Origin of the sequence: Psychrobacter phenylpyruvicus DSM 7000 = NBRC 102152, assembly GCF_000685805.1 — a bacterium.
Lineage (GTDB): Bacteria > Pseudomonadota > Gammaproteobacteria > Pseudomonadales > Moraxellaceae > Psychrobacter > Psychrobacter phenylpyruvicus.
Window position 1 is genome coordinate 1 of the sequence record NZ_JMKP01000018.1, and the last position, 57,671, is coordinate 57,671.

The window sequence follows — 57,671 nt, forward strand, 5'->3', positions numbered from 1 at the left end:
CGAGTGCTCAGGGTAGCTGTAAGGACTTTTTTTTAAGCCAGTCTCTTTCGCTTATAACTTGCCCTAGCTGCCTATGTAGTTCATCGATAATAGCTTGCTGGGCTTGTTCGTTGGCTTGCTGTTTGGTATTGAATGCCGTAGGGATAACTGCCAAAGCCTGCTTTTTCCAGTTGCTGATTTGGGTTGCATGAACCCCATATTCTGCGGTTAACTCGTTGAGGGTCTTGTGTTCTTTGATGGCTTCAACGGCGACTTTGCTTTTAAATTCAGCATTGTGACGCTTACGTACTTTCGTCATTAGATAGACCTCTTTTTCTAAAGGATATTCTATCTTATTTGCTACAATTTTTTGGTCTAGTTTTCCGGGAGTATTATACCTGCCTTATCTTTACTTCCTTCTTTTTTTGTCATCCAATTCGCATCTCGAATAGAAGTGTTTAATGACTGCGTAATAATTGCCAAGTTACCTAAGGTTTTTAATTTAAAATTTCTTTTATCTTGCTCTTCTTTCGTAGGCAAGCTATCCCATTTATTCATCCATTTTTTAGGCATTAAATGCTCAAGACTATACTTATTAATACCTAAAAGCTGAGTTGCCTGCTTAGACTTATCTCTTATCTTAGACTCAAGTAGATAAATAACACCTTTACTTTGTTTATTAACTAAAACAGAATTATGGAAGCCTTGTTTTAACTCCGTGTCGCTTGGTAAATAGTTGACTTTGTTTATTTTAGTCTCTAGATACTGAATAAATTGCTCTTTTGATAATATTTTGTTTGATATAAGACTTTCGGTAAAAAGCTGATTATAGTTTTTTGTTGTCGCTTTAACGACCATTCTTCGCATGACATAACTTTCTATAAATTCAAATATCTCATTGCGTTTTTTTTCATCCTCAACATTTTTTAGTACATATAGTGTATAAGGAATCAATGTAGATGTATCAAGACCAAAAATAATGGCATTTATTCGCTCAATACCACTCTCGTCTGTTAGTTCATTATTTACAATGTCATAGTTAAAGTTTTGCCTAAATAACTGAGCGTATACTTTAATTTCTTCTAGTATATCATCTCTACTTAATCCATAATCCCTGATAAAACGTTTATAAGACTCAAAAAGATTTTCGACCTTAGAAAATTCGACTTTGTCTTCCGTTTTTACTTTAAGCTCTGATTCTTGTATTTTTATCTGTAGATATGAATAAAAGAATATATCAATAAAAGTTCTTTTTAATCGCCCAGTTGTTATCTCTCTATCCCAATAAGATTTTGTTTCTTCATCAATTTCAAATAAACTTTTCCAATATTTTTCGTATTTTTCAATTTCATCACGATTAAAAAAGAAATTTTTCAGTAATTCCGCTGTAGTTAAGCGAACACCTAGCGAGTTTATTGTGTCAAATATTTGCTGTTCATCTTCATCATAACCAAGATCAATACCAACAAATAAAACATTGTCTAATATATCAAAAAAATCTAAATCCCCTGCTAAATCTTCTGAAGTAATATTATCTTTAAAGAAGTTATAAGCACCAATAATATTATCATTATTTTTGACGTCTTTAATATCTTGTAACTCTTCAAGATTAACGATCTTATTAAATGAAGCTTCATCATTATGGTTGTGAAGCAAAATGATACTTTTATCACGTTGCTTTTTAAAAGTTTCAGTAAAATTAGAGTCATTATTGCTTTTTAAACATAAAACTTTTAAAAAAATATTTAATGTCGTCAGTCTTTGTTGCCCATCAATCACCGTTAATACTGAATCCTTATTAGAGGTTGTTTCCTTTTGTTTAAGAATAACTGAACCTAGAAAATATGGTTTTTTAGTAAGTGAAACCATACGCATATCTTCTAGGAATCGTTGCCATTGCTCTTCACTCCAAACATATGCTCTTTGAAAAAATGGAATCTCTAAATTCCTACCTCTATTGAAAATATCTCTAATAGTTCTTTTTCCAGCCTCCATGTAGCCTCCTTAATTTTTCACACATGAATGGTAATATTTATCAACTCTTAGTATTTGGGTAGGATTTAACGTTTCACCTCGAAACAAAATGATCTACACCACTCTTTCGAAACCCTATTTAAAAGCAATCATAGAAGCAAAGTTTAAAAACTGAAACCAAGTCAAACTACGACGAAAACCAACTTCGGCCAAGCGCTGATGATGCAACTCTAAAGTATCAGTAATCAGTACGTTTTCTAGAGCGTTACGCTTGCCACTAATCTCAAGTTCGCTATACCCATTGGCACGTTTAAAGTCATAATAGCGCTCGACCAACCAGGCGTCGTCTTGCTCATCACCAGTATGATTTTTTTCGGTAAGTATCAGAATACCCCCCTCATTTAAGGCGTTATATACCGCTTGTAACACTTGAGTTCTGTCTTCAGGCGGTAAAAACTGTAAGGTGAGGTTTAATATCACCATATCGCATGCTTCAAACTGAAGCTCGCGAATATCGGCAGTAATGACTTCAATGTCATGCTCTGGGTAGTTTTCTTTCAGTAGCACCTCTGCTTTTTGGGTCATGGCAGGAGAAATGTCTACCGCTTTTATTTGTAGCTCGTCTGGAGCAAAGCCTCCTGTTTCATTAAGAAGTGCCATAGTCGCACCGCCCAATGAGGTGCCCAAGTCATAGACTCGGCTGATACGTTGACCGTCATCATTTACCTGTCCAAACTGACAATGACGCTTGGCAAATATTGGCAACATCGCCAGCATCTGCCCATAACCGGGCACACTACGGCGAATCATATCTGGGAAGCAAGCCACCACTTGCTCATCAAAGCTAAAGCGGGCCGCTTTATCTAAGGGTGTGGTAAATACGTTATCATAGACCACAGTTTCAGCTTGAGGGTGCTTCGAGTCGGTATCAGCAGTATTTGACATTTGAAATCTCTTAATTAAGTGACGACACGCTGTATTATATCATTACTGTTTTTAACTTATCGGCTGATTGTATTTTGCTAAAATTAAGACCAAGCTAATTAAAATAAAGGAAAAAATATGCAAACAATTATCTTAGGTGGCGGTTGCTTTTGGTGCACCGAGTCCGTATTCCAATCCGTAAAAGGGGTCCAAAAAGTGACTTCCGGCTATATGGGTGGTGACGCTGCCTCAGCCAATTATGACGCCGTGTGCAGTGGCACAACCGGACACATTGAAGTCATTAAAGTTGAATTTGATGACACTGTGATACCGTTAGAGGTAATTTTAGACATTTTCTTTACCACCCATGATCCCACAACTAAAGACCGCCAAGGTAATGATGTGGGCAGCCAATATCGTTCTGTCATTTTCTATACTGACGAAGAAGCCCAAAAGCCCACTATTGATCGTGCCATCAATAAGCTACGCAACATGGGAATTGGTGTGGTCACTGAAGTGCATCCTGCCAGCGAGTTTTTTGTGGCAGAAGAGTACCATCAAGACTTTTATAATAAAAACCCAAATCAAGGCTATTGCCAGTTTGCTATTCCGCCAAAGTTGTCTAAACTGCGTAAAGAATTTAAAGAATATGTGGGTTAAGCCAAGTTTCTTTAATAAAGAAACGCCCCACGTCTGATAAGTTTTCGCGCAAGGAAGTAGAGAGTATTCATGGAACCTAACTTTTGGCAAAATAAATGGCAAAGTAATAAAGTGGGATTTAACCAGTCAAAGCCCAATACTTTGTTAATGAAGCATTTTTCTGTATTGCAGTTGCCCCCAAGCAGCTGCATTTTCGTGCCACTATGTGGCAAAAGTATTGATATGATTTGGCTGGCCGATCAAGGCTACGATGTAGTCGGGGTCGAATTGGTAGAGTTGGCGGTTGAGCAGTTTTTTGCTGAGAATCAAATACAGCCCATTGTGGTTGAGCATCCAGCTACTGCTGGGCTTAAGTACTATCAGGGTCGCCTCAACTCACAAACTATCACTCTTTGGGTGGGTGATATTTTTAAATTAACTGCGCAAGACTTAGGCTCAGTTGATGCTATATATGACCGAGCTGCTTTGGTTGCTTTGCCAGATGATACTACCGATGACTCGCTACGGGTTCGCTATGCTCAGCAGCTTATTAAACTGGCACCCAAAGCTCAGCAGCTTTTATTAAGCTTTGGGTTAAGTGGTGTCGATGAAGCTGATTATGCCCAATATTCAGGGCCTCCTTTTCTTATTCCTACCCAAAAAATCTATGACTACTATCAGCACGCTTACCAACTTGATTTACTTGAGTCCTATGAAACCCAAAAAGTGAACCGTGAAGGCAAGCCTTTTTTAAACCTAGCTTGGCACTTAATACCTAAATAGCTTTTAATATCTACTTGGCCTTTAACACTTATCCTTATAACAGCTACAGGATAACTGATTCAAACGGGGCGCTAACTAACTAGTTTTGATAGTTACTGATTTAATCCAGCTGTGCCTATTTTAAATGATTACCTTAAGGATCTGACTTGTTACCGACTCTACAACGCAGCAAAATTGATGAGCTAGATGCAATCACTATTAACGGCGCCGATTATCGTGCCACTGTATTGTTGCAAGGGGCGCAGTTGATACATTTCTCAACTAAGTATGACTCTGATAATTGGCTTTGGGTTAGTGAAAAAGCTGAATACAACAAGGGAGACTCGGTTCGTGGTGGAGTACCGATATGTTGGCCTGTGTTCGGTCAGTTTGATGCCAATCCCCAAGCGGTAAAAGACAGTTTCACTGACTGTCGTTTTGATTTAACACAGCATGGTTTTGCCCGTAATCAAATCTTCAATATTGATCTATTTAACCCGCTGCATGTAGACCAACGCTTGCAGCATTTCTCAAGCTTAACCCTAAGCTTGCCTAATTTAGAGGACTTTCACCCTAAACTTGGTTTGCAAGTTAAATTCTTGTTTAGTGCTCACGGCTTTAATATTAGTTTAATCACCTGCAATCTTAGTGAAGAGACGGTAAATTTTTCTCAGGCGCTGCATACCTATTTGCCTACCGATGACATTGAACAAACTACGATTAGAGGCTTTGATCAAGTGACCTACTCCGATACCTTAGATAACTGGGCTACCAAAACCCAGCAAGGCGAAGTAACTTTTAGCGAAGGCGTCGATCGTATCTATCATGCTGCCCCTACTTTAGTTATCGGGAGCCCAGGCCTAAGTCCCCTTCATCTAGCGAGTAAGGGCAGCAATAGTACCGTGGTATGGAACCCTTGGTACACTAAAGCCCATGAGATTTCTCAATTTGCAGCTGACGATTATAAAAAAATGCTGTGTGTCGAAACTGCCAATGCTCACTTAGACTATATAACGCTGTCAGCGGGGGAGAGTCACGAGCTGGTATTGGAGGTTACTAAGATTCCTTTCTAGCTGGCTTTTTAACCCCTATTTTAGCGGCTCGCAGCCTTAAGCTATCCTTATCAAAATAGGCCCTATCAAATTGGGCCTATTTTAGATTGAGACTTAGATTTATAATCTCAATCTTCCTATCTTTATCTCTCTTACCTTACCCCAAACCTTGCTACACGTTTTCTTATGGTAACCAAACCTGCTCACAGCTTTAATTTAATCTTCATTTTGGTTACCCTAAGGTAGCGCCAACTATAAGCGTCTTGTTTGACAACTTTATAAAGCCGTTATGTTGTTTTATCCTTTACTGTTTAAAAGGTTGTCACCCTCTTTCTTATTTCTAATATTATAAATAACCAACCTCAACCTTACTAAGGATTACCCCTATGCTGCCTACCCGTATTGCTGCCGCTTTAACCACAGCCATTGGCCTATCTTTGGCTGCGACCAGCGCTCAAGCCGCTGCAGAAGCGCCTTATTTGTCCAACTCTCAATTCCAGCAGTGTTTGAATGGGCTAAAAAACTCAAGCACTTTCCGCGGTGTCAGTAGCTCTACTTTTGAAAACTATCGCCCAAGTGAGCCTGATCCAAGTGTTATTGCTTCGCTAAATTATCAGCCCGAATTTCAAAAAGATGTTTGGGATTATCTGTCTTCGCTAGTAGACAAAGAGCGCGTTGAAGATGGTATTCGTGCTAAGCGTGAAATGGCCGATACCCTGCGCCGTATTGAAGCCCGTTATGGGGTGAAGCCCGAACACGTCTTGGGGGTGTGGGGTGTTGAGTCCAACTTTGGTCAGACCTTAGGTAAAAAAGACTTGTTCCAGTCACTGGCCACTTTGTCTTGCTTTGACCGCCGCCAGTCTTATTTCCGCGGTGAATACGCCAATGCCCTAAAAATCGTGCAAAATGGTGATATTGCTGCCAGCGATATGAAAGGCTCATGGGCCGGAGCCTTTGGTCAAACTCAGTTTATGCCAGGCACCTTCTTAGACTTAGCCGTCGATTTCGATGGCGATGGCCGTCGTGACTTGGTAAATAGTAAGCCTGACGCTCTGGCTTCAACAGCGAACTTTTTGGCAAAGCGTGGCTATCGTAGTGGTGAGCCTTGGGGATATGAAGTCAAAATTCCTGACGGCTTCTGGGGCAGCAACAGCCGCAAAGACAAGAAGCCTATGAGCTACTGGCGTGACAAAGGCTTCACCCTAGCCGATGGTCGCCCCCTACCTTATGACTTAAGTAGTGCAGGTTTATTATTGCCTGCAGGCTTAAATGGCCCTGCCTTCTTAGTAGGCAAGAACTTTGATACCTTCTACTCTTATAACGCTTCAGAAAACTATGCGTTAGCGATTGCTCACTTATCAGATTTAATCGAAAAAGAGGACAGCAGCAAGACTGACTTTATTACTGCTTGGCCAACCGATGACCCAGGTATTAGCCGCCAGCAAGCCAAAGACATTCAGCAAGGATTAATCAATGCCGGTTATGACATTGGTGAAGTCGACGGTATTATTGGTGATAATACGCGCAAAGCCATTCAGCAGTATCAAACTAGCAAGGGCGTATTTCCAGCAGATGGTCGTGCGGGACAGAAGTTTTATCGCTTAATTAGCGGCGATCAAGGCATCTCTTCACAGCCCACCTATCAGCAAAATCAACCAAGCTCTCAGCGTAGTGGTGACAGTATTAGCCGTCTTATTCAGCAACAAGACAGTACTCGTACAGTGACTTCAGGCGATGGCACTATTCGTATTATCCGTACCGATACCGGTAAATAGTCTGACTTTAGGTTGAATATAAAAAAAGCCACGCAACTTCAAATTGCGTGGCTTTTTTAGATTATAGTGTCGACTTAAATTAAAGCGTTGGCTTAAATAACTGGTGGTGGATTTGGCTTACCGTTATCGCCATCCCATTTTTCTTGAGCTTTTTTATCTAGGTCAGCTGGAGTCTTGTGCTCCCACTTACCGTTTTCTTTCCAAGTCTCATCGCCCCAATCATCATCCTCATCTTTTTCATCATCCCATTTTTTATAGGCGCTACTTGGATCAATGCCACGGCGCTTCATATCCGCCACTTGCTCTTCTAGGGTATGAAACTGCTCAGCATCATGCATGGTTTCTTCCAAATGATTGATCTCATCTTTTAGGTTACGCTCATTACTGTTTGACATATTACTTTCCTTAGCCCACTGGGGTCACTAAATTCTTATTTAATCATTAATTATAATTAGTATAGTTAAATTCTACTGCAAGCTTGAGCCTGGTACAAATCAAACTCGTATGCTTTATATTAACAAAACAGGCTTTGGGTAACTTGCTGCCGCCTACTGTGAGCTATTAACCAAATTTAATTAACCAGACTCAATTAATCGGTTTCAATTAATGAGAGCCAACTGGCTATTTCAAACAGACTATCAGCGATAAATCAATCGATTTACTAACCTTGAAACTTCTGCTAAATCAGCTTTGGGATCAGAAACAAAGAAGGCTAATTTAGGTTGAGCTAGACTACATTCCTCTCGTGATTGGTTGCTATGACCAACATATAAACCGCCCTCTAGCATCTCTGTTGACTTTGAGGTGACCAAAGACTGTGACTGTTGTAGTAAAGTTTTGACCCGGGCTGCAATGGCTGCTCCAGAGTCTACCACCTTGATACCCAAGTTCTCAGCGGCAATCTGGGTCATAACAAAGTCTCGAAAAAAAGGATAGTGCGTACAGCCCAATACTAAGTGATCTACTTTTTGTTGCGCAAAGCTCTTTAGCTGTGCTTTTAATCGCTCTGGCGTTTCACTTTGAGTTGGCATGCCTGCCTCTACCCAAGGCACTAAACTGGGGTCAAACCACTTCACCACATTGACCTGAGCCGGTAGCGCATAATCACTGATAACGGTGTTTAACAGCTCACCATCTAAAGTTGCCTTGGTGGCGAGCACTGCCACACTTTTACTGCTACTATTTAATACTGCAGGCTTTAACGCTGGGACCAAGCCCACAATAGGAATAGTGGGGTATTTCTGTCTTGCTACTTGCAAAGCATGAGCCGATGCACTGTTGCAAGCGATAACGATCAGCTTACAGCCTGCTGCTACCAGCCAATCCACCGCAATTAAGGTCAGCTCTTTAATTTCTGCACTAGATCTTGGCCCATACGGCACATTTAGCGTATCGGCATAATAAAGATATTGCTCATCGGGCAGCTGCTGCTTTAAGTGAAGATAAACCGATAAGCCGCCCACCCCAGAGTCAAAAATGCCAATGGGAGCGCGGTCAGTATTCATTGAGGATGAAGCAGAAATGATTGGAGCTTGGGTTGCCATGGCTTTAGGTACCAATTTACAGCATCGAAGCCTGCGCAGTAGCTATCTACGCGGGCCTGATTAACGATAAGAAACTAGCAATTAATTTTCAACAGTCACTGAGTAGGCTTTTCCACCGCTGTGTAGAGTCAAGCTGGTTTTGCCGTCCTGTTCGGTCAGCTCTCCTAGTTTGATCAAGTGCATCAGTACATTGCGGGAGATTAGCCCTTTCATACCAAAGCGCACTTCAATATAAGGTCTTTGCTCGCCTTGATACTCTCCCATCACTAGAGGGTGCTCGTCATCTAAAGGTACCACATCGCCGGTACTAGTGATAAATTCAATCAGCGGAGCGTCTGCTTGTTGCTTTTGTTCAATGAGATTGACTTCAGTAATCAAAAAAGGCGCATCTTCAACCTGAATACGGATTTTCTCCACAGGGGTTTTTAAGTAATATATCGGGTCTTGATCCGTGCCTTCTCGCCACAACACCGTCGCAAACAAATCCACTAGGGATTGACGGCTAATTTTGCTTCCTTCATGCCACCACTCGCCATTGGCTTTAATCACCATGTCCATCTCACCCTGACGCTCAGGATGCCACTTCTCAAGCGGTGGAATCGAGCGCCCGCGACGGTCACTACTCTCTTGCTTTATAAACTCTGAAAGTGAGTCTAAACTGCTCGATACTGTGCCTGACTGTTGCTCTAAATACGACATTGTTATTATATCCTTGTATTATTGCCAATGACATCACCTTTAATTTTAATAGTTAACTTCACTATTAAATATTAGGCAAGGTTACTTTACCACGGCTGAGTCACAAATCGTGTCGTCTTTGTCTAACTTTTATTTTATAATAGGTAACTAACTGCAACCCTTTTTTTATGTTTCCGCCAGCCTAAATCATGAGAACCTGTTTTTAGGCCTGACTGTGGTCGCTTATTGGTACACAATTGGGTATATTTGACAGGTATTCTAATTAATGTTTGCTAGCGATTAAATTAATAGTGTCCACACCTACTATTATTATGTGGTGTGGGTATGATTTAGCCAGCTATAAGGAGTTTAAAATGCAAGATGAACAAATAGAACGTGAGTCGATGGATTTTGATGTTGTTATTGTTGGGGGTGGTCCCTCTGGCCTTTCAGCAGCCATCCGTCTCCGTCAACTCGCCCTACAAGCTGGCCTAGATGAGTTTATGGTCTGTGTTGTAGAAAAAGGCTCTGAGTTTGGTGCTCACACCTTATCTGGTGCGGTTATCGAACCTCGTGCTTTAGACGAGCTGATTCCTGACTGGAAAGAAAAAGGCGCCCCTTTAAATGTGCCAGTAACTGAAGACCGCGTATTTTATTTAAACTCAGCGACCCGCTCTATTCGTACCCCTGATTCGCTTATCCCTGCGCCTATGCACAACCATGGCAACTATATCGTATCCCTAGGTAACGTTGTACGTTGGTTGGCTGAGCAAGCTGAAGAGCTTGAAGTGATGATGTTCCCAGGCTTCCCTGCCTCGGAAATTCTGTACAACGATGACGGTTCAGTCCGCGGTGTATTGACTGGCGATATGGGTGTGGCTGCCGATGGATCACAAAAACCAAGCTACGAGCCAGGCTACGAGCTAAATGCTAAATACACCATCTTTGCTGAAGGTTGCCGTGGTCACTTAGGTAAACGTCTAATTAGCCGCTTTGCATTAGATAAAGACAGCGATCCACAACACTACGGTATCGGTATCAAAGAGCTTTGGGAAATTGACCCAAGCAAGCATGAGCCAGGTGTGGTTATGCACGGTCTAGGCTGGCCATTAACCGAAACTGGATCTAGCGGTGGTTGGTGGTTATACCACGACGAAAACAACCAAGTGAGCTTCGGTTTAGTGATTGACTTGTCTTATCACAACCCATATATGTCTCCTTTTGATGAGATGCAGCGTCTAAAAACACACCCAGTTATCAAGCAAGTACTAGAAGGCGGTAAACGTCTGTCTTATGGTGCTCGTGCGTTAACTAAAGGTGGCTTGAACTCACTACCTAAGTTAACCTTCCCAGGTGGGGTATTGGTAGGTGATGATGCCGGCTTCCTAAACCCAGCTAAGATTAAAGGTACCCATACTTCAATGAAGTCAGGTATGTTGGCTGCTGAAGCTATCTTTGCGGCGCTACAGTCAGGTCGTCAGCATGATGAAGTGGAAAGCTACACTCAGATGTTCAAAGACTCTTGGTTGTATGAAGACAACCACTCAGCGCGTAACTTTGCGCCAGCTATGCACCGTATGGGTCTATTCATGGGCGGCGCCTTTACCTTTATCGAGCACAACTTACTTAAAGGTAAGATGCCACTGACTATCCGTGACACCACCCCTGACTACGATAATCTAGATAAGGCCAGCACCTCTTATAAGCCAGATTATCCAAAGCCAGATGGTAAGCTGACATTTGATAAGCTGTCTTCAGTGTTTATCTCCAACACCAACCATGCTGAAGATCAGCCAAGCCACTTGAAGCTTACAGACCCAACCGTTCCTGTGACTGTGAACCTTCCTATTTATGCAGAGCCTGCACAGCGTTATTGCCCAGCTGGCGTGTATGAAATTGTGAAAGACGCAGAAGGCGCTAAGTTCGTTATCAACGCGCAAAACTGTGTGCACTGTAAGACCTGTGATATCAAAGACCCTTCACAGAACATCACTTGGGTAACACCAGAAGGTGGCGGTGGTCCAAACTACCCTAACATGTAATCTCATAAGTTATTGATATTAAAATAAAAACCCAGTCATTTGACTGGGTTTTTTATTATCTAAAAGATTAATATTTAACCATAACTAATCTTTCCAAGCATCTCGGTTGGCTTCATTTTTTAATTTTATAAATTTATCGGGATCAAAGGTGATTTGCTCTGGCGATTTCCCCTCTTTCACCTGACGCTCATAGTCACGCAATAAACGCAGCGCCACAGGCGTTAACAGCACGATGGCTGCTAAGTTGGTCAGGGCCATTAAGCCCATAGATAAGTCAGCGAAGTTCCAAATGGAGGGCAAGCTAGCAACTGAACCAATAAATACCATGCCTAATACCAAAAAACGGAAAATCATAATGGCAGACTTGGCACTTTTTTCACCCGAGATAAACTCTAAGTTTGACTCTCCATAGCTGTAGTTGGCAATGATTGAAGTGAATGCGAAAAAGAAGATGGCCACTGCAATAAAGTAAATACCTAAATTACCCACATACTGAGATAAGGCCAACTGGGTCAACTGAATCCCTTCTTGCTCCACGTTAGGATCGCTAACTACCCCTGATAAAATAATAATAGACGCGGTCGCAGTACAAATTACTAGCGTATCAATAAATACCCCCAGCATTTGCATAAAGCCTTGTACCGCAGGGTGGTCAGGGTGACTTTTGGCAGTCGCCGCTGCGTTAGGAGCAGAACCCATACCCGCCTCGTTCGAGAACAGACCGCGTTTGATACCATTAATCATCGCCTGAGCAATACCATAACCAAGGACCCCGCCCGCGGCTTGTTCTAAACCAAAGGCAGATTTTACAATCAACGCAATGGCTGCCGGGAACTCAGAGAGATTAGTAACAATAATAAATAACGCTAGTAATACGTATAAAATGGCCATTACTGGAACCACTTTACCCGCCACTCGAGCCACAGAGCGTAGACCCCCGAACACCACAGGCGCTACTAACAGCACTAAGACTAAACCGGTTAACCAAGTTGGGGCCCCAAAAGCTTGATTTGTCGCTTGAGCGATGGTGTTGGCTTGTACCCCATTGAAGGCTAGACCAAAGGCAACCAAGAGACACAGCGAGAAAAATATCGCCATCCAGCGCAGGCCTAAGCCTTTTTCGATATAGTAAGCGGGGCCACCACGATAGACGTTATCAGTATGAGGCACTTTATAGGCCTGAGCCAAAGTTGACTCAATAAAGCTGGTCGACATCCCTAAGAGTGCGGTAATCCACATCCAAAATACCGCACCGGGACCGCCGATATATACTGCGATAGCTACCCCAGCTAAGTTACCGGTACCGACACGGGCGGCAAGCGAAGTCATTAAGGCTTCAAAAGAGCTAATACCCCCCTCTTTGCGACCCTGCCCTGAGCTACGTAAAAGATTCCACATGTGACCAAATTGACGGAACTGCACAAAACGGGTGGCAATCGTAAAGAAGATACCGGCCCCGATTAGGACAAAAACCAATAGACCATACCAGGGATTATCCATGATTAACCAGGAGTCATTGCCCCAGACAATACCATTTCCCCAGTCTACAAACGCATTAAAACCTTCAATGAAGGCATTCGACGATTCCGCCATAGCAATTCTCCTTGACCCTAAACCAGCTTTAGATCTCCAGGCCTCTGACTTTTGCTTAACTTCTAATCTATGCTAAAAGCTAAGCAAAATCCCAGTACCAAGCCTCAGTAGATAAGTATCGGATTTAGAGCCATTAAGTGAACTTAAATTGAATAGATAAATAAGGGAAGACGTCATTTGCCTCTTTTGAAGCATACAAAAGAGTTGGTCATAACGCCGCCCTTCCTAGATAATCCGCTAATAACTGCACAGCCATTGGGCCATTTATGCAGACAAGCCGGTCATTCTAAAAAAATGTCGAGTCGAGCACAACAACTAGGATAAAAATTAAGTCAAAAATTAAGTAACTAAGCCTAACCTTTGATATTTATTTGCATGATATTTAAATAAAGCCCATTTAATCAATAAATGATTTTTATGAAAATAGTTAATTGCTATCCGTTAATTACAGCTGTAAACTAAAAACCTATGCAGTAACCATATCGATACAATCAGGGTTACTTTAAAAGGGTTGTTGACACAATCTTTACATTCCACTTAGTGACTGCAGGAAGCAGTCTTCCCTTAAGGGGATACCCTTCCCCTTTCATTGACAAAAGGAGTTTGTCTTATGAATCCCTCGCAAGATTCGTCAGGCTATTGGAAAGCCAATGTCCGTTTGATTCTTATCTGTCTTTTCATCTGGGCTTTTTGCTCGTATGGCTGTGGTATTTTATTCCGCCCTTTATTGGCTGGCATAAAGTTTGGTGGCGCTGACCTTGGCTTTTGGTTTGCCCAACAAGGCTCGATTATCACCTTTATTATTCTCATCTTCTTCTACGCTTGGCGTATGAATAAGCTGGATAAACAATACGGCTTAGATGAGGAGTAAGTTATGAGTCAATTTACCATTAATATTTTATTTGTCGGTGCATCCTTCCTACTCTACTTCGGTATTGCTATTTGGGCACGAGCGGGTTCCACCAAAGAGTTCTACGTAGCTGGGGGCGGAGTTCACCCTGTATTAAATGGCATGGCAACCGGTGCTGACTGGATGAGTGCCGCCTCTTTTATCTCTATGGCAGGCTTGTTGGCTGCTGGCGGTTACGGAGCTTCCACCTATCTGATGGGCTGGACTGGCGGTTATGTCCTCTTGGCCATGCTTTTAGCGCCGTATTTACGTAAATTCGGTAAATACACAGTGCCTGACTTTATTGGTGATCGCTTCTATTCTAAGACCGCAGCTTTGGTCGCTGTGGCCTGTTTAATTATTGCCTCTACCACTTATGTTATCGGGCAGATGACAGGGGCTGGCGTAGCTTTCTCGCGCTTTTTAGAGGTCGAAAACACCACGGGACTAATAATTGCAGCCTTTGTGGTCTTCTTCTATGCGGTATTAGGGGGTATGAAAGGTATTACCTATACTCAGGTTGCCCAATATGTGGTATTAATCATTGCTTATACCATTCCTGCGGTCTTCATCTCTCTTGAATTAACCGGCAACCCTATTCCCGCATTAGGTATGTTCTCAACCCACACAGAATCGGGTATCCCCTTACTTACTAAGCTTGATCAAGTGGTTACCGACCTTGGTTTTACCGCTTATACCGCAGATGTGCCTAACAAGTTAAATATGGTTCTATTTACTTTATCTTTAATGATTGGTACCGCCGGTCTTCCCCACGTCATCATTCGCTTCTTTACCGTTCCCAAAGTAGCCGATGCGCGTTGGTCTGCAGGCTGGGCATTGGTATTTATCGCCCTGCTATATTTTACCGCACCTGCAGTGGGCGCTATGGCACGCTTAAACCTTATGGATACTGTTTATCCTCAAGGTGTTGAAGCGCCTGCGCTACGTTATGAAGAGCGTCCAAGCTGGATGCAAACTTGGGAAGACACCGGCCTGATTCAATACAATGATCTAAACGGTGATGGTCGTATTCAAATGTATAGTGATAGTGGCTTAGGAGCAGCGCAAGCCGCTTTAGTCGCCGCACAAAATGAGGGTGGCGATGTTACGGCTGCCACAGCTGCCGTTGAAGAAGCAAAAGTTGCGCATGCAGCAGAGCTTGAAGGCAAGTTTACTAATGCGGGCTGGGCAGGTAATGAGCTGGATGTGAATAATGACATCATGGTACTCGCCAATCCTGAGATTGCCAATTTGCCACCTTGGGTCATCGGCTTAATTGCAGCAGGCGGCTTGGCCGCGGCTTTATCTACTGCCGCAGGTCTACTATTGGCGATATCCTCCGCCATTAGCCATGACTTAGTCAAACGTAACTTCAATCCTGATATTAGCGATAAAGGTGAGCTGATGGTGGCGCGTATCTCAATGGCGGTTGCTATTGTCGTCGCGACCTATCTTGGCATTAATCCGCCAGGTTTTGCGGCGCAAGTGGTAGCACTAGCCTTTGGTATCGCCGGTGCTTCGTTATTCCCTGCATTAATGATGGGTATCTTCTCAAAACGCATCAACAACTATGGCGCCATCGCCGGTATGTTAGCCGGTCTAATCACTACTTTGGTCTATATCTTCGTCTACAAAGGTTGGTTCTTTATTCCAGATACTGCCAACTTCCCTGATACAGCTGAATACTGGTTATTTGGCATCTCGCCCATGTCATTTGGTGCTATTGGTGCTCTAATTAACTTTATCGTGGCCTTCTTAGTATCTTCAATGACTCAAGCGCCTCCGGTACATATTCAGCAGTTGGTTGAAAGTGTTCGCTCACCTCGGGGTGCTGGGTCGGCTATTGATCATTGATATGCAAACAACACAGTCTATTTGTTTTAACCACAAAGTAACTCAGTGGCCCGCTCACTGAGTTAACCAAAAAAAAGATGAATAGGCCACATAAGCGGCTTATTCATCTTTTATTTATTAACACTAGCCATTTTTTAACTCACTAACCTCGGACTCCTGCCCATGATTTATGAATTTATTGCCACAATAACTGCAGGCTTTGGTATGGCTGGTATCGCCATGATTATCCGCCATCTCACTAAGTTTGCTGGTATCCCCACTCCAAAATGGCTGATTCCCATTTTTGCAGCAATAGGCATGTTAGGCTTTCAAATTCATCAAGAATACAATTGGCAACAGCAGCAGATAGATAGGCTACCCGAACAAGTAAAAGTGATAAAAACGGTTGAAGGCCAAGTGTGGTATCGCCCTTGGAGCTACCTAAAACCACAAGTGATTCGCTTTATGGCAGTTGAGGTAGGCCAGCCGCTTGGTTCTGATATTAACCCGACCACACAGGACATCAGACACAGTAATATCTACTTGTTTGAAAGACGTATGAGTACCAAAATCATTCCGCAGCTAGTGAACTGTCAACAACCTGCCATCACCAGCTTAACCACCAAAGCCCCTTTATCTGCCGCTACTTTTAAGCAGCTGCAATGGCAGCCACTAACCGCTGATGATGAGATTTTGCAAGTGGTTTGTCAGTAATCTGCTATTGGTCTTTGGCTTAACTTATGGGCTACTCCACACTCATTCGAGCTCTATTTTTGGCAACGGTTTTGGCACCGATGCCCTTCACTTTTGCCAACTCATCAACAGAAGCAAATGGCCCAAAAGCCTCTCTATATAACATGATCTGCTGCGCCTTACTGCTGCCGATACCGGTTAACTGTGTTAATTCCCCCTCATCTGCAGTATTTAAATTAATGACCACACTTTGCTTAGCCAGTTGTTTATTCTGCTGCTGAGTGATCAGATACGCATAAGCTTGATTGGCATCGGCAAAGCATTGCTGCGCCCAAGCATTTGCGCTTAGGCCCAACTGCAGCATCAATAATATCCCGAGAACTACTGTTCTGCTGGGCTTATTCATGCTGTTTGGCCAGCTCCCACAACGCATCCATTTCCTCTAGGCTACTTTGTTGAGCCGTTTTACCTTGTTTGGCTAACTCCGCTTCTATGAAACCAAAACGTGAGCGGAACTTATGCACACAGGTTAAGGTAGCCGCCTCGGCATCTAAGTTCAGCTTGCGTGCCACATTCACTAAGCCAAAGATGCAATCGCCAAGCTCTTTTTCCAGCTCCTGTTTCTGAGTGGCATCTACCTGCTCGCCAGCTTGCGGTAAGATCTGCTTTAATTCGGCGATTTCCTCCTCTAGCTTCTCTATTGCTCCGGCCACTCCTTCCCAATCAAAGCCCAGCTTACTGGCGGCTTGTTGTAAGCTTTGCGCTTGCATCAATGCGCTACCGGCTTTCACAGCATCTAAGCTGCGTTTGGGCTTACCCCGGCGTTCACGCTCTGCTTTCTCTAAAGCTTTAATCTCATCCCAGCGCTTTTTTACTGCAGCTTCATCAGGCAGCTTATCGGCTTCAAACACATGTGGATGACGACGAATCAGCTTACTTTGTAAAGTATAAATCACCTCACCGAGGTCGAACTGCTGCTGCTCGGCATAGATTTGGCAATGGAAAACTACTTGTAGTAGTACGTCACCAAGCTCGCCTTTAATGTCCTCAATATCACCTTCCTGAATCGCTTCAGCGAGTTCGTACGCCTCCTCTATCGCATAAGGAATCAAGCTGTGATTGGTCTGCTTAATATCCCAAGGACAGTCAGCGCGCAATCTAGCCATCAAGGCCAATAAGTCACTCATTTCCGAGGTTGGCTCTGGAGTTCCGGTTACTGGGGTTGGTGCAATAATTGAGGTAGCATTTGATGCAGTGATTGGTGTGGCATTTGGTGCATTGTTTGATGCAGCGCTTGATGAATGTGACATGGCCCTATTACCTTTATCAAAAAAATTACTGTGCATGGCTAAGTAGCCGCTGCTTTGAGAGTGATACCTGAAGTGTATCATTTTACAATTGTAATTATGGCTTCATCAGAATATAGTAAACTTCATATTAATAAACTCAAAAACACACTTTTAAACAAGAAGAAAAAAGACATGACCGATGCAGCAAACCTCCCTTCTGCTTTAGATAACACAGCAAACACTGCCGCAAATGATACCTCAACTACCCACTCTAGCTGGCCCTCTTTAACCAACATTGTAGTCATTGGCGCAGGCTATGTGGGTCTGTCCAATGCCATTTTATTGGCACAAGCACAGCTAAATACCCAAGTCACGCTGTTTGACATCGACAACAATAAGATAGAACTGTTACAACAAAATAAGTCTCCGCTACAAGACACCGAGATTTGTGATTATTTGGCCAATAAAGCGCTTAATTTGACCGCCACCCAGCAGTCGGTGATAGACAATCAGGGCATTTATCAAAATAGTGATCTGGTAATTATTGCCACCCCGACTAACTATGATGTGGCTTCAGGCAAATTTGATACCTCCTCGGTTGAAGCCAGTATTGCTGCAGTCCGAGAGCAAAACGCCAGTGTACCTATCATCATTAAGTCGACCATTCCCATTGGCTTTACCGACAGTATGCGTCAGCAATTTGACAGTCAAATTTTGTTCATGCCTGAATTCTTACGCGAAGGCCAGGCGCTGTATGACAACTTATATCCCTCACGCATCATTGTTGGCGCAACTTGCGAGCAGCAAGCCTTGGCGACGGCCTTAATGAACCTATATCGACAAGCCAGCCTAACGCCTGAGGTGGCGACACTTATGATGCCACCGACGGAAGCTGAAGCGGTGAAGCTCTTTGCCAACAGCTATCTAGCCACCCGCATTGCTTTTTTTAATGAATTGGACAGCTTTGCTGAAAAGCATCAATTAAACAGCCAGTCAATCATCACCGGCGTTGGCTTAGACCCTCGTATCGGGCAGCATTATAACAACCCCTCATTTGGCTATGGTGGCTACTGCCTACCCAAAGATACCCAGCAGCTTAAAGCCAATTACGCTGGTATCCCCGCCAATTTAATCCATGCTGTGGTCGATGCCAATAACACTCGCAAGCGCTTTATTGCCCGTCAAATTATTGACAAAAACCCCAATCAAATAGGAATCTATCGTCTAAGCATGAAAAAAGACGCTGACAACTTTAGAGACTCGGCAGTGCTAGATGTGATTAATACCCTTAAACAGCATGGTATGAGTGTCAGTATTTATGAGCCAGCTTTAGACACCGATAGCTTTGAAGGTTGCCAGGTGATTAATGAGTTAGACCGCTTTAAACAGCATAACGACTTAATTGTCGCCAACCGCTGGCACGATGAGTTGTCTGATGTCAAAGACAAGGTTTACTCAAGAGATGTGTTTGGCTATAGTTAGCCCCGACATCTAAGCTTGTTTATGGCCCAAAAGCTTTAGCTATTTTATAACTGATTATTTAACATTTTGTATTGCTAATCCATTTTACAAAAAAGGCTGCACATGACCACACCCACTAGTTCTGATATTGATAATAAAAATAATGATGCTTTAACCCATCGCCCCATTACCTCTTTCAAAGCTTACGACATTCGCGGTGAGCTCGGCGTTAATCTCGATGAAGACATTGCTTATCGTATCGGCCGTGCGTTTGCTCAGATTTTGGCCAGTCAAAAGAATGCCAGTGAGGGCAATGAGACGCTACAGAACAGCATCGTTATTGGCTGCGACATTCGTGACTCAAGCGAGACACTGAAGCAAGCGACTATTCGCGGTATTGTTGATGCCGGCGTTGATGTGATTGACCTAGGCATGACCGGTACTGAAGAGGTGTATTTTGCCACTAGCCATTATAATGCGTTAGGTGGTATTGAGGTCACCGCCAGTCACAACCCCATCAATTACAATGGGCTAAAACTGGTGCGTGAAGGTTCAAGACCGATTAGTGCTGACTCTGGCCTGGCAGAGATTCAAGCTTTGGCAGAGCAAGGTAGTTTTGCCGCCTCTGCCCAAGCAGGGAAGGTAGTAGAGAAGTTTGATAAGACCGCTTATGTCGATCACTTAATGAGCTTTATCGATACCGATAAGCTAGTACCTTTAAAGATTGTGATTAACTCTGGTAATGGCAGCGCGGGTCCGACTGTTGATTTAATTGAGCAGCGTTTACAACAAAAAAACGCCCCTGTTGAAATCATCAAAGTACACCACACCCCAGATGGTAGCTTCCCCAACGGCATCCCCAATCCTATGATCTTGGCCAATCGTGAATCTACCAAACAAGCAGTGATTGAGCATAAAGCTGACTTAGGCATCGCCTTTGATGGTGACTTCGACCGCTGCTTCTTGTTTGATGCCCAAGGTGAATTTGTGGAGGGCAGCTATGTGGTTGGTATGCTAGCCCAAGCCTTTTTGCAAAAGCATCCCAGTGCGGCCATCGTCTACGACCCTCGCGTGCTCTACAACACCGAAGCTATTATCGCAGAGGGTAACGGTAAAGCAGTGATTAGTAAATCAGGCCACTCTTTTATCAAGCAAGTCATGCGTGAATCAGGAGCCGTCTATGGCGGTGAAATGAGTGCCCATCACTACTTTCGTGACTTCTTTTATTGCGACAGTGGCATGATTCCTTGGCTACTGACCATTGAGCTGTTATCGACCACTGGCAAATCATTAGGTCAGTTGGTAAATGAGCGTATCAGCGCTTACCCTAGCTCAGGCGAGATTAACTTTAAGCTGACCCAAGCCAGCAGCGATGAAATCATTAGCGCTATTGAAGACTACTTTAGCGCACAAAACCCTGACAAAAACACCCTAGATGGCTTAAGCCTAGACTTTGGCCAGTGGCGCTTTAATATTCGTGCCTCAAACACTGAGCCCCTAATTCGACTTAACATCGAAACCAAGGGTGATGAGACATTATTGGCTGAAAAAACTGCCGAAATTAAACAGTGGTTGGCCACACAAGGGGCTGAGATTGCTTAGGTCTGCTTTTTAAGTTATTAGTAAGTGGTTAGACAAAGCTTTAATTCAAAAAAACTGTATAAAAAATCCCGTTAACCAATTTTGGATTAACGGGATTTTCGCTTTTTGCTTGTACCCTAAAAAAAGCTTGAAACCAAAACCGTCTACTTGCTGCGGCCAATACCTTGATAGTCGCCAGTCAGTGACTGGATTTGATCTTTAGTAAACGCATTTTGGGCATCAAACACCGGTATCACCACCTCATTAAGAGCACTGATAGGCAAACGCTTGGTCTCTGGCCATGATAATACAAATAAGGCATCGCAATGCGCTAACTGCTCAGTGGGGGTCTCAATAAACTGCAATAACGGCTGATCAGGATACAATCCTGCCAGCTCGCTCTCGGCCTCTAATGCATAGACCTGAGTGGTAATATTATAAGACCATAACAAGTTTAATAACGGGTGAATGGCAGCCTCAGAGGTGCGCCCTGAGCCTGGCTTATAGCTTGCACCCCAGATAGACACCTGCTTATTCTCAATAGCTCCATCAAAATACTGCCAGAACTTGCGGAAAATAAGCTCTTTTTGGTCATTATTAATAACATCAACAGTTTGCATTAAACGGTGATCCACCTGAGTATGGGCCAAGGTTTGTTGTAATGCCTTAAGCTCGGCTGGGAGAGTCGTCCCCCCAAAGCCCCATCCCGCCTTTAGATAACTGCTACCAATACGAGTGTCTAACCCCATGATATCAGCTACTTCTTGGATATCTACCCCTTGGCAATCAGCCAATCTTGACCATTCATTCATAAAGCTAACCCGAGTAGCAAGCATACTCATAATGGCACTGCGTGAGAATTCAATGGTCGCAATATCACTGATATAACTGCGTCGAGCCTGGGCAATTAAGGGCTGCAATACCGCCACTTTATCTATTGAGTCGGCTGTCTTCTCCCCCATCAACCACAGCTTAGGCGATAGCATTGAAGGATAGGCACTGCCGTCTTGCAAAAAAACAAAGGGTACGTAATAAACCCAAGGACGCTGGCAATAATGGGCAATGTCTGCAAAAACTCCCAAAGTGCTAATGCCACTTAAGATAACTGGGGTCTGACTGGGGACTTGGCTTTCATTTAACGCAGTTACCCAAGCTGGCTTATTGTCATTACTGTGACACCACGTCTCAGGCAAATCGCTATGAAACAGCCAGTATAGACTGGCAGTTTGCTGGGCGAATACCGCCGCCGCTTGCTCTGGAATAGGCTGCACCACGATGCTTTGTTGGTTTAGATACAGTTGCCATAAAGCCTGCTGCTGATGCTCAAACTTATAGTTGGCTAGGGTATGCTCTAGTTCATTTTGATCGGTATATAAGCTGACCCTATTCCCTAAGCTCACCATTACCGTAGCGGTGGTAATGGCATCGATTGAGTGACCAACAATTACGCATAGGTTATCTGCTACGCTATTACTGGGTTTTATATGGGCTGGCATGGTCATCAAACTTCATCCTTTTTATTGTTTTTAATGATTTTATTGTTATTAATGCTAACGCTTATTTTTCCTCAATTTGCTTATTAATATGCTGTAATAAAGCCTGAGTAGAGCTGTCAAAAGTAGCTTGTTCTTCTGCAGCTGTATTTGACTCACGCTTTGTTAAATGAATATGAGCAAAGACTGCATCGGCCACCTTTTTACCCATCTCCACTCCCCATTGGTCAAACGGGTTGATGTCCCAAATACTGGCCATGACAAACACTTTATGTTCGTACAAAGCAATTAGAGCACCAAAGCTAGTTGGAGTCAGCTCATCCAATAAGATCGTCGTCGATGGCTGATTGCCCCGATAGCGCTTGAATTTATCCAGTTCTGAGACTTCTTGCTCCGCTTTGGCGGGTAGCGCCTCGTTACCAAAAGCCAATACTCGACTTTGTGCCAAGCAGTTGGCCAATGACAAAGCATGTTGGCGCTTTAATTCACTAGACTCAGACTCTTGATAATAATTGACGCAGGCAATGAAGTCACAGGAGACTTTTTGGGTACCTTGATGCAGCAATTGATAAAAAGCATGCTGTGCGTTAGAGCCAATCTCCCCCCATAAAATTGGGCAGGTGGCATAGGTAACGGGCTGACCGTCATGGGTCACTGATTTACCATTACTCTCCATTTCAAGCTGCGTCAAGTAGCTTGGAAAGTACTTAAGACGACCATCGTAAGGCAGCACAGTATGGGCATTAATGCCTAAAAAGGTACTGTTCCAGACCCCGATCAGTCCCAATAACAGCGGTAAGTTTTGATCAAAGTCGGCATGCAAGAAGTGCTGGTCCATCGCATAGGCGCCTTGCAGCATTTCATTGAAGCGTTCAGTACCAATGCGAATGGCTACCGCTAAGCCGATGGCCGACCACATTGAAAAACGACCGCCAACCCAGTCCCAGAGCTTCAACTGGTGCTCTGGGGCGATGCCCCAAGCACTAACTCTGTCAGGATTGGCAGAAATACCAATAAAATGTCGGCGCAGTAAGGTGGTTTGACTAGCGCCAGTACTCAGCAGCCACGCTCGAGCCGTCTCTGCGTTAGACAAGGTATCCACAGTACCAAAAGACTTAGAAGAGATGATAAACAAAGTCGTTTCTGGATTTAGATACTCCAATAAGCTGCCTAGCTGAGTGCCATCCATATTAGATACAAAGTGGACTTCAATATCACTGTCTGCCCATTCATCGAGCGCAGTATTGGCCATAACTGGGCCCAAATCTGAACCACCTACCCCAATATTAACCACATCGGTAATGGCTTTGCCCGAATAACCGCGCCAGATGCCATTGCGAATTCGGCTCACCAAATCCGCCGCTTTATCTAGACTATCATGAACCTCTGCCACCACATCCATACCTTGGTGTGATAGCTTGGCAGTCCTCGGCAAACGCAGGGCAGTGTGTAGCGCCGCTCTATCCTCACTACTATTTACCTTGTCGCCTTGATACAGGCTACGAATTTTTTGTGGTAAATCACAAGCTTCGGCTAACTGGATCAATTGCTGTTTCACTGACTCATCAAGGCACTGCTTGGAGTAATCAAAATAAATCCCTGCGGCCTGAACACTGAACTTTTGCGCTCTATCTTGCTGCTTGGCAAATAACTGTGTTAACGACCAAGGCTTTTGTGCCAATTGTTGTAACTGTTGCCACTGTGATAACTGAGTAGGTAGAGCATGGTCTTTGTGCGCTGGTATCATAATACTGTGACTCAATAAGGCTAAAGTTAGGCTTGAAGCTGCTGCTCGGCAAAGTAAATAAAGGCCTTCATATAGCTGGTCATATCACCGGCATCAAAACTTTCGCCCAGCATGGTGGTGATGTCCACCCCTTGGGTGCTAATTAAGGCATCGATGGCATCGGTCAATTGGATTTCACCGCCCACTGAAGGCTTAGTCTCAGCCAAATAATCAAAAATAGTAGCGGTAAATACATAACGCCCCACCACTGCCAGATTAGAAGGCGCATCGGCTAATGCCGGCTTTTCTACAAAGCCGGCCACTGCGAAGTTGGCGTTGTTATCAGCAGACAGCTGTGATAATTGTGCCTCATCTTGTAGTTTAGCAATACCATATTTATGTACATCTTCATCGGCTACGGCGCTTACTAAGATTTGTGAATGGTTGCTTTGCTTAAAGCTCTGAATCATATAGGCCAGGTTGTCTTTGTCCATATTGGTGGTAAACGGATTAAGCACCACATCCGGCAGCAATACCGCAAAAGGATTGTCGCCGACAATAGGACGAGCCTTTAACACTGCATGACCAAGACCTAATGGTTTGCCCTGACGAATCATAGATACTGACACATCCTCTGGTAGCCAGTTTAAGCTATCTGCCAATTCATCTTTGCCTTTGGCACGCAGCTGGTTATCCAGCTCAGCATTAATATCAAAGTAGTTCTCAATGGCACTTTTTTGGGCATGCCCTACCAATACTATGTGCTTAATACCGGCAGCAATGGCTTCTTCAATTACGTAATGAATGGCAGGACGGTTTCCTAACGGCAACAGCTCTTTTGGGACTGATTTTGATAAAGGCAACATACGAGTACCGAAGCCGGCAACAGGGATAACAGCATGAGTTACTTGAGTGGTCATAAGCATCCAATTTTAATTGTTGTAAGGTATTTAATGATTATAGGGAATCTAATAGTTTTTGGCTAAGTGTGGGTTAAGAAGAGTACTATTTATCTTAAGCACAAATTATATTTAACCCAAAATTATGTCTCTATTGTAGCAAACTTCAGTATCCATTCCACAGCTGTTAGTCTGCCTTATGAACAGAATCTAACACAGAATATTTAACCAAAAAAAAGAGCACCCCAGAGGGATGCCCTTTTCATCTATAAACAGACCTTGTACAGACAGAGATTAAGCTGTCTGCGCAACAAAGCAAATTACCAACCAGTAACTTCTTTAACGGTCTCACCAATCTTAGATGGGTCACGAGTATACGCGATGCCCGCTTCTTCGAAGGCTTTGAATTTCTCTTCAGCAGTACCTTTACCACCAGAGATAATCGCACCAGCATGGCCCATACGTTTACCTTTAGGGGCTGTTACACCAGCGATGTAACCGATAACTGGCTTAGTTACGTGCTCTTTGATGTAAGCGGCTGCTTCTTCTTCAGCTGTACCACCGATTTCACCGATTAGTACGATGGCTTCAGTTTGAGGATCTTCTTCAAACATTTTCAAGCAATCGATTTGGTTCATACCTGGGATTGGGTCACCACCAATACCGATACAAGTTGACTGACCGAAGCCTAGTTTAGTGGTTTGAGCCACAGCTTCATAAGTCAAAGTACCAGAGCGTGAGATGATACCCACTTTACCTGGTAAGTGGATGTGGCCTGGCATAATACCAATTTTACACTGACCTGGAGTGATTACGCCTGGGCAGTTTGGACCAACCATTTTCACATCGCCAGCTTCTTCGATGTAGCGTTTTGCTTTTAGCATGTCTAAAGTTGGAACACCTTCAGTGATCACAACGATTAGTTTAACGCCTGCGTCTACCGCTTCGATGATTGAATCTAGAACGAAAGGAGCTGGAACGTAGATAACTGACGCATCAGCGTTAGTCGCTTCCATAGCTTCCGCCATAGTGTTAAATACAGGTAGACCTAGGTGAGTTTGACCCCCTTTACCTGGAGTTACACCACCAACTACTTTAGTACCGTACTCAATCGCTTGTTCTGAATGGAAAGTACCGTTTTTACCAGTAAAACCTTGCACCAATACTTTGGTGTCTTTATCAATTAATACACTCATTATTTACTCCTAATTATGGTCACTTATTTGGGATTATGCAGTTTTTACAGCATCAACAATTTTCTGCGCAGCGTCAGATAGGCCTTGAGCTGAAATTACTTCCACATCAGACTCGTCTAACAACTTAGCACCTAATTCAGCATTGTTACCTTCTAAGCGAACCACGACAGGTACAGTTACATTCACTTCTTTAACCGCTGCAATGATGGCTTCAGCAATCATGTCACAACGTACGATACCACCGAAGATATTGATTAGAACGCCTTGTACGCTGTCATCTTCTAAGATGATTTTGAACGCTTCTACAACGCGATCTTTAGTAGCGCCACCACCAACGTCTAGGAAGTTAGCTGGCTTACCACCGTATAGTTTGATGATGTCCATAGTTGCCATAGCAAGACCGGCACCGTTAACCATACAACCGATGTTACCTTCAAGAGCAACATAGTTTAGGTCAAATTCAGCTGCTTTTAGTTCACGCTCATTTTCTTGTGATGGGTCATGTAATTCAGCGATTTTTGGCTGACGGAATAGAGCGTTTGAATCCACACCGATTTTGCCATCAACACAAGCCAATTCGCCGTTTTCACGAACCGCTAGTGGGTTGATTTCAATCATATCGAAATCGTTTTCGATAAAGGCTTGATAAGCACCAGTCATTAGCTTAACGAACTGGTTGATTTGCTTGCCTTCTAAGCCTAGTTTGAAACCTACTTCACGAGCTTGGAAAGGCATTAAACCTACTAAAGGATCTACAGTGATGCTGAAGATTTTTTCTGGTGTTTCTTCTGCTACTTTTTCAATCTCAACACCACCTTCAGTTGAGGCCATGAAAGTTACACGGCGAGTAGCACGGTCAACTACCGCACCTAGGTATAGCTCAGTTTGTACTGGGTACATGTCTTCTGCAACCAATACGAAGTTTACTGGCTGACCTTCAGCATCTGTTTGATAAGTAACTAAGTTAGTACCGATTAGGCTTTCAGCAATTTCTTTGGCTTCTTCACGAGTTTTAGCAAGCTTAACACCACCTGCTTTACCACGGCCACCAGCGTGAACCTGTGCTTTGATTACCGCAACATCTGTTGGGGTTTTGTCAAAAGCTTCAGCAGCTTCTTCACCATTATAAGCAATGATCCCTTTTTGGATCGGTAGTCCATAGCTTTCTAGCAATAGTTTTGCTTGATACTCATGTAAATTCATAAAGTTATCCTTTAGTTTTTTATTTAACAGATTAAAGCTGACACCAGATACCTAAATCCCTCTAATGTCAGCAACTTAATTAGCAACAGACTTTTATATAAATACTAATTAGCACTTCACTAAGTCTATAACTGTTTCTTATTTACGCTTTTTACGCTGGATTGCGTGGATAGCACGACCATCTGCTGAAAGAGCGGCTTCATGGACAGCTTCACTGATCGTTGGGTGAGCAAATGTCATTAGCTGTAGGTCTTCAATGCTTGAAACGAATTCCATAGCAATCATACCTTGGTGAACAATATCACCTGCGCCGGCACAAATAGCGTGCATACCTAATAAGCGGTCAGTTTTGGCATCAGCCACAACTTTGATAGAGCCTTGACCTTCACTTTGTGCTAAGGCACGGCCGTTAGCTGCTAAGTTAAATGAACCGGTCTTAACGTCATAACCTTGTTCTTTGGCCGCTTGCTCAGTTAAGCCAACCCAAGCAATTTCTGGGTGAGTATAGATGACATTGATGATGGTGTCATAGTTAACTTGCGCTTTTTCACCATGGATACGCTCAACGGCCATCATGCCCTCTTCCATTGCTTTGTGAGCAAGCATAGGACCACGCACTAAGTCACCAATAGCGTACACGCCATCTAGATTAGTTTTACACTGATCATCTACTTCAACCAAACCGCGGTCTGTTAAAGTGATGCCTGAATCTTCACCCAATAGTTTTTCAGAATAAGCACGGCGACCCACACAAACGATTAGTTTGTCGAAGGTTTCTTCACTAGACTCACCGCCTTTCTCACTGGTCACAACCACTTGGCCGTCTTTGATTTCAGTACCGGTTACTTTGGTATCCACACGGATGTCTAGACCTTGTTTTTTTAGCAATTTGCCCGCTTCTTTAGCGATGTCTTTGTCAGCAGCAGCTAAGAATTCAGGTAATGCTTCATACACTACCACTTCAGCACCTAGACGACGCCATACTGAGCCAAGCTCAAGACCGATTACACCAGCACCAATCACACCCAAACGCTTAGGCGTTTCAGTGAAGTCTAACGCACCAGTTGAATCAACAATAATGCCTTCTTCGTTGTCTACTGGAGCAACTGGGATATCGATAGGCACAGAACCCGCCGCTAAAATAACGTTTTTAGCAGTGATTACTGTTTCTGACTCATCTTCTAAAGCGGTAAATTTAACTTTTTTCTCGCTGCCTTTACCGTCAACTAAAGTACCCCAACCTTGTAACCAATCTACGCCGTTGCCTTTAAGTAGCATAGCAACACCGCCGGTTAACTGCTTAACGATACCTTCTTTACGTTCGATCATTTTTGCAACGTCGATTTCAACATCGCCAGTAGTGATGCCATGCTCAGCAAGGTCATGCTTAGTAGCCTCATAACGGTGTGAAGAATCAAGTAACGCTTTTGAGGGGATACATCCTACGTTTAAGCAAGTACCGCCCAATGCAGGCTCACCTTTATAAACGCGTTTTTCGATACAAGCCACGCTCATACCCAATTGACCGGCACGAATAGCGGCTTCATAACCACCTGGGCCACCGCCAATAACAACTAAATCATAATTGTCTTTCATAGTATATTCCGTCTTTTAATTAAAGAATTTTAAAAGCTCTTTTATTTATAATTTGAATTATGAAATGACTTATTTATTCATTCTTGTAGGGTTAATTAGCACTTGGATTGCCTTTAGGCTTGCCTATATTTTTAAAAAACTATGTGCTAAATAACTTAATAATCAATCAATCCATAATGAAAAAGCTTGTACCAGAATCTCTCTGATACAAGCCCGTTGACCTTATAGGTCAAGTAATAGTCTTGCTGGATCTTCGATCAGCTCTTTGATTGTTACTAAGAACTGTACCGCATCTTTACCATCAATCATACGGTGATCGTAAGATAGAGCTAGATACATCATAGGTAGAATTTCAACTTGACCATTGACCGCCATAGGACGATCGTTGATAGCATGCATACCTAAGATAGCTGTTTGTGGTGGGTTCAAGATTGGTGTTGACATTAATGAACCAAATACACCACCGTTAGTGATAGTGAAAGTACCACCAGTCATTTCTTGTAGTGACAATTTGCCATCGCGTGCTTTACCAGCGAACTCACGGATACCCGCTTCGATATCTGCCATGCTCATGCGATCTGTGTCACGTAGTACAGGAACTACTAGACCACGGTCTGAAGATACCGCAACACCTACGTCATAGTAACCATGATAAACAATGTCATCACCGTCGATTGAGGCGTTAACTGCTGGGAAACGCTTCAATGCTTCAGTAGCTGCTTTAACGAACAATGACATAAAGCCTAGACGTGTGCCATGGCGTTTTTCAAACTGATCTTTGTATTTAGCACGTAGATCCATCAATGGCTTCATGTTAACTTCGTTGAACGTGGTTAACATGGCAGTTTCTTGAGTGGCTGATAATAGACGGTTCGCAACTGTCTTACGTAGACGCGTCATTGGAACACGCTTCTCAGTACGCTCACCTACTGACTCAGCTACTGGGCGACCACTGTCAGATTTGATAGAGCTATCCGCTTTAAGGGTTGGATTAGCCATATCTTGTTTCGTAACACGACCACCACGGCCTGTGCCTTCAACATTTTTTGGATCCACACCAGACTCTTTAGCCGCTTTACGAACTGCTGGGCTTTGGTCTTTATGATCGTCAGCACTATCTGCAGCTGCAGCAGGCTTAGCTTCTGCTTTCTCTTCAGTTTTTTCTTCAGCTTGGCTTTCTTCAGCGGCGCTATCAGCACCTTTTGTGCCGGTAGCACCCGCTTCAAATTCAGCGATTAATTCGTCAGAAAGTACGGTGTCATCAACTTGCTTAACAATTTTAGTAACCACACCGTCATCTGGAGCCACTACTTCTAAAACCACTTTATCAGTTTCGATTTCGGCTAAGATGTCATCACGGTTTACTTGTTCGCCTTCGCTTACGTGCCATTCAACGATAGTACCGTCAGCTACTGACTCTGGGAATACGGGCGCTTTAATTTCTGCCATGGGAACTGCTCCTGTTATAAATATAAAATGATTAATTACTTATTTTATTTCACCCAATAAACAACCTGAGGGTTAACTTTACAGTCTTTAACTTCGAATTATGGTTGTCTATTGTTAAAAGTTAGTTAAGTATTAAAAGCCAATTAGGATAATAAAACTCAATAAAATCAGTTGGAACAAATACTGAAGGCCTAAGCGACTGTTTGCCGCCTAGACCTCGTTAAGACTTATTTAAGTTGATCTACTTCGACACCAAGACCACCAGCAACCAGCTCTCTTTGCTGACGAACGTGAATCGCAGGCAAGCCTGTTGCAGGTGCTGCAGAAGCAGGACGAGCAACTGGGTCAACAACATGTGCTTTAGTAACACGCGGTTGATCACCTTGTGGGCCAAAGATACGGAACATGTGCGGTGCTAAATAGTACCAAGCGCCTTGGTTTAGTGGCTCTTCTTGGCACCATACAATCTCTTTAAGGTTGGCATATTTCTGCACTTCTTCCACCATTCTTTCTTCAGGCAGTGGGTATAACTGCTCAATACGAACAATGGCCACATGATCTAAGCCCAGTTCACGACGCTGCTCAAGCAGATCATAATAAACCTTACCACCACACATAACTACACGAGTTACTTTGTCATTGTCTAACTGATCAATCTCTGGCAATACGGTTTCAAATTTACCGTTAGCCAACTCTTCTAGCTCTGAGGTAGCAAGCTTGTGACGCAGTAAGCTCTTCGGAGACATTACCACTAATGGCACACGGCTAGGACGTACCGCTTGACGGCGTAATACGTGGAATATTTGGGCCGGAGTGGTTGGAGTAATAACCTGCATGTTATCTTCAGCACAAAGCTGTAAGAAGCGCTCTAAACGGGCTGATGAATGCTCAGGACCTTGACCTTCAAAGCCGTGTGGCAATAACATGGTCAAACCACAGACACGTTGCCATTTAGTTTCACCACTTGAGATGAACTGGTCAATAACCACTTGCGCACCGTTGGCGAAGTCACCAAACTGTGCTTCCCAAATAATTAATGCATTTGGCACAGTGGTTGAGTAGCCGTATTCGAATGCCAATACCGCTTCTTCTGACAACAATGAGTTGTAAGTAGCAAAACGGGCTTGAGTATCGTTTATATGTGCTAGTGGCACATACATATCGCCGTTTTCTATGTTATAAATTTCAGAGTGACGATGTGAGAAAGTACCACGGCCCACGTCTTCACCAGTAATACGAACTAAGAAACCTTCGTCTACTAAAGAGGCATAAGCTAAAGTCTCAGCTGCACCCCAGTTCAAAGGCTCTTCACCAGTTTGCATTGCTAAGCGCTGCTCAACCAGTCTTTGAACTTGACGCTGTAGCTTAAAGCCTTCTGGCATTTCTGCCATACGACGACCATATTCTTTTAGCTTCTCGATATCAACGCTGGTATCCCAGTCATCTTCTAGCTCATGGCCTAAGTACGGACTCCAGTCAACATAAAGCTCTTCGTTTGGCTCTCGCACTAACGAGTTGGCTACGTATTCGCCTTTGTCTAAAGCTTCACGGTATTCATCTTCAAGCTTTTTGTCATCTCCTTCAGAGATCACACCTTCATTTAATAGCTTTTCAGCATACTGAGTGCGGGTGGTCGGTAGCTTCTTGATGATGGCATACATTAGTGGCTGAGTGGCTGAAGGCTCATCAGCTTCGTTATGACCGTTACGACGATAGCAGAATAAGTCAATTACGATGTCTTTGTGAAACTCATGACGATAATCTAGCGCCATTTGTGCGGCAAAAACTACGGCTTCAGGATCGTCACCATTGACATGAATGATTGGAGCGTGAACCATCTTAGCGATGTCAGTACAGTACTCAGTAGAGCGTGCATCTTCTTGACGGCTAGTAGTAAAGCCCACTTGGTTGTTGATAACAATGTGAACCGTACCGCCTGTGGTATAAGCACGAGTCTGCGACATCTGGAACGTTTCTTGAACCACACCCTGGGCAGCAATAGCGGCGTCACCATGCACTACCAGTGGCAATACTAAGTTACCATCAGTGTCGTTACGACGAACTTGACGCGCACGTACCGAACCTTCAAGTACTGGCGATACAATTTCAAGATGCGAGGGGTTAAATGCTAGAGCTAAGTGAGCTTCACCGCCTGGTGTCATCACGTTTGATGAATAACCATTGTGGTACTTAACGTCACCTGAACCTTTTTCAGGCATCACCTTACCATCGAACTCATCAAATAAGTCCGCTGGGTTTTTACCTAAAATGTTCACTAATAAGTTTAGACGTCCACGGTGAGCCATACCGATAACCATTTCTTTGGTACCGTAGCCACCTGCACGCTGAATGATTTCGTGCACTGCTGGAATGAAGCTTTCACCGCCTTCAAGACCGAAACGCTTAACACCAGTATATTTACGAGCTAAGTATTTCTCTAAGCCTTCTGCAGCGGTTAGACGCTCAAGAATCTCTTTTTTCTTTTCTTTATCAAATTTGATGTGACCTAAGTTGGTTTCCATGTAGTTTTCAAACCAACGCTTCTCGGTGCTGGTCGTCACATGCATATACTCAAGGCCGATATGACTACAGTAAATACGCTCAGCCACTTCGATAATTTCACGAAGTGTCGCTTCTGGCTTACCGATATTAAAATCACTGGTTGGAAAAACTGTGTCTAAGTCTGCTTCAGACAGGCCATGATATTCTAGAGTTAAATCTTCTACTGGAGCACGGGCTTGTAGTTGTAATGGGTCAAGCTTCGCACGGCGGTGACCACGACGACGATATGCAGAAATTAATTTCTGTACGCCCATCTGACGGGGGTCCATACAGTTGGCATCAGATCCAGCACCGGCTGGAGCAACCACACCTTTATTGGCCGTCTGGTTACGAGCCAGTAATAAGAACTGATCCTGGATAGCATGGTGCAAAGCATCATTGCCGGTTTCATATTCTTTAAAGTAAGCTTGCCAATCAGCATCTACACTGTCTGGATCTTGTAGATATTGCTCATATAGCGACTCGATATAAGTTGCGTTGTCGCCTGCAAGTTCTGTCGCACCTGCTGCTTTTAAAGCATCTTCATTAGTCATAGTATTCATAGTCTTTTCTTGTTTACATTAAGGTTTAATTAAAATAAAAACGCATTTAGATCAAGCTATTGTTGTAGGTAACTTATTTTATCAATTAACATCATTAATCTTGTTAAAGTCTGTAGTCAGTTTGACTCAATCATAAGTTGGTGATACTTCAGAGTAGGGTTAATGTAAAGTCAATCAGTATTGATTAAAGCTAACTGGCGCAAAAGTTAAGCGCTAGCAAGTTTTATAACAATGAGGGTTAACCGTTAATTAGGCTCAGTTAACAAGTTTTAACACTTCGCTTTTAGTCATAAGCAAATAGTTTGTTATCAGCAAATGGTTACAAGCAAAATTTAGGCCAACTATAATAGTTGAGACGCCTGCCTCCTATCTTATTTAGCTACTGCCCAACTTCATCTAGCAATCTGAGCAACGCTTTCACTGTATTTAACTTACTTGATTTACTTATTTGCTCTACCAACCTTCTAAACCAGTGTTTCCACACTAACTAGCTTTTTATCTGTACTAATTATCTATACTAACCTACTACACCAACCTACTGCCTATTGTGACTAATTAAGCTTATTAGCTAGCTTTTTTTAGCCTATTTTTGGGTAAGTCTGTAATCTATCTACTTATTTGCCTATTCCTTCAGTTGACGACTTACTCAGATCAGTTGCCCTGCTTATTAACAACTATGGGGACGTTTTGGCTGATTACTAGCTTTAAGCCTTTGCCCCTTTCAGCCCTATCTTAAGCAGGTAAACTCTACCCTAACTAGGATAGATTAAAATCTGTCAGCTTCGACATAAAACAGAGCCGCAATCAACAGAGCTACCCTTAATTAAAATAGAATCTTAGCTGCATCAAAACCTGTTTACTATCATGGTTTTTGTTACCTACAGCGTGAGCCATATTCTACCTCGAAATGAGCTAAGAATACAGTTGAACACTAAGAGTAAGGGTAACATGTAACCAAAAAACTCTAGTTTTGTTTCTTATATAGTAGGTATTTAGAAACTAAATGTTCATCATTTGCACACTGCTAATTTTAACAAAAAAAGACCCCTATCAACAAATAGAGGTCTGTGGTATTCACGTAAAGTATTGCTAATCGATACTAATACCTTTTTTTACATTAATATCACTAGTGTCTAAATTAACCAAACCCACTTAAGGTTACGTTTAGCCGGCCTGCTCTAGTAACAAGTTACGTAGGTGACCAATCGCGCGCGTTGGGTTCAAGCCTTTAGGACAAACCGCCACACAGTTCATAATACCGCGGCAACGGAATAGGCTGAATGGGTCATCCATACGTGCCAAACGTGCTTGAGTATCAGTATCACGGCTATCTGCTACGAAACGATAAGCGTTAAGTAACGCAGATGGACCTAAGAACTTATCTGGGTTCCACCAGAATGATGGGCAGCTGGTTGAACAGCAAGCACATAAAATACACTCATACAGACCGTTTAGCTTCTCACGTTGTTCAGGGGACTGAAGACGCTCTGTTGGCGGTGCTGGCTGATCGTTAATTAAGAAAGGATGAACTTTTTCGTACTGCTCATAGAATTGGTTCATGTCCACAACCAAATCACGAACCACAGGCAGACCTGGTAGAGGACGTACTGTGATTTTCTCTGGTAGGGTGTTCATGTTTACCAAACATGCTAAGCCGTTTTTACCATTGATGTTCACCCCGTCAGAGCCACAAATACCTTCACGGCAAGAGCGTCTAAACGTGATGCTTTCATCTTGTTTTTTCAAACGTAGTAAAACGTCAAGCAACATACGATCAGAGTCTAAAAGCTCAATCGTATAAGTTTGCATGTAAGGGGCTGCGTCCTTATCAGGGTCGTAGCGGTATATCTCAATAGTGCGAGTACCTCGACTCATAGTGCTAACTCCACACGGCGTAAAGCTGTTTTACAATTTTCCAACTTGGGTCAAGTGCCACAGCTTTACTAATTCATAAAATTAAATTCAAATAGGTTACGTTAATCAAGCTTTAGCTTAGTATACGCGTACTTTTGGCTCAACGTAATCAACAGTTAGTGGTACTTTACGAACCGGCTTATAGACAATCTTGTTGCCTTCAGAATACCAAATAGTATGCTTCATCCATTCGTTGTCGTTACGACCGTTTGGTGCAACCGCGTCATCTTCTGGACGTTCATAGTCCAATACAGTATGCGCTCCACGGCACTCATGACGCTTAGAAGCTGAAATCATAGTTGCTTTGGCTACTTCGTAAAGGTTAGCGACTTCTAAAGCTTCAATACGGGCAGTGTTAAATACCTGCGACTTATCCGCTAAGTGAATGTTATCCACTTTTTCTTGAAGTGCTAATAACTTCTCAACGCCTTCATCCATCAATGCTTGCGTACGGAATACACTGGCATGCTTCTGCATGGTTGCACGAATTTCATCAGCCACCTCTTGAGCATTATAACCTTGAGTAGACTGCTGTAGCTTATTCAAGCGCGCCATAGTGAAGTCTAGTACACGAGGGTTCATTGGGTGATAGTTGTGGTCAGAGCTGCTGAAGTTATCAATGATATGTTTACCTGCAGCGCGGCCGAATACTACCAAGTCAAGTAGCGAGTTGGTACCTAGACGGTTAGCACCGTGAACACTCACACACGCACACTCACCAATGGCATATAGACCTTTAACGATTTTAGAGTCGGTGTATTGACCGTGCTCATCAACGTTACCTTCAAGATCTGGCACAATAACCTGGCCATGCATAGTAGTTGGAATACCGCCCATCATATAGTGAATGGTTGGGATAACTGGGATTGGCTCTTTGGTAATATCAACGTTAGCAAAGTTTTTACCAATCTCAAATACTGAAGGCAGACGCTTCATGATGGTGTCCACACCTAAGTGAGTCATGTCCATCACGATATGGTCAGCATTAGGACCACAACCACGACCTTCTTTGATCTCTTGGTCCATTGAGCGTGATACTAGGTCACGTGGCGCCAAATCTTTAACGGTTGGGGCATAACGCTCCATGAAGGCTTCACCATCTTTGTTACGTAAGATAGCACCCTCACCACGGCACCCTTCAGTTAGTAGTACACCAGCACCGAATACACCAGTTGGGTGGAACTGCCAGAATTCCATATCTTGTAATGGAATACCTGCACGTACTGCCATACCTAGGCCGTCACCAGTATTAATATAAGCGTTGGTTGAAGCGGCGAAGATACGACCCGCACCCCCTGTTGCTAATACAGTATTGGTGGCTTGGAATACCGCTACAGTACCGGTTTCTTGCTCAATAGCAACTACGCCATTGATGTCGCCTTTTTCATCTTTAATAAGATCAAGCGCGATCCACTCGATGAAGAATTCAGTACCCGCTTCCAAGTTCTTTTGGTATAGCGTGTGTAGTAGGGCGTGGCCAGTACGGTCAGCAGCGGCACAAGCACGTTGTACTGCTTTTTCACCATAGTTTGAAGTGTGACCACCGAATGGGCGCTGATAGATAGTTCCGTCTGGGTTACGGTCAAACGGCATACCCATGTGCTCAAGCTCGTATACTACTTTTGGCGCTTCACGGCACATAAATTCGATAGCGTCTTGGTCACCCAACCAGTCTGACCCTTTTACGGTGTCATAGAAGTGGAAGTGCCAGTTATCCTCACTCATGTTACCTAGGCTAGCCCCAATACCACCTTGCGCCGCAACTGTGTGCGAACGGGTTGGGAATACTTTGGTAATGACAGCTACGTTCATGCCGCCTTCTGCTAATTGCAGAGCTGCACGCATACCTGAGCCGCCACCGCCAACGATAACAGAGTCGTAATTTAGGGTTTTAATATTGCTAATTGTATTGTCTTGTCTAGTTGCCATTACGTTTTCCTAATGAATACGTTAGTCGTCATATTAGCTGGCGATGGGCGCTATAAAGCATCAATACCTTATAGCTTCACATTACCAGACAGGCTCGCTTTACTCTAAAGTGGTTTTGGTTCATTAACTAACTAAAGCAGGCTTTAGCAAATTAGATGATACCGCGGCCCCAAAAAATCATGACGCCCCAGAATAGGTACACCAAAATTGCGATAATCATAGCAGCCTGTAGCACGATGCGTAAGCCGGTAGATTTGATATAGTCGGTGAATACCGTCCACATCCCTACCCAGGCGTGTACCGCTAAGGCAACGATTGCCAACAAGCTTAACAAACGCATTGGCATGCTCATGATGAACATTACCCATTGTTCATAGCCAACACTGCCATTGAACAAGAAGAAAGCCACCATAACTACGGCATATACTGCTAATACCACAGCGCTGATACGCTGCATAATCCAATCGCGCGAACCTGAGCCGGTTAGGCCTGTCGCACTTTTAATTCCAGAATCATTTCTCATTAGAACATCACCCATATAAATGACAGCACTATCAATATAGCGGCAATAACAAAGCTCACAATTGACGCTGTTCTACCAGACTGATGGTCTTCATTGAAGCCCATGTCGGCAAATAAATGTTTGATACCCATAACAAAATGGTAAGCAGTCGCGGCAACAAAGATCCACACAATAAAGCGCAGCACCATGTTGTTAAAAACAGCGGCGAAATGGTGAGGTGAGTATAAAGAAGTTTGCAAAAGCCATAGCATCACTGGAATTAAGAGAAAAAGAATAATTCCTGAGATACGATGTAAAATCGAAGCTCTGGCCGTCGGTGAACTGTTAACGCTTATCACTTGGCTAAGTGGCAGATTAATCGGTCGGTTGCTTTTCACAGCGGGCGTCCTTTTGCGGTTGACACTCGTGGTTACGTTCTCAAGGCTCAACGACTTATTAGATAATGAGATACAAAGTCAAACTAACTTTACAAGCAGTCAGTGGCTTAATTTATTCATTACCACAGCTTGAGGCCTAAAACGGACACGAGACGGATAAGTTAAGGAGTTGCTAACTGGCTAAATTCATACCTAGCCGTACTGTAAAGCTACAGCACTCTAAATATATTGCTTAAATATAAATAAAATAAATAATTAAGTATAAAAATAACTTAGAGCATATAGATTCGATGCTAAAGCTTACGCCTTTGAGGCGTTGGCGACCAACATTTAGTTAACTTAATTGTTTTTATGCAAGAAAATTCACTCGAAAATTTATAATTAATACTATTGTAAACCGTACTAAATAAGGGTTACCCCTGATACTAATTATAAATCCACGTCTATTTCTGCACTTACAATCAATTAAATAAATGGTAAGCCAGCATCTATAACGCAGTAATTATAGAGTTTGTTTCTATCAATTACAAATAAAATACCAAATTAGCTTTTATATTCACTTTATTTATTGATTTTACTCTAAGTTAAGCTTGTTACTGAACTTTGTCAATCTTCAGTAACCCTTTAAGCTTTCTCACTGTCCGTTGGGGTTATGGTCAAAATCTGTTTATTACTATAAACCTAGCCTCAATTTTGCTCATAACTGACCGCTCCCGACTAGTTTTAAGGTTAAAAGCCACATTTGAACGCTTAAACTAAGTTTTTTATTAAAATAATGGTTATTTATTACAGTAATATAAGGATAGTTACTATCAGGAGTAGTTCGTAGGAGTAGTTCACATCATATCTTTCACATCATATAGAGACTAAAGCGAGCAGACTGCTATAACCAACTTACTTTAATGACAATAACTCAAATGAAAATAACTCTGACTAGAGCAACTCAGACTAAAGCGTAACTAAATATTACCAAACCCTCCTTGTGTCAAGCTCACATAAGCAAGCCTAACGCCATGCCTCTACCCCATTCTACTTTAAGGCTTAGCTTTATAATGAGGAAGCTAATGCTTCTTTTTTGGCAGTCAAAAAAATGTATCGTTAGTAAAAAAAGAGTAGATTAATCGGTGTGTAAAGGTTATTAATTTGAAGGGCATACATTGACTAACGTGGGGATTTTGCGTTATAAATGTTTTTTCAATTCAACATACTTACTGATAGTATATAATCGGTATGTGCCAATACCTTTCCCATAATTGGTCGAAAACTGCTAATATGACTTTTTAGTTGTGACTCTAGAGAAGTTAACTCTGCTCATAGGACAATGATAAAAGCTAGCAATCATGACCATTTTCAGTCATCCTTGCCAGGGAAATAGGCATAAATAATAGCCCCAAAGTTAATACAGCTGACTTTCAGCTCTTAGTTGCTAATGGGTTGTTATACCGAATAAAAACAAATTGAAAAATATTTTTTAATGGTTTTTTAGGCTAATTAAAATATTTGAAGCAGGCGTCTTTTTAAGTCGAAAGCTTTGGATCATTAACTAGCAAATGTTTTTTAAGTGTCATACCCCGATAGCCTGCTTAATTTAGCAAGCAATTAGGTCGGCTTTAAGACAACCTAACTGTTTTCTATTTTATCGTGGACGTTATCGACCCAAACTTACTGTTTATTCCAATAATTAAGAGGATTTTATGGCTAACGAAACTGCATATCTAAAGGTAGATGGACAGGAATACGAATTACCAATAATCAAGGGCACTCTTGGTCCGTCAGTAGTTGACGTTTCAGCTTTCCAAACTGCAGGCTATTGGACTTACGATCCAGGCTTTAAAGTAACTGCTCCTGTTGAGTCAGAAATCACTTACATCGATGGTGACAAAGGCGAATTATTACACCGTGGCTACCCAATCGACCAACTGGCTGAAAATGCTGAATACTTAGAAGTTTGCTACGCACTATTACATGGCGATCTGCCAACTGCTGAGCAAAAAGAAGACTTCTACAAAAAAGTAAGAGAACATACTGGTGTTCATGACCAATTACGTAAGTTCTTCGAAGGTTTCCGCCGTGACGCTCACCCAATGGCTATTATGGTAGGTGTGGTAGGTGCATTATCTGCTTTCTATCATGACAACCTTGATGTTACTGATGAAAAACAGCGCGAAATCACTGCGATTCGTCTGATTTCAAAAATGCCAACCATCGCTGCGATGAGCTACAAGTACACCAAGGGCGAACCATTCATGTACCCACGTAACGACTTCAGTTACGCTGAGAACTTCTTATATATGATGTTTGCAACGCCAGCAGATAGAGACTACAAAGTAGATCCAGTGCTGGTTAAAGCGATGGACAAAATCTTCACGCTACACGCTGACCATGAGCAAAACGCCTCTACTTCTACAGTTCGTTTGACCGCTTCAACTGGTGCTAACCCCTATGCCTGTATCGCAGCTGGTATTGTTGCGTTATGGGGTCCATCACACGGTGGTGCTAACGAAGCTGTACTAAAAATGCTAGATGAAATCGGCACAGTAGAAAACGTTGACGAGTTCATGGAAAAAGTAAAACGCAAAGAAGTGAAGCTAATGGGCTTCGGTCACCGCGTTTACAAAAACTTCGACCCACGTGCAAAAGTTATGAAAGAAACTTGTGACGAAGTTTTAGGTGCTTTAGGTATCAATGATCCTAAGCTTGAGCTTGCAATGAAACTTGAGAAAATCGCTCTAGAAGACGAGTACTTCGTAAAACGTAACCTATATCCAAACGTTGACTTCTACTCAGGTATCATCCTAAAAGCAATCGGTATCCCAACTGAAATGTTTACCGTTATCTTTGCTCTAGCCCGTACTTCTGGTTGGATCAGCCACTTGTTAGAGATGCACTCAGCACCATTCAAGATTGGTCGTCCACGTCAGTTATACACTGGTGAAACCAAGCGTGACTTCGTAAAACTTGAAGACCGCAAATAAGCTAGTTTAATACTTATAGCTGTGTTAACAGCAAGTTTATAGCACCAAAAAAGCGTCCGATATCACTATCGGACGCTTTTTTTATGTTGGTTTAACTGTGGCTATAACACCTACGATATATAATAAATAGCATAGGCGAAACGCCTGTTAAGCTAAAACTAAAACTAAAACTAAAACTAAAACTAAAACTAAAACTAAAACTAAAACTAAAACTAAAACTAAAACTAAAACTAAAACTAAAACTAAAACAGACTATTTAAATTGCTTTAATTTGGCTTCATAGTTTTTGATTTGCTCATCATAAGCCTCAATCTTTTCATTGAACTCTGCAGTTAGCGCTTCAAATTCAGCAGACTGCGACTGTTTCAATGCTTCAAGCTCAGCGCTCTGCTGGCGTTCTATCTGCTCCCAAGTTTGATACTGTTTTAGCAATCGAGCTAATGAGGGGCTTTTGATTACCAAACGCTGTGCCAGCTCTGCGTTATTAAAGATCTCCGGCGTTAACATGGCTATGCTCAGTAAAGTATCTATGTCTTGAGCCGGTAGTGGCTCCGCATCATCAAGATACAGCGCCTGCATGGCCGCATTATAGCGCTGTTTAATCTCTGCTGCGCTTAGCTCCTGCGGTGGCACTAGGGCCAAGTTAATTAATGGTAAATCCTGTAACGTCAGTTGCCCCACCTCCACATCCGACTCGCCTTGCTGTACTGCTTTAGCTTGTGCTGCGTCGTCTGTCGCTTTAGCCTCTGACTGGGTAGATGTGGTAGAGGCTGTCGAATTGGCTGTATCAGATTTTGAGCGATCAGCACCCTCCGAACTAGCTACGGCCGCATCTGTCACTTCAGAACCTACCGTATTTTGGGCTGTAGTACTTTGAGCCGCTTCTGTACTTTGGGGGTCTCTTTTTGGATCAATCAGCTTTTGGCCGACTGTCTTCTTCTGAGTAGTCGAGTTATCCGCACTTTCTGCTGCAGCAAACAAGGCTTTGTTATCCTCTGGACTGTCTGCAGCTTGCAAGGCTTCGTACTCTGCCAACTGACTTTGCTGCAGGTTGAGCTTACGATTGACATACTCTTCTTCAAAGCGGGCTATTTGTGCTTTGGCCGACTCGCTCATCACCACTTTTGCCTTCTCTTGTTGCGACACGGTTGGGTTACTGTCAGCTGTACTGTCATCAGATTTAGGTTGGCAACCCGCCAGACCTAATACCGCACCTAAGGCGATCACCGACAAGCTTTTGCGGCCGCTCATTGCCGTCAAGTTGGATTGGGAAAAAGAGTTTTTGTTGCGGATGTATTCGATCATACTTTATATTCCTTGTTATTATTGTCCTTATCTTTGTGCTCCTTGGGGTGCTGTAAGAAAGGGATACACGCTTGCCAAGCCCCACAGTCCTTGCCCTGCTCGCGGCGCACAAAGTAATCTTGTACCATACGCGCCTGCTGCTCAATACCATAGGTAAAAAAACGCTTACCTTGCTGCAGACTATAATCATAACGGCGATTGAGGACGGCCCCGCGCACCACTTTTAAGCCTTGTTGCAGTTGCCATACATGAGTCAGTTCGTGAATCAGCCAACTTTTTTTACCCAGTGACTGCTTACTAAAGTCCTCTACCCAGTCCTGGGGATTGAAGTAAATATTACCGTTAGGGCTAACGGCATAGTTCTTTAGCACCCACCAAGCTGTTTTTAGCCGCACCTGACGCACATCGAAGTCTGCTCCAAATACTGAGTGCGCCATCTGTATTTCGCCTTCAGTTAATGGTCGACTTTTTTGCTGTCCCGCGTTTACAGCCAAGCCTTTAGCCAACCAGCTATTTTTTATGGGCTTTGGCAGTTGCATCAGCTGCTGTTTTATTTTTATGCGCATGATTATAACTCGACAATGAGATATTCCATCAATATAGAATAAGACATTAAATTTAAATAATAAACAGTTAATAAGTGCAACTCGCAATAACTACAAGGGCCGGTCACATCCGCGCACATTAAGACACAACACACTGACGTAGCCATTACAAAAATCATATCCAGTTACCCGAGCTTAACTTGCATTTTGGCCACATTTACGCTGTAATCAGGGTCTTAGCCTCCTCCTGTCTTCTATTCAGTTAAGGTAATTACTCTATACTATGTCCAGCAACACTATGCCCAATAACCGCAATCCCTCCTACTCCGATACGCCTTTAGCGCAGCGTATGCGCCCCAAGTCTCTGCAGCAAGTTATTGGACAGACTCACCTTCTGGCACCCGGTGCGCCCATCCGCCGCTTTGTCGATCATGGTCATCTGCCGTCGCTTATTTTGCATGGGGAAGCTGGGATTGGTAAGACTACCATTGCTATGCTGTTAGCCGACGCCGTTGGTCGCCCTTTTTATCCTTTATCGGCGATTAATACCGGGGTTAAGCAGTTACGCGAAGTACTAGATGCAGGCAATCAATCGGGGCAAACCGGCTTGGATTTTGCGGCGCCGGTAGTATTTATCGATGAGATTCACCGCTTTAATAAAGCACAGCAGGATGCTCTACTTGGGGCTGTAGAGTCTGGTGAAATCACCTTAATTGGCGCCACTACCGAAAACCCCTCATTTAGTGTCAATAATGCCCTATTGTCCCGCTGTCAGGTGTACCGTTTAGAGCCGTTAACCGAAGAGCAGATTGAACAGCTGCTACAGCGCGCCATTGTGGAAGATGAATTTTTATCCAAGCTAGATATCCAGCTACAAGCCACGCCGCAGATTGCAAAATTGGCGCAAGGCGATGCCCGCAAGTCGCTAAATTTATTAGAGCTGGCAGTACAGGCCTCGGATCACAGTCAACAGCCCATTGTCATTGACGACACTTTACTAGCCAGCGTGGCGCAAACCGCGCTGCAGCGTTATGACAAAGATGGCGACCAGCATTACGATATCATTTCAGCAATGATTAAATCGGTACGTGGCTCCGATCCTGATGCGGCTTTATACTGGATGGCGCGCATGTTAGTAGCCGGTGAACCGCCTGAATTTATCGCTCGGCGTTTGGTAATCTTAGCCAGTGAAGACATCGGTAATGCCAATCCCAATGCGTTATTGCTAGCCGATGCCGCCCTGCGTTCAGTGAAGATGATTGGGATGCCCGAAGCCCGTATTATCTTGGGTCAGGTGGTGGTGTATCTGGCCACTTCAGCAAAAAGTAACAGCACTTATTTGGCAATTAATAAAGCAATGCAATTGGCACAAAAAGACCAGTCTCCAGTGCCGCTACATCTGCGTAATGGGGTAACCAAGCTGATGCAAAGCCAAGGTTACGGCGAGGGGTATATCTATCCTCATGACTACCCCAATCATTATCAGCACCAGCAGTATTTGCCCGATAACTTAGTGGGCACCCAGTTTTATTATTATGCTGATAACCAGCGAGAGCAGCACAGCCTACAATTTATGCAGTGGTTAAAGTCTCAGCCCAACACCTCTCAATAAATAAACCAATAAATAAAGAAATAGACAACCAAGCAGGCTATTTAAACGGATAGCCATAAGCGAAATAAAATAGTAGTTATGGTCTGTTAACTGCCCCTTAGCTAATTTTTTCAATATCATTGATTCATTGCAGTTAATGGCACTCCGCCCCAGTTACAGGTACAATGGTCTCCATATTCACAACCAATAATCAGATAAACAATAAAAGAGAAACCTTTCATGGCACTAGATAATATTAAAGACATCATTGAAGACATTCGCATCGGTAAAATGGTCATCTTGATGGATGATGAAGACCGCGAAAATGAGGGCGATCTAATTATGGCCGCCACTCATATCAACAGTGAAGCCATTAACTTTATGATCACTCATGCCCGCGGTTTGGTGTGCTTAACTCTAACCGAAGAGCGTTGCCGTCGTCTTGAATTGCCGTTAATGAGCGACAACAACGAAGCCAAATTCAGCACCAACTTCACCGTCTCAATTGAAGCGGCTGAAGGGGTAACCACAGGTATTTCTGCTGCCGATCGTGCGCGTACGGTACAAGCGGCTGTTTCTGCGACTGCCAAAGCGGAAGATATCGTACAGCCAGGTCATATTTTCCCTATCATGGCCAAAAAAGGCGGGGTATTGCACCGTGCCGGCCATACCGAAGCTGGGTGCGACCTAGCCCGCTTAGCAGGTCTTGAGCCTGCTGCGGTAATCGTCGAGATTATCAATCCCGATGGTACTATGGCCCGCCGCGATGACTTAGAGAAGTTCGCTGCTGAACATGATTTAAAAATTGGTACCATTGCCGATCTCATTAACTACCGTATTGCCAATGAGCAAACGGTGCATGAAGTTAGCAAGCGTCCTTTTGAAACTGACTTTGGCACCTTTACTTTGCATCAGTTTAAGGAATACGGCGCTTCTGAGACCCACTTAGCATTGGTAAAAGGTGATCCAAGCGAAGGCGTAAGTACGGTACGTGTGCATGGCTTTCATCCGCTACGTGACTTATTCGCCGCCAAGCGTGATGCGACCGGCCGCAGTGGTTGGAGCGTCCAAAACTCACTACAAGAGATTAGTCAGTCTGAGCGAGGTGTATTGGTATGGATTGGCAACGATGAGCCAGTCGACTTAGGCAATGCACTGGAGCGTGCCAACAACAATCAGTCGATCTCTACTCTAGCCAATCAGCCTTATCGCAGTATCGGTGTGGGCGCCCAAATCTTGCGCCACTTAGGGGTACGTGACATGCGCTTATTATCGACGCCACTTAAGTTTAATGCATTGTCAGGCTTTGATCTAAATGTCGTAGAATGTATCGACTCTCCTGATGCGCCCAACCGTTAATTCTTTTGCGCCGCGCTTAAGCAGCACGCTTAAAGCCACCAAAGATAAGGCCTCTACTCTGCTGCAGCCCTACACCCCAAGGCTGCAGCAGCTGGTCAGCTATGATGGGGTTGCTATCCCCATTACTGTAGTCGGTAACCCTGAGGCCGAGCCGGTAGTGCTGCTCCATGCCTTTGGTATGGACGCTCGTCAGTTTTTACCTTTTGTATTACCGCTATTGGGGCAATATTGCTTTTATCTGCCCCATTTTCGCGGCTTTGGTTTAGCAGCTAACACCCCCAGCAGTGAGTTTAATTTCATCGAACAATATGCCGATGATGTGGAAGTTATTCTGAGCCATATTTGTAGCAAGCATCAGATGGATTCTGTCGATGTGGCCGCCATTTCTATGGGAGCGCTGGTAGTATGGGCTCATTTTAATCGTTATACCAATAGCGATCACTCTTTCCCTAAAGCTACTAGTAACAACAGTAAGGCATCTGCTACTAACCACCCTTCTCCTAACAACCATTGTAAAATTAAACGCTATTTAAACATCGATCAGTCACCCATCGTCCACAATCAGCCCGATTGGCAAGGCGGTGTGTTTGGTGACAAGCAAACTCAAATCTTTGATCAGTTTAGGCAAGTACTACAAGCCACGATACCGTACATTGAACAACAAAACATCACTGACTTTAGTCACCTACCCTTTACGGTAAAGCGCCAAATTACTCAAATGGAGAGAGAATTTTCGTTAATGTCAGCCGGTCGTTTGCCGTCCCAGTTGTTTATTAAAAGTAGCAGTTATTTACCCGATTATAAATTGGCGGTATATCAACACCCCACATGGCAACAAAAGCTGCACGGTCTGAACGCTTATCTTGAGCTACCTTATGATTATCGAGACGCCCTTACTGCTACTCACACCCCAGTAACTATGCTAATTGGTGCCCAATCACAGCTTTATGATCCTGCCTGGCAACGCCAAGTGGCAGATATCCTGCCCAATGCTGAGGTAGTAGAGGTCACAGAGTCGGGGCACGCCATTCCGCTGGATGCGCCATTACAGTTTGCTCAGGCTTTAAAGCATTTTTTACAAGCCAGTTGATCTACAAGACCTTATGGTTTCAGCCGCTCTATACTGATGCTCTGCTCTATAGACTGATACAACACCGGTTAACTGCTTTAATAAAAGCTGAATCAAAAACCTACTAAACACACAGTAAATAATGCCAAGCAAAGATTCAGAGCCGGTTTAACCGCCATCGCTTGTGTCACTGCATGGTATTGCCTATACTTGAGGCACCTATTCACATACCTAAATGGACTTAAGTATGGATATGCTCTCTGTGGCCTTATTGCCGCTTATTTTGGCTTTTATTATGTTTGCCTTGGGTTTATCGATGCAAATCGCCGATATCAAGTATATCGCCAAAGCACCCAAGCCCTTTATTATTGGCTTTATCGCGCAGCTGGTGCTGCTCCCTGTGATAACCTTGCTATTGATACTATTACTAAAGCCTGCTCCGGAGTTTGCCTTTGGCTTTATGCTACTCAGCTTTTGCCCAGGCGGAGTTACTAGTAATATGTTGTGTACTTTATTAAAGGGTAATCTACCGCTATCAGTGGCTCTAACTTCAGTTATGAGCTTGGTATCTATTTTTACCGTGCCCGTTTTAACCGCTTGGGCCTATGGCCATTTTTTGGGCACTGAAGGCGGTTCGATTAATTTAGTGAGTATGGGGATTAAGATGTTTTTAATCACCGCTCTACCGGTTGGACTGGGTATTTTTATGCACGAAAAAAAGCCTGCTTTTACCCGAGCTTACCGTGACAAGTTTATGAAAGCGGCCTTTATACTATTTGCAATATTGGTGGCTGTAGCTATCATTAGTAACCGTGAAGTGCTGTTCAATGAGTCTGGACAAATCACAGTGATGATTCTAACCTTGCTAGTCGCCCTATTTGTTGTAGGCTTAGGCATACCCAAACTGCTAGGCTTATCTTGGCGGGATGCCAAAACTATTGGCTTAGAGGTAGGCATTCAAAACAGCTCGATGGCTCTGGCGCTATCTGGTATCTTAGCAGTATCAACTGACTCGATATTGCCAGCTTTTGCGCTACCTGCTGGGGTATATAGTGTGGTGATGTACTTGGTCGCTTTGCCTTATATTTGGCTGTTTCGCAGATTTAACGATTAATGCCCTGTTAACCTAACCCAAACTGTAATCTAAGCTTATGACTGACTCTTTGTTTTCAACCTACCATTATAGTTACCCCAAGCTCAATGATGACATTCGCCACAAGATGCAGCATTTGCGTCAGTCGATTGCCAAGCTTGAGGCCAATCTGATTACTCCAGATTCGATTGATGAAGCGTCAAAACAAAATAAAAAACAAAGCTCTGTCTTAGCTAATGAGGTCCTAGCAGAGAGTGATGTTGACTACGCTGGCGAGTTAAACCCCAGTCAATTATTGGCGGCCACCACGATTGAGGGCAAGGTATTGGTCATCGCCGGTGCCGGATCCGGCAAAACCAAAACCCTGACCTACCGCACCAGTTATTTGATTGAAAGCGGCGCCTCTCCCAATAGTATTTTGCTACTGACTTTCACCCGAAAAGCAGCTAATGAAATCAAAGGCCGTGTCAAAAGCTTATTGGCTGAAAGTTTGGCGGATAATAGAGCGTTAAGTGGCCTAGATCTGAATGCCATTACCAGCGGCACCTTTCACTCTTTTTGTAATATGCTGCTGCGTCGTTATTCAGGTCTACTGGGAATTAACCCTAAGTTCACCATTTTGGATACCGGCGATAGTGAAGATGCGCTAGATATGCTGTGTAAAGAGCAAGGTATTGTGCGCAAAAACATGAAGCAGGCCTTCCCGCGTAAAAATACACTGCAAAAGCTGATTTCTACCTCGCGCAACCGGCACATCCTATTGCGGGATCTAATTGAAAATGATTATCCTGATATCGCCATCCATATTCCGGTCATTGAAAAGTTGGCAATGGAATATCACAACTATAAGCGCGCCAATCATTTATATGACTTCGATGACATTATCAGCCAAGTGGTCAGTCACTTAAAAAACAACCTACAGTTTCGTAAGCTGATTCAAGATACTTACCGTCATGTGATGGTCGATGAGTATCAAGACACCAATATTCCACAAAAGCAGTTAATCGACTATATCTGTGAGCCGGATAACGTATCGCTCATGGTGGTGGGTGATGACAACCAAAGTATTTATGCTTTCCGCGGCGCCAATTACGAAAACATTCTACTGTTTGGTGACAGCTATCCCGAAGCTAAGCTGATTAAACTTGAGCAGAACTATCGCAGCACGCCTGCCATCTTAGATTACGTCAATGCGCTGTCCGAGCAAATCACTCTGGGCTATCAAAAAAAGCTGTTTTCAAACTTACCGGTTGCTGGCTCAAAGCCGGTGTTAGTGCGTCGCAGTAACGACAAGGAAGAAGCGAAATACATTGCCAATAAAATCATCGAATTAAAGCCAGAGCATGATTTTAATGATTTTGCGGTACTTAGCCGCACCTCGTTTCAATCTAACGAGATTCAACTGCAATTTATGCAGCGTAATATCCCCTTCATTGTAGTCGGCGGTATTAAGTTTATTGAAAAGCGCCATATCAAAGATATTTTGGCGTTGGTGAAAATCTTATATAACCCTAATGACACCATAGCTTGGCACCGTATCCTTACCTTATTTAGTGGCGTTGGCGATGTGACCGCTAGCAAGATTACCAAGGCCATTACCAGTAGCAATGACTCATTGCAGCCGCTACTCGATCCTAAGCTGACCAAAAATAAAGAGCACATTACCGAGCTATATCATGTGCTCATTAAAGCTGAACAGCAGGAAACTGTAGCCGATATCTTACAGACGCTAATTGACTTTTATTTGCCTATCCTAAAGACGCTTGAGGACAACTGGCGTGATCGCTCGGAGGACTTCCGAGTGTTGATTAACTTAGCGCGGGAGCACAGCAGCTTAGATAACTTCTTGGAGAACTTAGCGCTTGACCCGCCCAATGATTCAGTGGCTGTTATGGGTGATCCGGACAAACAACAGCCCGATGCGGTGACTATTTCTACCATTCACAGTGCCAAAGGTCTTGAATGGCCGGTAGTCTTCATCAATGCTTTGGTTGATGGGCTGACGCCACACCACCGCTCTTTACATGAGTTTGAAGAGTTAGAAGAAGAACGTAAGCTGTTTTATGTTGCCTGTAGCCGAGCCAAAACTCATCTGTATTTAACCGCCCCCGACTATTACTCAAGTTTCGCCGGTTATTTTGATAAAGTTTCGCGCTTTGTTAGTGAAGTTGCAGCCGATACGGTGCAAGTTGATGGCGCTGTCTCTAGTAGACGAGAAACAAGACCTGAGTCTAATGAGCCTGAGTGGTGGTAATAGCAACCTCTGCCACCCTACTGAGCATGTCAGCATGCTATTCGACTGCTATTCTGAGTCACAAATTATCGACTAGTAGTTTAATTCCTTACTTTTATCGTATATATCCTGACTTTTTATAGTAAGATGCCCTCATATTTGGGCAACTCTCTTAATTTAATGTTAAAATACTCCGGATAATGGGTTTACTTTACCCTAATAATTTTTATTAAAAAGTAGAGTTATCCCCTAACCATATTTGCTATTAACTTAGTTGACTCTTAATCGCAACCATTAAGGGGCAGAGTCGGTCGAAATAAAGGTAGAGAAGTTAGCATGAATTTTTTAAAACACCGCAAACCCTTGCTCACTAGCACCGCACTTGCCGTGACCATAGGCTTAACTTCAGGTTGTGGCACCATTAATGCAGGTATACAGTCTGGTGATTTGCCACCACAAGGGGCCTTTATTGCTGAAAATGGCATGCAGTTCAATATCCAGCCATTGTCTTTAGCGAATTTACCTCCTGCTCCTAGCTATGCCTCAAATCGCTCAGGTACTGGTATGAAAAATGCTCGAGTACGTGAGTTGTTAAATAATTCACGCGGTGTGGCGGATTATCGTATCTCTACCAGTGATGTGCTGAGCATTAATCTTATTGAATACCCGAACATTACCCCTTCTAATAATAGCACTAACGCCAGTGCTTCTAACCCTTATGCTGCCGGTTACCCAGTCGATCAACAAGGTTATATCCAGTTTCCATTAGTAGGGCGAATCAAAGCCAGTGGTTTAACCGTTAGCCAGTTTACCAACAATCTACGCAGTCAGCTGCAACGCTATTTAAAATACCCTGACCCTCAGGTGAAGATTGTCAATTTCCGCGGTAGCAAGTTCTTTATTGATGGTGCGGTCAGACAGCCTGGCGAATTCAATATGGCCGATGCTCCTATCTCTCTATACGGAGCTATTTCTATGGCGGGTGGCGCTACTACTGAAGGCGACTCTAATAGCGTGGTATTAACCCGTAAAGGCGTACAGTATGAGCTAGGACTTCGTGACTTACAGGATATGGGCATCTCCGCCAGTCAGATCTATTTGCAAGATGGCGACTCTATCCATATCAATAGAAAAGACCGCAATCAAGTATACGTGCTTGGTGAGTTCGGTGAAATTAAACCTTTAGAGATTCCAGACCACGGTCTTACCTTGACCCAAGTCATAGGCTTATCAAAAGGTCTGAATCCCTCTACTTCTAATGCTGCCAAAGTATATGTGGTTCGTGATCATGGCCAGGCATCTTATATTGATATCTATCAAGCTAACTTTCAATCAGTGACCAACTTAGCTTTGGCCAACCGCTTTGAGATGCATCCCAATGATATTGTCTATGTTGATCCTACTGGCTTAACCCGTTGGAATCGCTTTATTAACTCGATATTACCTTCAAGTAATGCGATCAGACAGTTATCTGATTTATAGCCTAGCCATCATCTGATGCTAATAAAGATTTTATTTTTAGAGTTTAGTTGTAGGAGTCTCTCATGGCTTTTGAAAATATCTTGGTAGTATGTGTGGGTAATATCTGTCGTAGCCCTATGGCGGAAGCCTTATTAAAGCAGCGTTTCCCTGAGAAAAATATTGACTCTGCCGGCGTTGGAGCCTTGGTGGGTCATGGAGCCGATGACGCAGCAATCAAAGTCATGCAAGAAGAGCAAAATATCGATATTACCAATCATGTAGCAAAGCAGATTGATGAGCAGTTAGCACAGAAAGCCGATTTAATCTTCACCATGTCTGACAGTCAGAACAAATGGATCGAAGAGCGTTGGCCGTTCTGTCGTGGTAAAACCTTTAAGCTAGGTCACTGGAATGGTAACGATATTGCTGACCCTTATAAGCATGAAATGAGTGCGTTTCAGACTGCCTATCAAGACATCGTGCGTGGCATTGATGAATGGCAAGATAAAATAAGTTAATATACCCCTTCTTTCATTGTATAGGCCGCTGTGAACAATAAGCCCCTTTGTTTAACAAGTAATTAATAAATAGTGAAAAATCTATGAGTCAAACTGTGCCAAACCCTTCTACCAATGATGCCACTCAAAATGATGATGAGATCGATCTGATTGCATTGCTGCTGACACTGTTACGTGGTTGGAAAACTATCCTTACTTGTGCTTTGTTGGGCTTAGCCTTAGGGTTTACTTATAGCCGTTATGTGCAGCCTACTTATCAGACCGATGCGCTTATACAAATTGATAAAAAGTCTCAAGGTATTGCGGCTTTAGGTTCTAATATCTCCGAGTTAGTTGGTGCGGAAGCTACACCAGCGGAAACTGAACGAGAATTAATCAAATCACGTATGGTATTGGTACCTGTGGTAAGTAAGCTGCATTTAGATATTAAGGTTAGTGATGCAGAAGTTGGAGCGTTGGACCGTATCTCTCAGTCCAATATACCAACACAGACTAGCACTGAAGAAGGGGTGTTTTTAGATACCGAGCAAGGTGAAGTTCGTATCTCAAGCTTCACAGTGCCTCAAGCTTATGAAAATAAAACTTTCAATATTGTCAAAACAAATACTGGCTTTGAACTAAGTATTGAGATCAATGATCAACTTGAAACCTATACAGGTAATATCGCTAGCCCAACTGTTATTAAGACTCCTAAAGGGGACATTAATATCTCAGTCCACTCCCTACCCGCTGTCGGACATAACATAAGCCTTACTAAGCTTTCAACACCTTCAGCAGTTGAAGACTTAAGTAAGGCCCTATCAGTCTCAGAACGTGGAGAAAAAACCGGTATTGTTCAGTTAACTTTAACCGGAGAAGATCAAAAGCAGGTTAGTCGTGTATTATCTAATGTAGTACAATCCTATGTCGATCAAAACTTAGCCCGTGGCTCAGAGCAAACAACCACAACCATTAAGTTTATGGAATCACAAATTCCTCAACTGAAGCAAAAGCTAGAGCGATCTGAGGAGACCTTTAACAAATTCCGTGAGCAATACGGTACTATAGATGTCAGTAAAGAGGCTGAAATCTTATTAAATGAAAGTGCTCAAATTGAACGCCAACTTAGTGAGCTTAAACTAAAGCAGGCCGAACTGTTGACGTACTATACTGCTGAGCACCCTTTAGTAGTACAAATTAATGATCAGTTAGCTGTGCTTAATGCACGACGCCAGGAAATCAAAGAGACGGTAACTCGTATGCCTGAAACTCAGCGTGAGTTCTTACAGCTATCTCAAGATATGGAGATCAACCGTGAAATTTATCTCACCATGCTGAAGAACTATGAGCAGCTTAAGATTGCTCGTGCTGGTGAGATTGGCTATGTGCGTGTAGTCGATATGCCTATTAGTACTTTTGAAAAGATCGCTCCTAGAAGACTGGTTATTTGGGCCTTGTCGCTAATCATTGGTACCTTGTTAGGCTCACTATTAGTATTGGCCAAAAACTTACTACGCAATACTGTTAAAGATCCTGAACGCCTGGAAGAAAAAACGGGCGTGCCAGTTATTGCCACTATCCCTCGCTCAAAAACCGCTATTAACTTAATGAAAAACAATAAAAATAGTCGCCGTCTGCTAGCCATGGTTGATCATGACGGCCTAAGTTATGAAGGTATTAAAAGTCTACGTACCTCTTTGATGTTCGCCATGCCACCAGTCAGCAAAGTGGCTAGTGTCTTTGGTGAACTAGAAAGAGAAGAGGCTGCTAAACAAGGTAAGATTATTGTTATTTCTGGCGAATCGCCGGGGATTGGTAAATCCTTTATATCATCGAACTTAGCAGAGACATTCTCTCAGCTAAATAAAAAAGTTCTGATTATCGATGGCGATATGCGCCGTGGTGAGTTACATAAGATATTTACCATTAGTCAAAGTAATGGTCTAGGCGATTACTTAACCGAATCTGATGCCACCTTAGCTAACTTTATTCACCCTACTAGCTTTGAATTTATTGACTTTATGCCTCGAGGTAAACACCCTCATAATCCCGCTTCTCTATTATCTACCGATAAGTTCAGTAAAATGCTATTACAACTGGTAGCAATATATGATTATATTATCATTGATACACCACCAGTACTGGCAGTCTCTGATGCGATAATCACCGCACAGTATGCAGATAAAGTACTTATGGTCACTCGATACAACCACTCAGTTGAAGGACAGTTAGCGTATGCTGTTAAACAGATGTATAAAGCCAACGTGACTGTAGATGGTATTGTGTTAAATGACATGGTACAGGGCATTACTAGTAAATATAGTTATCACTATAATTATGCTTATGGTAACTCCAAAGATTAAGAATTAAAATTAAAGCTTTATCGTTGATATCTTTTATGAAAAAACCAAAAGCAAGTGGCTTTATAGGTGGGACTAGTATTTATCTTCTATCTAATATTTTGAACGGTATTATACCTTTCATTTTATTACCAGTTCTAACAAGATATCTTTCTCCCTCTGAATATGGAGAGGTTGCTATGTTCCAAACTCTACTTGGCGCTTTAGGTGCTTTTACAGGAAGTGTGTTTGTTGGTGCGGCCGGACGAAAGTACTATGACTCGAATCTTAATCGCGAAGAGCTAGCTGAATTTATTGGTTCGTGCATTCAACTCATTTCTATTTTCTCAACCTTAGTCTTTATAGTTCTTTTTATATTTCAAAACCAATTCTCAGAGTGGTTGAGCTTGAAGACGTCTTACATTATTTTTGCTGTTATTACTGCTGCATGCAGTGCTATTGTAAGTATTAGGTTGGGTCAATGGCAAGTACAAAAGCTAGCACTTAAGTTTGGTATATTTCAAATATCTCAAAGTCTTCTTAACATGCTTTTATCATTATTACTCGTTGTAGTAATGTTTAAAGGTGCAGAAGGTCGGATTAATGCTCAGATCATTACGACGCTTATTTTTTCATTAACAAGTCTACTTCTATTGAATAAAGATCACCTCTTAAAAGTATTTGTTTGGCGTAAAGATTATATAAGGGAAGCTTTAAAATTTGGTGTCCCTCTCATTCCACATATTGCGGGAGGGTTTTTATTAACGACAGTTGATAGATTTGTTATTAATAGAGAAATTGGATTAGCAGAAGCTGGTATCTATATGGTGGCAATACAACTAACTGCTGCTATAAATATAGTGTTTGATGCTATAAATAAAGCTTATGTGCCTTGGCTATTTGAAAAACTAAAAGAAGACAATCAACAACAGAAGATTAAAATAGTTAAGTTTACCTATGCTTGGTTTGCTTTAATTTTAATAGGTGCGTGTCTATCATTTTATATTGGCCCATATATTGTAGTGTTCATCGCTGGTGAACAATACTCCAAAGCTGGCGAAGTAATAGGATGGTTGGCATTAGGACAGGGCTTTCAAGGCATGTACCTTATGGTAACTAACTACATATTCTACTCTAAAAGAACAGGATTGCTTTCTATTGCTTCACTAAGCTCGGGGCTTCTAAATATTGTACTACTATTTATTTTAATTCGATTATTGGATTTAGAAGGTGCATCTATTGCATTTGCAATATCTATGGGTATTCGATTTTTGTTAACATGGTATATAGCTCATAAGCGGTTCTCAATGCCATGGTTTAATTTCCATTTAAAGGTTTAGAAAATATGCTAACAAACAAAACAATTTTAATAACAGGCGGTACAGGGTCATTCGGTAATACATTCGTACCAATGACATTGGCTAAATATAATCCCAAAAAAATCATTATTTTCTCTCGTGATGAGATGAAGCAATGGGATATGGCCAAGAAATTTATTGGTGATGATAGAGTTCGTTTCTTTATTGGTGACGTACGTGATAAAGATCGTTTATACCGTGCTTTAGACGGCGTTGATTATGTTGTTCATGCTGCAGCAACTAAAATTGTACCTACTGCAGAGTACAATCCTTTTGAATGTGTGAAAACTAATATTAATGGTGCAATGAACCTAATTGATGCCTGTATTGATAAAGGGGTTAAGGGTGTAGTTGCATTATCTACTGATAAAGCCAGTAGCCCTATTAATCTATATGGAGCCACCAAATTGGCTTCGGATAAGTTATTTGTCGCAGGCAACTCTTACTCTGGCGAACATGGCACCAAGTTCTCAGTAGTACGTTATGGCAACGTAATGGGTTCACGTGGCTCTGTCATTCCTTTCTTTATGTCTATCAGAGATAAAGGCGTATTGCCAATTACTGATGAGCGTATGACTCGCTTCATGATCTCATTAGAAGACGGCGTCGAATTAGTGTGGCATGCTTTTGAAGATATGGTAGGTGGTGAAATTTACGTTAAGAAGATTCCGTCAATGAAAATGACTGATTTAGCTCGTGTTGTGGCACCAGAAGCAAAGCAAGAAGTTATTGGTATCCGTCCAGGCGAAAAGCTGCATGAGCAGATGATTAGTGCCGAAGACGCGTACTATACTTACGAATATCCAGAGCACTTCAAAATCTTACCAACTATTAATAAGTGGGCAACAGATCCTGCCCGTATCAAAGATGGTAAACGCGTTCCAGAAGGCTTTGTCTATGCAAGCGATAATAACTCTGAATGGATGAGTGACGAGCAACTTCAAGAATGGATTGAAATCAATCGTGAAAAAATCGGGAGCATCTAAATGATTCCATATGGTCGCCAAGATATAAACCAACAAGATATTGATGCGGTAGTTGAGGTATTGCAATCGGATTTCCTAACGCAGGGACCTATGGTTCCTGCGTTTGAGAAATCTATTATGCATGCCTGTAATGCAAAATATGCAATAGCTGTTAACAGTGCTACCTCTGCCCTACACATCGCTTGTCTAGCATTAGGTTTGGGTAAAGGTGATTGGTTATGGACCACACCTAATACTTTTGTGGCTTCTGCTAACTGCGGCTTGTATTGTGGCGCCCAAGTGGACTTCGTTGATATTGACCCTAGTACTTATAATCTAAGTGTCAAAGCTTTAGAAGAGAAGCTTATTATCGCAGAAAAAGAAGATAAGCTACCTAAAGTTGTTATTCCTGTGCATTTTAGTGGTCAACCTTGTGATATGGCAGCTATTAATACTTTGTCACAAAAATATGGCTTTAAGATTATCGAAGATGCTTCTCATGCTATAGGTGGTAAATATAAAGGTGAGCCTATCGGTAACTGTCGCTATAGCGATATTACGGTATTTAGCTTCCATCCTGTAAAAATTGTGACCACTGCTGAAGGTGGTATGGCGGTTACGAATGATCCTAAGTTAGCAGAGCAGTTAAACTTGTTACGTAGCCATGGTATTACTCGTGACGAGAGCTTGATGACTAAACCTGCTGATGGGCCTTGGTATTACCAACAGATTGAACTTGGTTATAACTATCGAATGACAGATAT

General features: G+C 42.9%; 44 protein-coding genes and 1 pseudogene (1 of these 45 running past the window's edge). 22 read left to right on the plus strand and 23 right to left on the minus strand.

From position 1 onward, the window contains the following. The 3 genes and pseudogenes from G561_RS0108060 to cmoA all read right to left on the minus strand — a co-directional run. Positions 1-298: pseudogene (locus G561_RS0108060) on the minus strand (transposase); the annotation flags it as partial. A gap of 56 nt (positions 299-354) precedes the next feature. Continuing rightward, the gene (locus tag G561_RS14320) at positions 355-1,974 is read right to left on the minus strand and encodes a DUF262 domain-containing protein (protein ID WP_051584460.1); all 1,620 of its coding nucleotides are present in this window, start codon (positions 1,972-1,974) and stop codon (positions 355-357) included. Positions 1,975-2,088: 114 nt separating this feature from the next. Next, positions 2,089-2,898 (minus strand): carboxy-S-adenosyl-L-methionine synthase CmoA, encoded by an 810-nt coding sequence (gene cmoA, locus G561_RS0108070; RefSeq protein WP_051584461.1) that lies wholly within the window; start codon positions 2,896-2,898, stop codon positions 2,089-2,091. Between the two features lie 117 nt (positions 2,899-3,015). Between cmoA and msrA the strand changes: the two genes are divergently transcribed. From msrA to G561_RS14325, 4 genes are all read left to right on the plus strand, one after another. Next, positions 3,016-3,537 carry a peptide-methionine (S)-S-oxide reductase MsrA gene (gene msrA / locus G561_RS0108075; protein WP_028859084.1) on the plus strand — a complete coding sequence of 174 codons (522 nt, stop codon included), beginning with the start codon at positions 3,016-3,018 and terminating at the stop codon, positions 3,535-3,537. Positions 3,538-3,606: 69 nt separating this feature from the next. After that, positions 3,607-4,299: a class I SAM-dependent methyltransferase gene (locus tag G561_RS0108080; protein WP_028859085.1), complete on the plus strand. Its 693-nt coding sequence runs from the start codon at positions 3,607-3,609 to the stop codon at positions 4,297-4,299. Positions 4,300-4,445: 146 nt separating this feature from the next. Then, the gene (locus G561_RS0108085) at positions 4,446-5,351 is read left to right on the plus strand and encodes a D-hexose-6-phosphate mutarotase (RefSeq protein ID WP_028859086.1); all 906 of its coding nucleotides are present in this window, start codon (positions 4,446-4,448) and stop codon (positions 5,349-5,351) included. A 365-nt stretch (positions 5,352-5,716) separates the two neighbouring features. Further along, entirely contained in the window at positions 5,717-7,105 is a 1,389-nt protein-coding gene (locus tag G561_RS14325; protein ID WP_037032020.1) for a lytic murein transglycosylase, read from the plus strand. 92 nt (positions 7,106-7,197) lie between these two features. Here G561_RS14325 and G561_RS0108095 read toward each other — a convergent pair whose 3' ends face one another. The 3 genes from G561_RS0108095 to G561_RS0108105 all read right to left on the minus strand — a co-directional run bounded on the left by G561_RS0108095 (position 7,198) and on the right by G561_RS0108105 (position 9,348). Then, positions 7,198-7,500 (minus strand): hypothetical protein, encoded by a 303-nt coding sequence (locus G561_RS0108095; protein ID WP_028859087.1) that lies wholly within the window; start codon positions 7,498-7,500, stop codon positions 7,198-7,200. Between the two features lie 243 nt (positions 7,501-7,743). Continuing rightward, positions 7,744-8,649, minus strand: a complete 906-nt coding sequence (murI, locus tag G561_RS0108100) for a glutamate racemase (RefSeq protein WP_028859088.1) — start codon at positions 8,647-8,649, stop codon at positions 7,744-7,746. A gap of 81 nt (positions 8,650-8,730) precedes the next feature. Beyond that, positions 8,731-9,348, minus strand: a complete 618-nt coding sequence (locus G561_RS0108105) for a DUF1285 domain-containing protein (RefSeq protein WP_028859089.1) — start codon at positions 9,346-9,348, stop codon at positions 8,731-8,733. Between the two features lie 353 nt (positions 9,349-9,701). Between G561_RS0108105 and G561_RS0108110 the strand changes: the two genes are divergently transcribed. Then, on the plus strand, positions 9,702-11,369 hold the full coding sequence (locus G561_RS0108110) for an electron transfer flavoprotein-ubiquinone oxidoreductase (RefSeq protein WP_028859090.1): 1,668 nt from the start codon (positions 9,702-9,704) through the stop codon (positions 11,367-11,369). 84 nt (positions 11,370-11,453) lie between these two features. Here G561_RS0108110 and G561_RS0108115 read toward each other — a convergent pair whose 3' ends face one another. Continuing rightward, the gene (locus G561_RS0108115; RefSeq protein WP_373277681.1) at positions 11,454-12,869 is read right to left on the minus strand and encodes an alanine/glycine:cation symporter family protein; all 1,416 of its coding nucleotides are present in this window, start codon (positions 12,867-12,869) and stop codon (positions 11,454-11,456) included. A 703-nt stretch (positions 12,870-13,572) separates the two neighbouring features. Between G561_RS0108115 and G561_RS0108120 the strand changes: the two genes are divergently transcribed. The 3 genes from G561_RS0108120 to G561_RS0108130 all read left to right on the plus strand — a co-directional run bounded on the left by G561_RS0108120 (position 13,573) and on the right by G561_RS0108130 (position 16,398). Further along, entirely contained in the window at positions 13,573-13,833 is a 261-nt protein-coding gene (locus G561_RS0108120) for a DUF4212 domain-containing protein (protein WP_028859092.1), read from the plus strand. Positions 13,834-13,836: 3 nt separating this feature from the next. Beyond that, positions 13,837-15,705 carry a sodium:solute symporter family protein gene (locus tag G561_RS0108125; protein WP_028859093.1) on the plus strand — a complete coding sequence of 623 codons (1,869 nt, stop codon included), beginning with the start codon at positions 13,837-13,839 and terminating at the stop codon, positions 15,703-15,705. Between the two features lie 162 nt (positions 15,706-15,867). Next, complete coding sequence (locus G561_RS0108130) at positions 15,868-16,398, plus strand: hypothetical protein (protein ID WP_028859094.1); 531 nt, start codon at positions 15,868-15,870, stop codon at positions 16,396-16,398. 31 nt (positions 16,399-16,429) lie between these two features. Here the strand turns inward: G561_RS0108130 and G561_RS0108135 are convergent, their stop codons facing one another. Together G561_RS0108135 and mazG are read right to left on the minus strand one after the other, a co-directional pair. After that, entirely contained in the window at positions 16,430-16,783 is a 354-nt protein-coding gene (locus tag G561_RS0108135) for a ComEA family DNA-binding protein (RefSeq protein ID WP_028859095.1), read from the minus strand. Further along, a complete protein-coding gene (gene mazG, locus G561_RS0108140; protein ID WP_227674080.1) occupies positions 16,776-17,564 on the minus strand; it encodes a nucleoside triphosphate pyrophosphohydrolase in 789 nt (262 codons plus the stop codon). The genes G561_RS0108135 and mazG overlap by 8 nt, the downstream gene beginning before the upstream one ends. A 294-nt stretch (positions 17,565-17,858) precedes the next feature. Between mazG and G561_RS0108145 the strand changes: the two genes are divergently transcribed. Continuing rightward, entirely contained in the window at positions 17,859-19,148 is a 1,290-nt protein-coding gene (locus tag G561_RS0108145) for a nucleotide sugar dehydrogenase (RefSeq protein ID WP_081794422.1), read from the plus strand. A gap of 102 nt (positions 19,149-19,250) precedes the next feature. After that, a complete protein-coding gene (locus G561_RS0108150) occupies positions 19,251-20,729 on the plus strand; it encodes a phosphohexomutase domain-containing protein (RefSeq protein WP_051584463.1) in 1,479 nt (492 codons plus the stop codon). A gap of 143 nt (positions 20,730-20,872) precedes the next feature. Here the strand turns inward: G561_RS0108150 and G561_RS0108155 are convergent, their stop codons facing one another. From G561_RS0108155 to sdhC, 12 genes are all read right to left on the minus strand, one after another. Beyond that, positions 20,873-22,210, minus strand: coding sequence for a UDP-glucose/GDP-mannose dehydrogenase family protein (locus G561_RS0108155; RefSeq protein ID WP_051584464.1), 1,338 nt, complete (start codon positions 22,208-22,210; stop codon positions 20,873-20,875). A gap of 55 nt (positions 22,211-22,265) precedes the next feature. Continuing rightward, complete coding sequence (gene pgi, locus G561_RS0108160; RefSeq protein WP_037032024.1) at positions 22,266-23,948, minus strand: glucose-6-phosphate isomerase; 1,683 nt, start codon at positions 23,946-23,948, stop codon at positions 22,266-22,268. Positions 23,949-23,974: 26 nt separating this feature from the next. Continuing rightward, on the minus strand, positions 23,975-24,853 hold the full coding sequence (locus G561_RS0108165) for a UTP--glucose-1-phosphate uridylyltransferase (RefSeq protein ID WP_037032026.1): 879 nt from the start codon (positions 24,851-24,853) through the stop codon (positions 23,975-23,977). A 293-nt stretch (positions 24,854-25,146) separates the two neighbouring features. Then, entirely contained in the window at positions 25,147-26,022 is an 876-nt protein-coding gene (gene sucD / locus G561_RS0108170; RefSeq protein ID WP_028859102.1) for a succinate--CoA ligase subunit alpha, read from the minus strand. 33 nt (positions 26,023-26,055) lie between these two features. After that, positions 26,056-27,225: an ADP-forming succinate--CoA ligase subunit beta gene (gene sucC / locus G561_RS0108175; protein ID WP_028859103.1), complete on the minus strand. Its 1,170-nt coding sequence runs from the start codon at positions 27,223-27,225 to the stop codon at positions 26,056-26,058. A 138-nt stretch (positions 27,226-27,363) separates the two neighbouring features. Then, on the minus strand, positions 27,364-28,821 hold the full coding sequence (gene lpdA, locus G561_RS0108180; RefSeq protein WP_028859104.1) for a dihydrolipoyl dehydrogenase: 1,458 nt from the start codon (positions 28,819-28,821) through the stop codon (positions 27,364-27,366). A gap of 222 nt (positions 28,822-29,043) precedes the next feature. Next, positions 29,044-30,270, minus strand: coding sequence for a 2-oxoglutarate dehydrogenase complex dihydrolipoyllysine-residue succinyltransferase (gene odhB / locus G561_RS0108185; protein ID WP_028859105.1), 1,227 nt, complete (start codon positions 30,268-30,270; stop codon positions 29,044-29,046). A gap of 227 nt (positions 30,271-30,497) precedes the next feature. Beyond that, positions 30,498-33,374, minus strand: a complete 2,877-nt coding sequence (locus G561_RS0108190; protein ID WP_037032028.1) for a 2-oxoglutarate dehydrogenase E1 component — start codon at positions 33,372-33,374, stop codon at positions 30,498-30,500. Positions 33,375-34,538: 1,164 nt separating this feature from the next. Continuing rightward, entirely contained in the window at positions 34,539-35,249 is a 711-nt protein-coding gene (locus tag G561_RS0108195; protein WP_028859107.1) for a succinate dehydrogenase iron-sulfur subunit, read from the minus strand. A gap of 117 nt (positions 35,250-35,366) precedes the next feature. After that, positions 35,367-37,217: a succinate dehydrogenase flavoprotein subunit gene (sdhA, locus tag G561_RS0108200; protein WP_028859108.1), complete on the minus strand. Its 1,851-nt coding sequence runs from the start codon at positions 37,215-37,217 to the stop codon at positions 35,367-35,369. Between the two features lie 151 nt (positions 37,218-37,368). Next, the gene (sdhD, locus tag G561_RS0108205) at positions 37,369-37,722 is read right to left on the minus strand and encodes a succinate dehydrogenase, hydrophobic membrane anchor protein (protein ID WP_201586249.1); all 354 of its coding nucleotides are present in this window, start codon (positions 37,720-37,722) and stop codon (positions 37,369-37,371) included. A 17-nt stretch (positions 37,723-37,739) separates the two neighbouring features. Then, on the minus strand, positions 37,740-38,117 hold the full coding sequence (sdhC, locus tag G561_RS0108210) for a succinate dehydrogenase, cytochrome b556 subunit (RefSeq protein WP_028859110.1): 378 nt from the start codon (positions 38,115-38,117) through the stop codon (positions 37,740-37,742). Between the two features lie 1,694 nt (positions 38,118-39,811). On the opposite strand from sdhC, the gene gltA reads away from it, so the two are divergent. Then, positions 39,812-41,092: a citrate synthase gene (gene gltA / locus G561_RS0108215; RefSeq protein ID WP_028859111.1), complete on the plus strand. Its 1,281-nt coding sequence runs from the start codon at positions 39,812-39,814 to the stop codon at positions 41,090-41,092. A 252-nt stretch (positions 41,093-41,344) separates the two neighbouring features. Here the strand turns inward: gltA and G561_RS14990 are convergent, their stop codons facing one another. Both G561_RS14990 and G561_RS14335 read right to left on the minus strand, forming a co-directional pair. Beyond that, positions 41,345-42,397 carry a hypothetical protein gene (locus G561_RS14990; protein WP_028859112.1) on the minus strand — a complete coding sequence of 351 codons (1,053 nt, stop codon included), beginning with the start codon at positions 42,395-42,397 and terminating at the stop codon, positions 41,345-41,347. Continuing rightward, positions 42,394-42,963: a hypothetical protein gene (locus G561_RS14335; protein ID WP_028859113.1), complete on the minus strand. Its 570-nt coding sequence runs from the start codon at positions 42,961-42,963 to the stop codon at positions 42,394-42,396. The genes G561_RS14990 and G561_RS14335 overlap by 4 nt, the downstream gene beginning before the upstream one ends. A 262-nt stretch (positions 42,964-43,225) precedes the next feature. Here G561_RS14335 and G561_RS0108230 point away from each other — a divergent pair, with 262 nt between their 5' ends. The 11 genes from G561_RS0108230 to pseC form a co-directional block, all read left to right on the plus strand. Next, positions 43,226-44,554: a replication-associated recombination protein A gene (locus G561_RS0108230; RefSeq protein WP_373277692.1), complete on the plus strand. Its 1,329-nt coding sequence runs from the start codon at positions 43,226-43,228 to the stop codon at positions 44,552-44,554. A gap of 219 nt (positions 44,555-44,773) precedes the next feature. Then, positions 44,774-45,892, plus strand: a complete 1,119-nt coding sequence (gene ribBA / locus G561_RS0108235) for a bifunctional 3,4-dihydroxy-2-butanone-4-phosphate synthase/GTP cyclohydrolase II (protein WP_028859115.1) — start codon at positions 44,774-44,776, stop codon at positions 45,890-45,892. Then, entirely contained in the window at positions 45,876-46,982 is a 1,107-nt protein-coding gene (locus tag G561_RS0108240) for an alpha/beta fold hydrolase (protein WP_037032030.1), read from the plus strand. The genes ribBA and G561_RS0108240 overlap by 17 nt, the downstream gene beginning before the upstream one ends. A 226-nt stretch (positions 46,983-47,208) precedes the next feature. Then, positions 47,209-48,075: a bile acid:sodium symporter family protein gene (locus G561_RS0108245; protein WP_028859117.1), complete on the plus strand. Its 867-nt coding sequence runs from the start codon at positions 47,209-47,211 to the stop codon at positions 48,073-48,075. 37 nt (positions 48,076-48,112) lie between these two features. Next, positions 48,113-50,308: an ATP-dependent helicase gene (locus G561_RS0108250; protein WP_028859118.1), complete on the plus strand. Its 2,196-nt coding sequence runs from the start codon at positions 48,113-48,115 to the stop codon at positions 50,306-50,308. A 315-nt stretch (positions 50,309-50,623) separates the two neighbouring features. Next, positions 50,624-51,769: a polysaccharide biosynthesis/export family protein gene (locus G561_RS0108255; protein WP_028859119.1), complete on the plus strand. Its 1,146-nt coding sequence runs from the start codon at positions 50,624-50,626 to the stop codon at positions 51,767-51,769. A gap of 62 nt (positions 51,770-51,831) precedes the next feature. Beyond that, entirely contained in the window at positions 51,832-52,266 is a 435-nt protein-coding gene (locus G561_RS0108260) for a low molecular weight protein-tyrosine-phosphatase (RefSeq protein WP_028859120.1), read from the plus strand. A gap of 83 nt (positions 52,267-52,349) precedes the next feature. Next, positions 52,350-54,608, plus strand: a complete 2,259-nt coding sequence (locus G561_RS0108265; RefSeq protein WP_028859121.1) for a polysaccharide biosynthesis tyrosine autokinase — start codon at positions 52,350-52,352, stop codon at positions 54,606-54,608. A 35-nt stretch (positions 54,609-54,643) separates the two neighbouring features. After that, positions 54,644-55,924 carry a lipopolysaccharide biosynthesis protein gene (locus tag G561_RS0108270; RefSeq protein WP_051584465.1) on the plus strand — a complete coding sequence of 427 codons (1,281 nt, stop codon included), beginning with the start codon at positions 54,644-54,646 and terminating at the stop codon, positions 55,922-55,924. Positions 55,925-55,929: 5 nt separating this feature from the next. Then, positions 55,930-56,928, plus strand: a complete 999-nt coding sequence (gene pseB / locus G561_RS0108275; protein WP_028859123.1) for a UDP-N-acetylglucosamine 4,6-dehydratase (inverting) — start codon at positions 55,930-55,932, stop codon at positions 56,926-56,928. Next, on the plus strand, positions 56,929-57,671 hold the 5' portion of the coding sequence (pseC, locus tag G561_RS0108280; protein ID WP_028859124.1) for a UDP-4-amino-4,6-dideoxy-N-acetyl-beta-L-altrosamine transaminase. It continues 415 nt past the right edge of the window; the window shows 743 of its 1,158 coding nt (coding positions 1-743); the start codon lies at positions 56,929-56,931; its stop codon lies off the right edge, out of view. It begins immediately after the preceding gene.

Bases quoted from the DNA above. Each gene is read 5' to 3' on its own strand.
- G561_RS0108125 (WP_028859093.1), top strand. From the start codon at position 13,837: ATGAGTCAATTTACCATTAATATTTTATTTGTCGGTGCATCCTTCCTA.
- G561_RS0108265 (WP_028859121.1), top strand. From the start codon at position 52,350: ATGAGTCAAACTGTGCCAAACCCTTCTACCAATGATGCCACTCAAAAT.
- G561_RS0108260 (WP_028859120.1), top strand. From the start codon at position 51,832: ATGGCTTTTGAAAATATCTTGGTAGTATGTGTGGGTAATATCTGTCGT.
- G561_RS0108165 (WP_037032026.1), bottom strand. From the start codon at position 24,853: ATGCTTATGACCACTCAAGTAACTCATGCTGTTATCCCTGTTGCCGGC.
- sucD (WP_028859102.1), bottom strand. From the start codon at position 26,022: ATGAGTGTATTAATTGATAAAGACACCAAAGTATTGGTGCAAGGTTTT.
- sdhA (WP_028859108.1), bottom strand. From the start codon at position 37,217: ATGGCAACTAGACAAGACAATACAATTAGCAATATTAAAACCCTAAAT.
- msrA (WP_028859084.1), top strand. From the start codon at position 3,016: ATGCAAACAATTATCTTAGGTGGCGGTTGCTTTTGGTGCACCGAGTCC.
- G561_RS0108240 (WP_037032030.1), top strand. From the start codon at position 45,876: ATGCGCCCAACCGTTAATTCTTTTGCGCCGCGCTTAAGCAGCACGCTT.
- G561_RS0108150 (WP_051584463.1), top strand. From the start codon at position 19,251: ATGACCACACCCACTAGTTCTGATATTGATAATAAAAATAATGATGCT.
- G561_RS0108095 (WP_028859087.1), bottom strand. From the start codon at position 7,500: ATGTCAAACAGTAATGAGCGTAACCTAAAAGATGAGATCAATCATTTG.
- G561_RS14325 (WP_037032020.1), top strand. From the start codon at position 5,717: ATGCTGCCTACCCGTATTGCTGCCGCTTTAACCACAGCCATTGGCCTA.
- G561_RS0108195 (WP_028859107.1), bottom strand. From the start codon at position 35,249: ATGAGTCGAGGTACTCGCACTATTGAGATATACCGCTACGACCCTGAT.
- sucC (WP_028859103.1), bottom strand. From the start codon at position 27,225: ATGAATTTACATGAGTATCAAGCAAAACTATTGCTAGAAAGCTATGGA.
- G561_RS0108105 (WP_028859089.1), bottom strand. From the start codon at position 9,348: ATGTCGTATTTAGAGCAACAGTCAGGCACAGTATCGAGCAGTTTAGAC.
- G561_RS0108270 (WP_051584465.1), top strand. From the start codon at position 54,644: ATGAAAAAACCAAAAGCAAGTGGCTTTATAGGTGGGACTAGTATTTAT.
- gltA (WP_028859111.1), top strand. From the start codon at position 39,812: ATGGCTAACGAAACTGCATATCTAAAGGTAGATGGACAGGAATACGAA.
- G561_RS0108120 (WP_028859092.1), top strand. From the start codon at position 13,573: ATGAATCCCTCGCAAGATTCGTCAGGCTATTGGAAAGCCAATGTCCGT.
- G561_RS0108155 (WP_051584464.1), bottom strand. From the start codon at position 22,210: ATGACCATGCCAGCCCATATAAAACCCAGTAATAGCGTAGCAGATAAC.
- ribBA (WP_028859115.1), top strand. From the start codon at position 44,774: ATGGCACTAGATAATATTAAAGACATCATTGAAGACATTCGCATCGGT.
- mazG (WP_227674080.1), bottom strand. From the start codon at position 17,564: ATGAGTGACTTATTGGCCTTGATGGCTAGATTGCGCGCTGACTGTCCT.
- G561_RS14990 (WP_028859112.1), bottom strand. From the start codon at position 42,397: ATGATCGAATACATCCGCAACAAAAACTCTTTTTCCCAATCCAACTTG.
- G561_RS0108115 (WP_373277681.1), bottom strand. From the start codon at position 12,869: ATGGATAATCCCTGGTATGGTCTATTGGTTTTTGTCCTAATCGGGGCC.
- pseB (WP_028859123.1), top strand. From the start codon at position 55,930: ATGCTAACAAACAAAACAATTTTAATAACAGGCGGTACAGGGTCATTC.
- G561_RS0108255 (WP_028859119.1), top strand. From the start codon at position 50,624: ATGAATTTTTTAAAACACCGCAAACCCTTGCTCACTAGCACCGCACTT.
- cmoA (WP_051584461.1), bottom strand. From the start codon at position 2,898: ATGTCAAATACTGCTGATACCGACTCGAAGCACCCTCAAGCTGAAACT.
- G561_RS14320 (WP_051584460.1), bottom strand. From the start codon at position 1,974: ATGGAGGCTGGAAAAAGAACTATTAGAGATATTTTCAATAGAGGTAGG.
- G561_RS14335 (WP_028859113.1), bottom strand. From the start codon at position 42,963: ATGCGCATAAAAATAAAACAGCAGCTGATGCAACTGCCAAAGCCCATA.
- G561_RS0108190 (WP_037032028.1), bottom strand. From the start codon at position 33,374: ATGAATACTATGACTAATGAAGATGCTTTAAAAGCAGCAGGTGCGACA.
- lpdA (WP_028859104.1), bottom strand. From the start codon at position 28,821: ATGAAAGACAATTATGATTTAGTTGTTATTGGCGGTGGCCCAGGTGGT.
- G561_RS0108230 (WP_373277692.1), top strand. From the start codon at position 43,226: ATGTCCAGCAACACTATGCCCAATAACCGCAATCCCTCCTACTCCGAT.
- G561_RS0108130 (WP_028859094.1), top strand. From the start codon at position 15,868: ATGATTTATGAATTTATTGCCACAATAACTGCAGGCTTTGGTATGGCT.
- odhB (WP_028859105.1), bottom strand. From the start codon at position 30,270: ATGGCAGAAATTAAAGCGCCCGTATTCCCAGAGTCAGTAGCTGACGGT.
- G561_RS0108110 (WP_028859090.1), top strand. From the start codon at position 9,702: ATGCAAGATGAACAAATAGAACGTGAGTCGATGGATTTTGATGTTGTT.
- G561_RS0108145 (WP_081794422.1), top strand. From the start codon at position 17,859: ATGACCGATGCAGCAAACCTCCCTTCTGCTTTAGATAACACAGCAAAC.
- G561_RS0108245 (WP_028859117.1), top strand. From the start codon at position 47,209: ATGGATATGCTCTCTGTGGCCTTATTGCCGCTTATTTTGGCTTTTATT.
- G561_RS0108080 (WP_028859085.1), top strand. From the start codon at position 3,607: ATGGAACCTAACTTTTGGCAAAATAAATGGCAAAGTAATAAAGTGGGA.
- murI (WP_028859088.1), bottom strand. From the start codon at position 8,649: ATGGCAACCCAAGCTCCAATCATTTCTGCTTCATCCTCAATGAATACT.
- G561_RS0108135 (WP_028859095.1), bottom strand. From the start codon at position 16,783: ATGAATAAGCCCAGCAGAACAGTAGTTCTCGGGATATTATTGATGCTG.
- G561_RS0108250 (WP_028859118.1), top strand. From the start codon at position 48,113: ATGACTGACTCTTTGTTTTCAACCTACCATTATAGTTACCCCAAGCTC.
- pgi (WP_037032024.1), bottom strand. From the start codon at position 23,948: ATGATACCAGCGCACAAAGACCATGCTCTACCTACTCAGTTATCACAG.